The following is a 57,264-nucleotide window of genomic DNA, read 5'->3' on the forward strand; positions in this document are numbered from 1 at the left end:
CCATGGCGGCGGAAACCAGTGGAATATTCAGCTCGATGCCACGGGTAAGGCGGGTCTTGAGACTGACTTCGTTAGGAAGCACCTCGGAATAACCAGGCACTAGGAGAATGTCGTCGAATGTCAGAGCTTCTTGGCTGATACGCAGCATCGCGGGGGCTCCCGAGCGGGAAAATGGAAGCGCGCCATTATAGTCAGACACCCCCTGCTGTTCAACGTAAAACTCTGTCTATTATCGATGTTACTGATGTACGGAAAACCCTGCTTTTTGTAGGAGCTGCCGAAGGCTGCAATCTTTTGGCTTTGATTGACACAAACAAGATCAAAAGATCGCAGCCTTCGGCAGCTCCTACAGGGGTCAGAGTTCGACTTTTACCCAGCTGACAGGTTGATCCAGCCAATCGGCGAATTCGTCGATAAAGCTCTGCTTGAACCCGGCTTCCAGCCAGTTGTTGAAGATAAATCCCAGGTTGGAAAACGCGCATTCCTGCAAGTACAGAAAGCCGTTGATGTCGTCTTCATGCCCGCATTCAGGGCAGGTGAAGTTGTCGGTACGCCCGGGCATCCAGTCTTCCAGGCTTTCGAACAGCGCCTCGCCGACTTCGCGGCGGCACTCGGCGCAACCGGCTTCTTCGAGAAAGCCCTTGGCCGGGGTGTAGATGCAGCGCTTGACGATGATCTCCAGGCCATTGATCGGCTCGCCGAAGGGCAGCGCCTCGGGGTGCAGCACCACCGCACGCGCGCCGTCGGCAATGGCGTGGGCCATGCGGTTGCCGGTGCGACCGCAGGTGGTCAGCTGTTCTTCGATGATGTTCTTGCGCACCAGCCAGCGCACGATCGCCCGCGCCCGGGGTTCGTGGACCGGCAGGGTGGAGATTTTCGGGACGATGATGCTTTGCGAATTCATGGGTGCAAGCCTGCTGCAAATTCCGGGATAGACCCTGTAGGAGCGAGCCTGCTCGCGATAGCGGTGTGTCAGACACATCAATGTTGACTGATCGTCTGCTATCGCGAGCAGGCTCACTCCTACAAGAAATGGCGGCCGGCAGCTTAATCCCTGACAGAATCCGGTCAAGTGCTCACGCCATACTAATAATGTAGCGCCCGATCAACGCAATCCCGCTCGCCAGCACCAGCCAGGTCACCAACCGTACAAACGCCTCGCGCGACAAGCGCATCGTCAACCGCCGCCCAGTCCACAGCCCCAGCGCCATGGCCGGCAACAGACACAGCGCCAGCATCAACAAGGGAAGCTCGGCATACACCCCGGCAAGGGCGAACAGACTCAAACGCACCACCGTGCTGCAACTGATCAGCGCACTTTGCGTGGCCCGGGCCGCGTCTTTGGGCAGACGGCTGTTGAGATAGATCGCATACAAGAAGCCGCCACTGCCGAACAGCGCACCAAACAGCCCGCCCACCGTGCCCATCGGCAACGCCCACCCGGCAGACAACTGCGTCGGCCGGGTTTTCACCCACAGGCTGTAAATCGCATAGGTGCTGATGAACAGCCCCATCAACAACAGAAGCAAATCAGATTTGAGGTTAAGCAGGAAAATCACCCCCAACGTGCACCCCACCGCCATGCACGGCAGCAGCCGCACCAACTCGGGTTTGGCCACGTCCCGGCGCGAAGGCAGCAGATTGCCGAACGCCGCGACGAAATCCAGCAGCACCAGCAACGGCACGATTTTCGACAGCGGCATGAACAGAATCAGAATCGGCCCCGCGACCAGCGCCGTACCGAATCCGGCAATTCCGAAAACGATATAGGCCAGCGTGATCCCCAAGCCGATCACCGCCCAGCCGCCCGCGCCCCACGACCACTCGCTCAACAACCCCAGCACACTCATCGATCCGCTTCCTTAATAAGCCTGAGATGACTTTAGCCAGCGCCAAGCGTTGCGACTAATATGTTCAAAGGCCATTACTCATCTCGAAAAGGCATACCTTGTGCTGTCGATCCGTCAACTGCGTTACTTCGTGGAAATCGCCGAGTGCGGCAGTTTCAGTGCCGCCGCTGAACGCCTGTTCATCGCGCAATCGGCGCTGAGCCGGCAGATCAAGGACATGGAAACCCGCCTGCAAACGCCGCTGTTCGAACGCACCGCGCGCCAGCCCCGGCTCACGGCTGCGGGCGAGGCGTTTTTGCCGCGGGCCAGAAACCTGCTCAATGAACTGAGCAAGGCCAGCGCGATGGCGACCGAAGTCGGTAACGGCCAACGGGGCACGTTGCGCCTGAGTCATTCCAGCACTGTGTCGATCAGCGGACATTTATTACACCGGATCGGCACTTATCTGGAGCAGCAGAGTGGCGTGTCGCTGGACATCGGCAAGCTGTCCTCCGAGGCGCAGCTTGAGGAACTGGCTGAAGGACGCCTCGACATTGGCCTGTTGCGCCTGCCGGTGTTGCGTCAGCGTGAAGGTATTCAGGTTGTGCCTTTGTTCACCGAACGCCTGCTGCTGGCGGTGCCGAACGATCATCGCCTGGCCGATTCATCCTCTGTGGAACTGGCGCAGCTGAGAGACGAACCGTTCATTTCGATCCCGCATCCGCAGCGTGGCGGGCTCAGTTATCTGTGTGCCGACCTGTGCATGCGCCAGGGCTTTTTCCCCAAAGCGGCGCGGGTGATGTCGCGCAAGACCACTCAACTGCAATTGATTCAGGCGGGATTCGGCATCGCCCTGCTGCCCGAATCGATGCAGGACATCAGCCCGAGCGGCGTACGATTTCTGCCGCTGAGCGATCCCGATTGTCAGAGCACGGTCGCCCTCGCCTACCGGCAAAACCCCACGCCGCTGGTTCAACTCTTCATCAATAGCTTCACTCGCCACGATCCCATGTAGGAGCTGCCGAAGGCCGCGATCTTGTGCTCTTGCTTTTGAGAATCCAGATCAAAAGATCGCAGCCTTCGGCAGCTCCTACAGGGACTCGTGTATTGAGTCGGAAATTAGCTTTAAACTGCGCCCCATGATTAAAGATCCCTTTTCAAGGCTCGGCCTTGACCGTGAAGTCCTGACCGTCAGCCAGCTCAACGGCCGTGCGCGGGTGTTGCTCGAAGACGTGTTCAGCAACATCTGGGTCGAAGGCGAAATCTCCAACCTCGCTCGCCCTGCGTCCGGCCACGTGTATTTCACCCTCAAGGACAGCGGTGCGCAGGTACGTTGTGCGCTGTTTCGCAACAATGCGGCGCGGGTGCGTCAGGCGTTGAAGGACGGTCTGGCCGTGAAAGTGCGCGGCAAGGTCTCGCTGTTCGAAGGGCGCGGCGACTATCAGCTGATTCTCGACACCGTGGAGCCGGCCGGCGATGGCGCGCTACGCCTGGCGTTTGATGCACTGAAGGAAAAACTCAGCGCCGAAGGCCTGTTCAGCGCCGAACGCAAAGTGCCGCTGCCGGCGCATCCGCAGCGCATCGGCATCATCAGTTCGCCGACCGGCGCGGTGATTCGCGACATCATCAGCGTGTTCCGCCGCCGGGCGCCGCAAGTGCAACTGACGCTGATCCCGACTGCCGTGCAGGGCCGCGAGGCCACGGCGCAGATCGTCCGCGCGCTGAAACTGGCGGATGCCCGTGGCTTCGACGCGCTGATCCTCGCCCGGGGCGGCGGCTCGCTGGAAGACCTCTGGTGCTTCAACGAAGAAGCCGTGGCCCGCGCGGTGGATGCCTGCGTCACGCCGATCATCAGCGCCGTCGGGCATGAAACCGATGTGTCGATCAGCGACTTTGTCGCCGACGTCCGCGCACCAACGCCCTCCGCTGCCGCCGAATTGCTGGCCCCGGATTCCAGCGACCTGGTGCGCCGCGTCGAAAGCCTGCATCGCCGCCTGGTGATGCGCATGCGTGACCGGCTGATGCGCGATCGTCTGCGCCTGGAAGGCATCTCCCGCCGTTTGCGTCACCCGGGCGAGCGTCTGCGTCAGCAGGCTCAGCGTCTGGATGACCTGGACATGCGCATGCGCCGCGCCTTCGAGCGTCAGCTCACTACCCGCCGTGAACGTCTGATCCGCCTGGAAACCCGCCTTGCCGGACAACACCCGGGACGCCAACTGGCGATGTTGCGCCAGCGCCTCGACAGCCTCGCCGAACGCCTGCCCCGGGCCATGCGCGAAGGCCTGAAGAGCCGTCGCCTGCAACTGCACAGCCAGATGCAGACGCTGCATGTGGTCAGCCCGCTGGCGACCCTCGGCCGTGGCTACAGCATTCTGCTGGATGAGCGCGGCCATGCGATCCGTAACGCCGCGCAGACCCACACCGGCCAGCGCCTGAAAGCCAGACTCGGCGAAGGCGAACTGCAAGTGCGCGTCGAGGACAATCACCTGACGCCCGTCACCCTTTCTTTACTGGACTGATCCATGCCGCGTTTTTTTGCTCCGTTATTGTTGCTGTGCCTGACCACCTTCAACGCCCACGCCGACAGCTACATCACCCGCCTGTTGAACAAACCGGTGCCGGGCGGCGTGGCGGTGGTTGATCTGGGCAGCGCCGCACAGGCGCCGAAAGCCACTTATCAGGGCAAACCGGTGCTGGTGGTCAAGGAACAGAACAACTGGCTGGCGATTGTCGGCGTGCCGCTGACGGTCAAACCCGGCAGCCAGCAGATCAGCAGTGGCGGACGTAATCTGCCATTCACTGTCGGTAACAAGAAATACCCGGAACAGCACATCACCCTGAAGAACACCCAGCAGGTCAACCCGAACCCGGCCAACCTCAAGCGCATCGAGGGTGAACTGGCCGAACAGATCAAGGCCTACCGCAGCTTCAGCCCAAACACCCCGAGCAACCTGCTGCTGGACAAACCGGTCAACGGCCCTCTGTCGAGCAAGTTCGGTGTACGCCGCTTCTTCAACGGTGAGGAGCGCAATCCTCACGCCGGCCTCGACTTTGCAGTACCGGCCGGCACGCCGATCAAGACCCCGGCGGCGGGTAAAGTGATTCTGACCGGCAACTATTTCTTCAATGGCAACACGGTGTTTGTCGATCACGGGCAGGGCTTTATCAGCATGTTCTGCCACATGTCGAAAATCGATGTGAAGGTTGGCGATCAACTGGCCCGTGGGGCGGTGGTCGGCAAGGTCGGTTCGACCGGCCGGGCGACCGGGCCGCACATGCACTGGAATATCAGCCTGAATGATGCGCGGGTGGATCCGGCGATTTTCATTGGTGCGTTCCAGCCCTGATTTATCCAGTGAGGCTTCTGGCCTAATCGCGAGCAGGCTCACTCCTACATTGGATTTGTGTTGTGAACACGGTCCACTGTGGGAGCCAGCCTGCTGGCGATGACTGACTCACTGCCACCGCAATCCCCCTGAAACCCCATCAACCCCGATTGCGCCCCAATCAAACCTCGCGCAAGCATCCAGAAGATTACCGGTATATCCCACAATAAAATCGCGCAAAATCCGGCTTTTCGAGTATTCCTCTCAATTTTTTTCGACTGCTTGCCATCCTCTCCCCTCGCGGTTAGGGTTGAAGACATGAAAACCTCTCACACCCTTATTCAGCTTCGCCAGCACCGCAGTCTGTGCCTCGTCAGCGCACGACTGCCGGGCTGAATCGCTGCGCCTCGTCCCACGCGTTTCCCCGAACATTCGTTCCACCGGCAGGCCGCCTCTTTTCGGCCCAGACAATAAGGAATTTCCCGATGAGCATGCTCAAAGACCCGTCTTCGAAATACCGTGCGTTTCCCGTCATCAACTTGCCGGATCGCACCTGGCCGTCGAAAACCATCGACGCCGCGCCGATCTGGTGCAGCTCCGACCTGCGTGACGGCAACCAGTCGCTGATCGAGCCGATGGACGCGGTGAAGAAGCTGCGCTTCTGGAAAACCCTCGTTCAGGTGGGCGTGAAGGAAATCGAAGCCTCGTTCCCGGCCGCGTCGCAAACCGACTTCGACTTCGTGCGTACCCTCATCGAAGAAGGCCACATCCCGGACGACACCACCATTCAGGTGCTGACCCAGGGCCGTGAAGACTTGATCGAGCGCACCTTCGAATCCCTGCGCGGGGCGAAGAAAGCCATCGTTCACCTGTACAACGCCACCTCGCCGTCTTTCCGTCGCATCGTCTTCAACCAGGACAAGGACGGCATCAAGGCCATCGCGGTCAACGCCGCCAAGCTGTTCGTCAAATACGCGGCGATGCAGCCGGACACCGAGTGGACCTTCGAATACTCGCCGGAAACCTTCAGCGCCACCGAGCTGGAGTTCGCCAAGGAAGTCTGTGACGCGGTGATCGAGGTCTGGAACCCGACGCCTGAGCACAAGATGATCCTCAACCTGCCGGCCACCGTCGAATGCGCGACCCCGAACATCTACGCCGACCAGATCGAATGGTTCGGTCGCAACATCAACCGTCGTGACAGCGTGATCATCAGCCTGCACACCCACAACGACCGTGGCACCGGCGTCGCCGCCACTGAGCTGGGCCTGATGGCCGGCGCGGATCGCGTCGAAGGCTGCCTGTTCGGCAACGGCGAGCGGACCGGTAACGTCGACCTGGTCACCGTGGCGTTGAACATGTACACCCAGGGCGTCGACCCTGAGCTGGATTTCTCCGACATCGACGGCGTGCGCAAAGTCGTCGAAGAGTGCAACCAGATCCAGGTACACCCGCGTCACCCGTACGTCGGCGACCTGGTCCACACCGCATTCTCCGGCTCGCACCAGGACGCGATCCGCAAGGGCTTCGCCCAGCAGAAACCGGACACCCTGTGGGAAGTGCCGTACCTGCCGATCGACCCGGCCGACATCGGCCGCAGCTACGAGGCGGTGATCCGCGTCAACAGCCAGTCGGGCAAGGGCGGTATCGCTTACTTGCTGGAACAGGAATACGGCATCAGCCTGCCACGTCGCATGCAGATCGAGTTCAGCCAGGTCGTGCAGCGTGAAACCGATCGTCTCGGCCTGGAAATGACTGCCAAGCAGATCCATTCGCTGTTGATCAGCGAATACCTGCAAGCCAACACTCCTTACGCGCTGGTCAGCCATCGCCTGCAGGAAGAAAACGGCAACAGCGCCGTCGAAGTGGAAGTGGCGAGCAAGGGTCAGGGCGAAACCAACCTGCACTGGCGTGGCAAGGGCAACGGTGCGCTGGAAGCCCTGGTGGCCGGCCTGCCGATCCCGGTGGAAATCATGGACTACAACGAACACGCCATCGGCGCGGGCACCAACGCCAAGGCCGCCGCGTACATTGAGCTGCGAGTAAACGGTGAGCGTGCAGTGCACGGCGTGGGCATCGATGAAAACATCACCACCGCCAGCTTCAAGGCACTGTTCAGTGCACTGAACCGTTCGTTGAGCCAGCCGGAAGCGAAAGCCGCTTAAGCCTTCGCTGACATGCAAAAGGCCCCGGGGTGTGAACGCCGGGGCCTTTTTGTTGAAGATCAAAAGATCGCAGCCTTCGGCAGCGCCTACAGGATGTACGCCGTCCCGTTGTAGGAGCTGCCGAAGGCTGCGATCTTTTACTTTTCAGGTGAACTCGAAGGTGTCGGCATCCAGATTCGCCGGAAAGCGCTCGCGATAAGCCGCCAGTGGCGCCGCTTCCAGTACCGCTTTGAACACCCCGTCCGCCTCCCCCGCCGCCAGCAACGTTTCGCCCTGGAAATCCAGCACCTGACTGTCACCGGTATAGGCAAACCCCTTGCCGTCAGTGCCGACGCGATTCACTGCCGCCACATAGCACAGGTTTTCAATAGCCCGCGCCGGCAACAAACGGTTCCAGTGCAGACGCCGTGCGCCCGGCCAGTTGGCGGTGTACAGCAGCAGATCGGTGTCCTGAGCGTCGCGACTCCACACCGGGAAGCGCAGGTCGTAACAAATCAACGGGCGAATACGCCAGCCCTTGAGTTCGAACTGCACCTGACGCTCGCCGGGAGTGTAGTGGTTGTGCTCGCCGGCCATGCGGAACAGGTGGCGCTTGTCGTAATGCCAGACCTCACCGTCCGGGCGCGCCCACAGCAGGCGGTTGCGATGGCTGCCGTCGGCGGCCTGAATGATCACGCTGCCAGTGATCACCGCGTTGAGCTTCGCCGCTTGCGCCTTCATCCACTTGCGGGTCGGGCCGTTCTCGGCTTCAGCGAGGGTCTCGGACTCCATGGAGAAACCGGTGGTGAACATCTCCGGCAGAATAATCAGATCAGCCCCTCGGGCCTGCTCCAGCAGCGCGTCGAAGTGTTCAAGGTTGGCCTGACGGTCGTGCCAAACCAGGCTGGTCTGGATCAGCGCCAGATTGAGGTCGGGCAACGCACTCAGATCACGCATAGTTTTGCCGCTGCCTCGCGCAGCGTCTCCTCGCGTTTGGCAAAGCACAGGCGCACCAGGCGCTGGCCTTCGGGTGGATTCTGGTAGAACACCGACACCGGGATGCTCGCCACGCCGTGCTCACGGGTCATCCACATCGCCATGTCGACGTCGTTCAAGTCAGGACGAATCTGCGAGTAATCGACCAACTGGAAGTAGGTGCCGGTCACGCGGGTGAAGGTGAATCGCGACGGTGCCAGCAGATCGCAGAACAGGTCGCGCTTGGCCTGATAGAAACCCGGCAGCTGTTCAACGTGCTCCGGATGCTCGGCCATGTAATCGGCCAAGGCGTATTGCAGCGGCGTGACACCGCAGAAACTGACGTACTGGTGCACCTTGCGCAGCTCGGCGGTCAGCGCTGGCGGAGCGACCACATAGCCAGTCTTCCAGCCTGTGACGTGGTAGGTCTTGCCGAACGAGCTGACCACGAAGGCGCGCTGATACAGCTCTTCATGGGCCAGCACGCTGACATGCGGCACGCCGTCGAATACCAGGTGTTCATACACCTCATCGCTGATCAGGTAGATGTCGCGACCACGAATCAACTGCGCCAGTTGATCCAGCTCCGCGCGACTGATCAGTGCGCCGCTCGGGTTGTGCGGGCTGTTGATGACGATCATTTTCGTGCGCGGACTCAGGGCCGCGGAGAGTTTGTCGAAGTCGATGGAGAAATCGTCCGGGCTCAGTTGCACATGCACGCAACGACCGCCCGCCAACTCCGTCGCCGGTTCGTAGCTGTCATAGCACGGGTCGAACACGATCACTTCGTCGCCGCTGTGGATAACCGCCTGAATCGCACAGAAGATCGCCTGGGTCGCGCCCGGCGTCACCGTCACTTCGCTGTCGGCATCAACCTTCACCCCATAACTGCGCGCGATTTTCGCCGCGATCTGCTCGCGCAGGGCCGGCAGGCCCGTCATCGGCGAATACTGGTTATGGCCGCTGGCGATATGCCGACCGACCGCATCACGCAGGGACTGCGGGCCGTCGAAATCAGGAAAACCCTGAGACAGGTTGATGGCTCCGGTCTGCGCCGCGAGCTGAGACATCTGCGTGAAAATAGTGATGCCGACATTCGGCAGCTTACTGGTGATCATCGGGGGTTCCCTGCTCTACACCCGGCTCTGACGGCGGCGCGGGAGAGCCCGAGGATAGCCCATCCGGCGCCCATAAAAAAAGGGCGCTCAACTGAGCACCCTTCTTGTCGCCGAACCTTGTAGGAGCCGCCGCAGGCTGCGATCTTTTGATCTTGTTTTCAACGCAAAGTCAAAAGATCGCAGGCTTCGCCAGCTCCTACAGAAGTGTTGAGTATTCCCACGCCATTGTGGGAACAACCCACTTGATCACTTCTTGTCGCGGCGCTTCTTGCTGGCTTTCTTGTTGTGCGACATCAAGCGACGCTTCTTGTTGACCTGGCGGTCGGTCAGCGTGTTCTTGTTGCCTTCGTACGGGTTCTCGCCACCCTTGAATTCGATGCGGATCGGCGTACCGACCAGCTTCAGAACGCGGCGATAGGTGTTTTCCAGATAGCGCACATACGACTTCGGCACTTTCTCGATCTGGTTACCGTGGATCACGATGATCGGCGGGTTCGCACCACCCAGGTGAGCGTAACGCAGCTTGATCCGGCGGCTGTTGACCATCGGCGGCTGGTGTTCGCTGACCGCGTCTTCGAGAATCTGGGTCAGACGGCTGGTCGGCCAGCGGGTGACCGCAGACTTGAACGAGTTCTGCACCGACGCGTAGAGGTTGCCCACGCCAGTACCGTGCAGCGCCGAGATGAAGTGGATGTCGGCGTAATCAACGAAGAACAGACGACGCTGCAGCTCGACTTTCACGAAGTCGCGCTCGCTTGGCGTCATGCCGTCCCATTTGTTGATCGCGATGACCAGCGCACGACCGGATTCGATCGCGAAGCCCAGCAGGTTGAGGTCGTGATCGACCACGCCTTCGCGGGCGTCCATCACGAAGATCACCACGTTGGCGTCTTTGATCGCCTGCAGGGTTTTGACCACGGAGAACTTTTCGACTTCTTCGTGGATCTTGCCGCGCTTGCGCACACCGGCGGTGTCGATCAGCGTGTACTTCTCGTCGTTACGCTCGAACGGGATGTAAATACTGTCGCGGGTGGTGCCTGGCTGATCGTAGACGATTACCCGGTCTTCACCGAGCATGCGGTTGACCAGGGTCGACTTGCCGACGTTCGGACGGCCGATGATGGCGATCTTGATCCCGTCTTTTTCGCTCGGGCCAGGAATGCGCTTGGCTTCCTCGCCTTCGGCGACGATCTCTTCCTCTTCGCCTTCCTGCGGCTCGTCTTCGTCACGCGGGAAATCGCTCAGTGCCGCTTCCAGCAGTTGAGTGATACCACGGCCGTGAGCACCGGCGATCGGGATCGCGTGGCCCATGCCCAGCGGGGCGAATTCGGCGCGGGCCATTTCCGGGTCGATGTTGTCGACCTTGTTGGCGACCACGTGGGAACGCTTGTTACGCTTGCGCAGGTGTTCGGCGATCATCTGGTCGGCGGCGGTGAAACCGGCCTTGGCATCTACCAGGAACAACACAACATCCGCTTCTTCAATGGCCAGCAGCGACTGCTCGGCCATTTTTTCGTCCATACCGTGTTCGTCACCGGAGATACCGCCGGTGTCGATCAGAATGTAGGAACGCCCTTGCCACTTGGCCTCACCGTACTGGCGATCACGGGTCAGACCGGACAAGTCGCCGACGATGGCGTCACGTGTCCTGGTCAGGCGGTTGAACAAGGTGGATTTGCCGACGTTCGGTCGGCCCACCAGGGCGATTACGGGAACCATGCGGCTCTCCACTTCGTTATTTCAGAAAATACAAAAGCCGCTGCGAGGCAGCGGCTGGTGCTCGGGGCAACGCCTGTAAGCGCTGCAAGCCCCATGAATCCGGGGCCGCTTGGGGGTTAAACCCCAAGCATAGTTGTTACTTGATGGTCAGGGCTTCCAGTTTGCCGCTGTTGCCATACACATAGATCGTGTTGCCCACCACCAGCGGACGGGCACGCAGGCCGTCACTGTCGATACGCTCACGACCCACGAAACGACCGTCCACCTGGCTCAACAGGTGCAGGTAACCTTCCATGTCACCAACGGCTACATAGCTGGAGAACACTTCCGGCGCCGACAGTTGACGGCGGGCCAACGAATCGTTGCTCCACAGCGCGGTGGTGGAACGCTCGTCGACGCCTTCAACGGTGCCCGAGGACAGGCTCACATAGACGCTGCCAAAACCTTGGGCGACACCGGCATAGCTCGACGCATCGCGCTGCCAGAGTTGACGACCGCTTTGCAGATCGAGTGCCGCGACGCGGCCCTGATAGCTGGCGACGTACAGGGTTTCGCCGGACAACAGCAGGCCGCCGTCGATGTCGACCACGCGCTCCAGTTCCGAACGACCCTGTGGGATCGCGACCCGTTGTTCCCAGACCGGCACGCCGTTGGAAATGTCCAGGGCAACCACTTTACCGGTCGACAGGCCTGCCACCGCGAGGCGGTTGGTCACGACTGGCGCGCTGGTGCCGCGCAGGGTCAGTACCGCAGGGGTGCTGTCGTAGGTCCAGCGACGGTTGCCGGTGGCCGCGTCCAGGCCGATCAGGCGATCGTCCTGAGTCTGTACCACCACCACGTCGCCGTTGTTGGCCGGCGGCGCGAGGACTTCGCTGGATACCCGGGCGCGCCACTTCTCTTCACCGTTGATGGCGTCGAGGGCAACGATTTCACCCTTGAGGGTACCGATCGTGACCAGACCATAACCCACGCCAACGGCGCCGGAGACAGGCAGTTCAAGATCCTTTTTCCACTTCACGTCGCCATTGCTGCGATCCATGGCCATCAGCACGCCGGTCACATCGGCCGCGTAGATGGTGTCACCATCGATCGCCGGCACCAGCATGTTGTAGGTTTCGCCCTGACCGTCACCGATCGAACGGCTCCACTGCTTTTGCAGAACCACTTCTTCTTTGAAGTCGGTCAACTCGGCCGGTGGCAGTTCTTTTTTGCTGTTGCTGCTGCAACCCGCGGCCAGAATGGCCAGAGCCAGCAATGCTGCATGCTTCCAACGGATCACGTCACGCATCCCCTTTGGCCAGGTCGTCGAGCTTGATTTGAAGGCCACCGACTGCCGCTTCATCCGACAGTGCCGCCTTGGCTTTTTGATACGCCGCGTTCGCTTCGTCAGTACGACCCAGCTGTACCAGCAGGTCGCCCTTGAGTTCTTCACGAGTGGCCAGGAACGCCTTGTCGGCATCGCCGTCGAGCAGCTTCAGGGCGTCATCGGCCTTGTTCTGCGCACCCAGCACCTGAGCCAGACGCTGACGGGCGATCTCGCCCAACGCCGGGTTCGCCGGTTTGGCAACGATGGCTTTGAGTTCGGTCGCCGCGTCATCCAGCTTTCCGCTGTCGACCGCAACTTTCGCCACGAACAGGCTGCCGTACTGTGCGTACGCCGTGCCGCCGAATTCGCTGTTGAGCTTGCCGGCCAGATCCGCAACACGTGCAGCGGCAGGCTTGCCGTCCGGGGTCAGCGTGGTTTCCAGCAGTTGCTGATAGAGCACCGAGGCGCCTTGCGACTGGTTGCTCTGATACTTGTGAAAAGCCTGCCAGCCGAACACGATGACCAGCGCCAACAGGCCGCCGGTGACCAGAGGTTTGCCGTTGCGTGTCCACCAGTCCTTCAAATCCGCCAACTGTTCGTCTTCGGTACTCGACACCCCAATACTCCTTAATCGCTAAATCGGCTGTTTAGACAGCTTCAACCCTGCACGACGCAGGTGGCCAGGTGAGCGGCAAGCGCATCCCAGGCAATGCTTTGTTGTTCGCCCTGGCCACGCAGGGGTTTGAAACCTACCACTTGCTGGGCCATTTCGTCGTCACCCAGGATCAGTGCGTACAACGCACCGCTCTTGTCGGCTTTCTTGAACTGGCTTTTGAAGCTGCCGGCGCCGGCATTGACTTGCAGACGCAGGTTTGGAAGCTGGTCACGCACCCGCTCGGCCAGTGCCAGACCGGCCAGTTCGGCCTGCTCGCCAAAGGCGCAGAGGTAGACGTCGACCTGACGGGAGATTTCTTCCGGGATCTGCTCCAGGGTTTCGAGCATCAATACCAGACGCTCGATGCCCATGGCGAAACCAACGCCGGTGGTCGGCTTGCCGCCCATCTGCTCGACCAGACCGTCGTAACGACCGCCCGCGCAGACAGTGCCCTGGGCGCCGAGCTTGTCGGTGACCCATTCGAATACGGTTTTGCTGTAGTAATCGAGGCCGCGCACCAGTTTCGGGTTGAGCACGTAGGGAATGCCGACGGCATCCAGACGGGCCTTCAGGCCTTCGAAGTGGGCACGGGACTCGTCGTCCAGGTAGTCAGCCATTTTCGGCGCATCGACCAGCACCGCCTGAGTGTCGGCATTTTTGGTGTCGAGCACGCGCAACGGGTTGGTTTTCAGACGACGCTGACTGTCTTCGTCGAGCTTGTCGTGGTGCGCCGAGAGGTACTCGACCAGCGCTTCACGATAGCGACCACGGGACTCGCTGGTGCCCAGGCTGTTGAGTTCGAGCTTGACCGCATCACGAATGCCCAGCTCGCCCCACAGGCGCCAGGTCATGATGATCAGCTCGGCGTCGATGTCCGGACCGTCGAGGTTGAACACCTCCAGACCGATCTGGTGGAACTGGCGATAACGGCCTTTCTGCGGACGCTCGTGACGGAACATCGGACCGATGTACCAGAGCTTCTGCACCTGACCACCACCGGTGATGCCGTGCTCGAGCACCGCACGCACGCACGCCGCGGTGCCTTCCGGACGCAGGGTCAGGGAGTCGCCGTTGCGGTCTTCGAAGGTGTACATCTCTTTTTCGACGATGTCGGTCACTTCACCGATCGAGCGCTTGAACAGCTCGGTGAATTCGACGATCGGCATGCGGATCTGCTTGTAACCGTAGTTATCCAGCAGACGCGCGACAGTGCCCTCGAAATAACGCCACAGCGGGGTCTGTTCGGGCAGGATGTCGTTCATGCCACGAATGGCTTGCAGAGACTTGCTCACTTTAAATCCTTAAATTCGTTCGGCGCTTCAGTCAGGTCAGCCGCGTGCGATAACCGCTGCGTCAGCTTCGACCTTCTCGGCCGCTTTCTCGCGGATCAGCTTTTCCAGCTCGTCCACCAGATTGTCATTCGTCAGTTTCTGCGACGGCTTGCCGTCGATGTAAATCAGGTTTGGCGTGCCGCCGGTCAAGCCGATATGGGCTTCCTTGGCTTCGCCGGGGCCGTTGACCACACAACCGATCACCGCGACATCCAGCGGCACCAGCAGGTCTTCAAGGCGCCCTTCCAGCTCGTTCATGGTCTTGACCACATCGAAGTTCTGCCGCGAGCAGCTCGGGCAGGCGATGAAGTTGATGCCACGGGAACGCAGATGCAAAGACTTGAGAATGTCGTAACCGACCTTCACTTCCTCGACCGGGTCGGCCGCCAGCGAGATGCGGATAGTATCGCCAATCCCCTCGGCGAGCAGCATACCTAGGCCCACGGCGGATTTCACTGTGCCCGAACGCAATCCACCGGCTTCGGTGATGCCCAGGTGCAGCGGCTGGACGATTTCCTTGGCCAGCAAACGGTAGGCTTCTACGGCCATGAACACGTCGGAAGCTTTCACGCTGACCTTGAAGTCCTGGAAATTCAGGCGTTCGAGGTGCTCGACATGACGCAGCGCGGACTCGACCAGCGCGGCCGGGGTCGGCTCGCCGTACTTCTTCTGCAGGTCTTTTTCCAGGGAACCGGCGTTGACGCCGATACGGATCGGGATCCCACGGTCACGGGCAGCATCGACCACGGCGCGCACACGGTCTTCACGACCGATGTTGCCCGGGTTGATGCGCAAGCAGTCCACACCCAGTTCGGCGACGCGCAAGGCGATCTTGTAGTCGAAGTGGATGTCGGCAACCAGCGGCACCTTGACCAGTTGCTTGATCTTGCCGAACGCCTCGGCGGCGTCCATGTCCGGTACCGAAACGCGGACGATGTCGACGCCGGCAGCTTCCAGACGATTGATCTGGGCGACGGTGGCAGCGACATCATTGGTGTCGCTGTTGGTCATGCTCTGCACAGCGATAGGCGCATCGCCGCCAACAGGCACGTTACCGACCCAGATCTTGCGCGAAACGCGACGTTTGATTGGAGATTCGCCGTGCATGACTTATTGACCCAACTTCAGGCGAGCAGTCTCGCCACTGGTGAACGGAGCGATATCGACCGGTTGGCCGTTGTAGCTGACCTGTGCGGCGCGAGCCACACCCAGGCGTACCGCCAGTGGCGGCTTGCCGGAAACCGAGACGATGTCGCCTTTGTGTTTCAGACCACTGAACAGCACCTTGCCGCGACCATCGGTGACCTGCGCCCAGCAATCGGCGATGAACTGCAGTTGCACCTGACCGTCACCGGCAGCTGGAGCCGCCGCTTCTGCGGTTGGCGCAGGCGTCGCCGGGACGACTGGCGCGGTAACGGTCGGCGCCGGGGTGGCCGGAACGTTCGGTGCCGGTGCAGCCGGAGTGGCGACAACCGGGGCCGGAGTGTGAGCCGGTGCGGCTGGCGCTACGACCGGTGCTGCTGGAGCTGCGGCCGGAGCGGCTGGCTCGGCACCGGTCGATTCAGCGGTGGTTTCCGACTGTGGCAGGGCCAGAGCGGTTGCACCCTCCGCCTGACCTTCGGCAACGGCCTGGTCTTCCGGCTCGTCGATCGGGTGAATCTGCGTGGTGCCGTCGGCGCCTTCGACTTCAACGTGCTCCGGGGCCAGGCTGGTCAAATCCTTGGTGCGCAGCGAGGTCTGATCCTGCCACCAGACGAAACCGCCGCCGATGACTGCGATCAGCAACAGCAGGCTGACGATTCGCAAAATGGTGTGGGAAACCCGCACAGGCTCTTCGATACGACCCAGCGCATGCACATTGCTGCCCTGGGAGTCGGTGCCGGTGGACTGGTCGAATTGCTGGACCAGAACGGTCTGGTCCATGCCGAGCAATTTGGCATAGGCGCGAATGTAACCGCGAGCGAAGGTATGCCCCGGCAGCTTGTCGAAAGCGCCAGCCTCAAGATTGCTCAGGGAAGTCACAGTGAGGTTGAGCTTGAGGGCCACTTCGGCCAGCGACCAGCCATTGCTTTCGCGGGCCTGGCGCAAAGTCTCACCGGGATTAACGCGAGTCGCTGCTACAACTTCGGGATGCGCCGCTTTCATCATTGCTCCGACAGGTATTGCTGATATTCCGGCGTACCGGGATAGAGTCGTTTTAATTGCAGGCCGTAACTGGCGGCCTTGTCGCGATCTTCAAACACTTTTGCCAGCCGAACGCCGAGCAATAGACTACGTGCATTTTGCTCGGTTAGCAGGCTGAAACGGTCGTAATAGTCACGCGCGGGCACATAATGCCTGTCTTCGAAGGACAACTCAGCCATTTCCAGCAAGGCTCGCGGTTGTTGACGGTTCAGCCGCAGGGCTTTTTCCAGTTGCTGCTGCGCCAGTTCCCGCTGCCCGAGCTTTGCCGCCGTCATGCCGAGGTTCTCAAACACCCGCGAACGCTCAGGATACAGGGTATCGGCGGCTGCCTGTTCAAAACGCTCGTAGGCTTCCTTGTAACGCTGTTCTTCGTAGAGAAAACTGCCGTAATTGTTGAGGATACGGGCATCGGCGGGGCGGGAGGACAAGGCTTTGCGAAAGTGTTCGTCGGCCAGCTTCGGTTCCATTTCGGCCTGGAACACCAGCCCGAGGGCGGCGTTGGCATCAGGATCGGAACCGTCCAGTTCCAGAGCCTTTTTCAGCGGCACCTTGGCCCGCTCGGTCATCCCTTGCTGCAGGTATCCTAGTCCCAACTGCACGTAGGCAGCCCGCGCTTCATCGCGGCCCTTGCTGGTCTTCATCGGGTTGTAGTCACCCGACAGGACACAACCAGCACACAGGCTGGCCATCAGCAACAGCAGCGCAAAGCGCAGGGACATAGAGATCCTCTCTTAGTTAGTGTTCGCGGCGTTCTGTGCCAGATCGCTGTCGGCGCTCAACTCGCGCACGGCGATGTAACGTTCGCTGCGACGGGTGCGATCCAGCACCTGCCCTACCAATTGACCACACGCGGCGTCGATGTCTTCACCACGGGTGGTGCGAACAGTGACGTTGAAACCGGCTTGATGCAACTGATCCTGGAACCGACGAATGGCGTTGTTGCTCGGCCGCTCGTACCCGGAGTGCGGGAACGGGTTGAACGGAATCAGGTTGATCTTGCACGGAATGTCTTTCAGCAGTTCGATCATTTCCACCGCGTGCTCAAGCTTGTCGTTGACGTCCTTGAGCAAGGTGTACTCGATGGTCAGCACACGTTTCTCGCCAAGGGCGGACATGTAGCGCTGGCACGACTCGAGCAGCATCTTAAGCGGATATTTCTTGTTGATCGGCACCAATTGGTTACGCAATGCGTCATTCGGTGCGTGCAGGGACAACGCCAGGGAGACATCAATGTGCTTGGCCAGCTCATCGATCATCGGCACCACACCCGACGTGGACAGGGTCACGCGGCGCTTGGAGATCCCGTAGCCCAGGTCATCCATCATCAGATGCATGGCGGCCACGACGTTGTCGAAGTTCAGCAACGGCTCGCCCATGCCCATCATCACCACGTTGGTGATGGCGCGGTCGATAGTGGCCGGGACGCTGCCGAAAGATTTGTTGGCAATCCACACCTGCCCGATGACTTCGGCGGCGGTGAGGTTGCTGTTGAAACCTTGCTTGCCGGTGGAGCAGAAACTGCAGTCCAGGGCACAGCCTGCCTGGGACGAAACGCACAGCGTGCCGCGTTTGCCCTGGGGAATGTACACGGTCTCGACACAGCTGCCGGACGCCACGCGCACCACCCACTTACGGGTGCCGTCGCTGGAAATGTCCTCGCTGACCACTTCGGGACCACGAACCTCGGCAATAGCCTTGAGCTTGTCGCGCAAGGCCTTGCTGACGTTCGTCATGGCGTCGAAATCATCGACGCCAAAGTGGTGAATCCATTTCATTACCTGACCGGCACGGAAACGCTTCTCCCCGATTGAGTCGAAGAATTTTTCCATTTCCGGCTGGGTCAGCCCCAGCAGGTTGGTTTTAACAGTCGATGTAGTCATGGATTCACCTTCACTCTTAAGCCAATGCTTAGCGAGTGGTTACTTCAGTAGCTGCGAAGAAGTACGAGATTTCGCGAGCAGCAGCGGCTTCGGAGTCCGAACCGTGAACGGCGTTGGCGTCGATCGACTCAGCGAAGTCAGCACGGATGGTGCCGGCAGCAGCTTCTTTAGGGTTGGTAGCGCCCATCAGCTCACGGTTGCGAGCGATAGCGTTTTCGCCTTCCAGAACCTGAACAACCACTGGACCGGAGATCATGAAAGCAACCAGGTCACCGAAGAAACCACGCTCTTTGTGCTCAGCGTAGAAGCCTTCAGCTTCGGCTTTGGACAGCTGCTTCATTTTCGAAGCAACAACTTTCAGACCAGCCTTTTCGAAACGAGTAACGATTTCGCCGGCAGCGCCTTTAGCAACGGCGTCAGGCTTGATGATGGAGAAAGTACGTTGAACAGCCATGGTGTAACTCCAGAAACAGTAATTTGCGAAAAATTAAACCCGCGAATTATACGCGGGTTCTTGGGTATTGCCTAACCTGCGAGGACGATCAGTCGACTTCTTCGATCCAGAGCGCCTGAACCGCTTCCAACACCTTCTCGCCGACACGGCCGGAGGTGTTGTCGAAGTCAGGCAGTTCCATGATCCATCGCTGCAGGTCGACGAAATTGACAGAAAGCGGATCTACATCCGGCTTGGCTTCGGCCAATTCTTCTGCAATGCGTTGAACATCATTCCAACCGTAGCTCATGACAGTCTTACCAGTCAGTGCGGCGCTTCGGCCGCATGGTTAAGCGAATATTTCGGAATCTCGACGGTGATGTCTTCCTCACCGACGATAGCCTGACAGGCCAGGCGCGATTGCGCTTCCAGGCCCCAGGCACGATCGAGGAAGTCTTCTTCCAGCTCGTCAGCCTCTTCCAGCGAGTCGAAACCCTCGCGGATGATGCAGTGGCACGTGGTGCAGGCGCAAACGCCGCCACAGGCACTTTCCATCTCGATATGGTGCTCATGAGCCAGTTCGAGAATCGAAATGCCCGGCTCAGCCTCTACAACCATGCCTTCAGGGCAGAACTTCTCGTGGGGCAGAAAAATGACCTGCGGCATCAGATATCCTCGATTTCATTCAGGTTGCGCCCCGACAGAGCGGCTTTCACCGTCAGGTCCATGCGGCGGGCAGCAAAAGCATCGGTCACTTGCGACAGACGCTTGGTCTGCTGCTCGATGGCGTAACCATCGGTGCCTTTCATCAGTTCGGTGAGTTCCTGCACTTGCAGGTCGATGACCATGCGCTCTTCGGCATCGAGCAAGCGCTCGCCATCGGCCTCCAGAGCGCCCTGCACCGCCTCGATCAGGCGCTGGGCATCGACTTGCTGTTCACGCAGAACACGAGCGACCTTGTCGTCGTTGGCGTGCTGGAACGAATCTTTCAGCATCTTGGCGATTTCGCCGTCGGTCAGGCCGTAGGACGGCTTGACCTGAATGCTCGCTTCAACGCCCGACCCCAGTTCACGGGCAGACACGCTGAGCAGACCGTCGGCATCGACCTGGAAGGTCACGCGAATTTTCGCCGCGCCAGCCACCATTGCCGGGATGCCGCGCAGTTCGAAGCGCGCCAGAGAGCGGCAGTCGCTGATCAGCTCGCGCTCGCCCTGCAACACGTGGATCGCCATGGCCGACTGGCCGTCTTTATACGTGGTGAAGTCCTGAGCGCGGGCAACCGGGATGGTGGTGTTGCGCGGAATCACCTTTTCCATCAGCCCGCCCATGGTTTCCAGCCCCAGGGACAGCGGAATCACGTCGAGCAGCAGCAGTTCGCCGCCATCGCGCTTGTTGCCAGCCAGCGTATCCGCCTGGATCGCGGCCCCGATGGCCACCACTTGATCCGGGTCGATTTCAGTCAAAGGCTGACGACCGAAGGCTTCGGCAACGGCTTCGCGAACACGCGGCACACGGGTCGAACCACCGACCATGACCACGGCGTGCACGTCTTCCAACTCGATACCGGAATCACGCACGGCACGGCGGCAGGCTTTCAGGCTGCGCGCAACCATAGGCTCGATCAGCGCATCGAAGGCTTCGCGGGTCAGTTGCGCTTTCCAGTCACCGTAGGCGACTTCAACGCTGGCCGCATCGGTCAGGGCTTCTTTGGCCGCGCACGCGGTTTGCAGCAAATTGCGTTGTGCGCCCGGATCGAGGTCGGCGGACAGACCGGCGCTCTCGATGATCCAGCCGGCAATCGCGTGATCGAAGTCGTCGCCACCCAGTGCGCTGTCGCCACCAGTGGCCAGCACCTCGAAAACACCGCCAGTCAGACGCAGAATCGAAATATCGAAGGTACCGCCACCCAGGTCATAAATGGCCACCAGGCCTTCGGCATGCTGATCCAGACCATAAGCCACGGCGGCGGCGGTCGGCTCGTTGAGCAGACGCAGCACGTTCAGACCGGCGAGTTTTGCCGCGTCTTTGGTGGCCTGGCGCTGAGCATCGTCGAAATACGCCGGCACGGTGATCACCGCGCCAACCAATTCACCGCCCAAGGTGGCTTCAGCACGCTGACGCAGCACCTTGAGGATATCGGCGGAGACTTCGACCGGGCTTTTCGGCCCTTGCACGGTGTCGATGAACGGCATGTGCGATTCGCCGCCGACAAAGCGGTACGGCAGTTGATCGCCCAATTGCTTGACGTCGGACAGACCACGCCCCATCAGGCGCTTGACCGACAGCACAGTGTTCAAGGGATCGGAAGACGCGGCCAGCTTGGCCGACTCGCCAACCTCGACGCGATCGGCGTGATAACGCACGGCGGACGGCAGGATGACCTGCCCGTCAGCGTCGGCCAGTGGCTCGGAAAGACCACTGCGCAACGCAGCGACCAGCGAATTGGTAGTGCCCAAGTCGATCCCCACAGCCAGACGACGCTGGTGCGGTTGAGGACTTTGGCCGGGTTCGGCGATCTGCAGTAGGGCCATCGTGATCAGGACTTATCTGTATATCAGGCGTGCGACCGGAGCGGCACTGGGTTAATCGTCGAGGCGCTCTTCTAACTGGCGCACTTCGTAGGTGAGCTTGTCGAGGAACTGCATGCGCCGCATCAGGCGTTCGGCCTGTTCGCGTTGCGCCGCATCATCCCAACAGGCTGCGAAGCTTTCGTTCAATTGTTCCTGAGCGACTTTCAAGCGACGCTTGAACACCGCGACACCGTCGAGATCGGCGCTGTCCTGGAGGTCTTCGAGCTCTTCGCGCCATTGCATCTGCTGCAGAAGAAACTCGGGGTCATGGACCGTGACTTCCATCGGCACTTCATGCCCGCTGATGGTCAGCAGGTAGCGCGCACGCTGGGCCGGGCTCTTGAGCGTCTGGTAGGCATCATTGAGCCGTGCAGACTGCTCGAGTGCCGCCCGCTGCTCACGCTCGGAAGCGTCGGCAAAGCGGTCAGGATGAACACCGCGCGCCAACTCACGGTAGCGCGTGGCCAACTGCTCGAGATCCAGACGGAAGCTCGGTTGCAGCTCGAATAAAGCGAAATGACAAGGAATACCCACGACAAGCCTCAGATGTTGAAGCTTTCGCCGCAGCCACATTCACCGCGTACGTTGGGATTGTTGAACTTGAAGCCTTCGTTCAACCCTTCCTTGACGAAATCGAGTTCGGTGCCGTCCAGGTAGGCCAGGCTTTTCGGGTCGATGATCACTTTCTCGCCGTGACTTTCGAACACCTGATCCTCTGCAACCACCTCGTCGACAAACTCCAGCACGTAGGCAAGGCCGGAACAGCCTGTGGTGCGAACACCCAGACGAATCCCTTCACCTTTGCCGCGCCCGTCGAGGGAGCGTCGCACGTGTCGAGCAGCCGCTTCTGTCATGCTGATAGCCATCGTTGACTCCTTACTCGTCGCCCAGTGCTTAGATCAAGCCTTTCTTCTGCTTGTAGTCGCGAACGGCCGCCTTGATGGCGTCTTCAGCGAGTACCGAGCAGTGGATTTTCACTGGCGGCAGGGCCAGTTCTTCGGCCAGCTGAGTGTTCTTGATGGTCTCGGCCTCGTCCAGGGTCTTGCCCTTCATCCACTCGGTGGCGAGGGAGCTGGAAGCGATTGCCGAACCGCAGCCATAGGTCTTGAACTTGGCGTCTTCGATAACGCCCTGGTCGTTGACCTTGATCTGCAGACGCATCACGTCGCCGCACGCCGGAGCGCCGACCATGCCGGTGCCGACATCCGGGTCTTCCGCGTTCATCTTGCCGACGTTGCGCGGGTTTTCGTAGTGGTCGATGACCTTTTCGCTGTAAGCCATGGTGCTTAATCCTCACTCATCAGAGAGTCGCTCTTTAAGCCCCGGAACCGGAGGTTCGCAGGGCCGGTTCGCGGCGACTTGAAATCAGTGTGCCGCCCACTCGATTTTCGAAATGTCGACACCGTCTTTGTACATGTCCCACAGCGGCGACAGAGCGCGCAGCTTGGTAACGGCCTCGCAGACTTTCTGCGCGGCATAGTCGATTTCTTCTTCGGTGGTGAAACGGCCGAAGGTGAAACGGATCGAGCTGTGTGCCAGTTCGTCGTTGCGGCCCAGGGCGCGCAGCACGTACGAAGGCTCAAGGGATGCCGAGGTGCAGGCCGAACCGGACGATACCGCCAGATCCTTGAGCGCCATGATCAGCGACTCGCCTTCAACGTAGTTGAAGCTCAGGTTCAGGTTGTGCGGAACGCGGGCAGTCAGGCTGCCGTTGACGTACAGCTCTTCCAGGTGCTCGACCTGCTTGAAGAAACGGTCGCTCAGGGCTTTGATGCGCAGGTTTTCGGCAGCCATGTCTTCCTTGGCTACACGGAACGCTTCGCCCATGCCGACGATCTGGTGAGTCGCCAGGGTGCCGGAACGCATGCCACGCTCGTGACCGCCACCGTGCATGGTCGCTTCGATACGCACACGCGGCTTGCGGCTGACGTACAGCGCGCCAATGCCTTTAGGGCCGTAGGTTTTGTGGGCAGAGAACGACATCATGTCGACTTTCAGCTTCTGCAGGTCGATCTCGACCTTGCCGGTGGACTGAGCCGCGTCAACATGCAGCAGGACGCCCTTGGAGCGGGTCAGTTCGCCGATGGCAGCGATGTCGTTGATGGTGCCGATTTCGTTGTTCACGTGCATGACCGACACCAGGATGGTGTCTTCACGCAGCGCCGCTTCGATCATCGCCGGGGTGATCAGACCGTCTTCAGTCGGCTCAAGGTAGGTCACTTCGAAACCTTCACGCTCCAGTTGGCGCATGGTGTCGAGGACGGCCTTGTGTTCGATCTTGCTGGTGATCAGGTGCTTGCCCTTGGAGCCGTAGAAATGTGCCGCACCCTTGATAGCCAGGTTGTCGGATTCGGTGGCGCCGGACGTCCAGACGATTTCACGCGGGTCGGCGTTGACCAGATCGGCCACCTGACGACGGGCGTTTTCGACGGACTCTTCAGCTTTCCAGCCGAACACGTGGGAACGGGACGCCGGGTTACCGAAGTTTCCGTCGACCAGCAGGCATTCACTCATTTTTTGCGCAACGCGCGGATCGACCGGGGTGGTCGCAGAGTAATCAAGGTAAATCGGCAATTTCATGGACTATCTCCTAAATCAGGCTGGCTGGCGTGCCGCTAGCTCTTTGGCTGTCATTCGACGGCGGACGCTTCAATCTTGTCCAGGCGCGGCGCCTTGCCATTGCAACGACGCTGATCCTGACGCTGGGCCACTTCCTGCACCTCACGGCGAGTTACGAGGTCGGCCAAGCTGATACCGCTGAGAAATTCGTGAATCTGCAGGCTCAGGTCGCACCACAGGTGATGGGTCAGGCAGGTGTCGCCGGAATGGCAATCGCCCTGGCCCTGGCACTTGGTGGCATCGACCGATTCGTTGACCGCATCGATCACCTGAGCCACCTGGATGCCCTGCATGTCGCGCGACAGCTGGTAACCACCACCTGGACCGCGAACACTGGAAACCAGGTTACTGCGGCGCAGCTTGGCGAAAAGCTGTTCGAGATAGGACAGGGAGATGCCTTGGCGCTCGGAGATATCGGCCAGGGACACCGGCCCGTGCTGCGCGTGCAACGCCAGATCAAGCATGGCGGTCACGGCGTATCGGCCTTTTGTAGTCAGTCGCATGGACAATTACCACGGAGTTCGGAATGGGCGAAGTATGCAATTCCCGAGCATTTAAGTCAACTATAAGACCTAGTGCTTTAGTCGGGTTTACCCGCAAAAGAGCGCGCGAATGATAGCAGGGTCTGCGACCTAATGGCACGCCGGTTGCCGCCTGCCTGTGCAGGCGCTGCCGCAGGCTGCGATCTTTTGATCTTATAGAAGAGCAAAATCAAAAGATCGCAGCCTGCGGCAGCGCCTACAGAGACGCATCAGCCAGCTTTGGATTCGTCTTTGCCTTTGACGCAGGCGAAGTCTTCTTCGCGCAGCTCAGGCAGATCTTTCGCACAGTAATTACTGCCCAGATCCTTCAGGGCGCCGCACATCCCCTCCAGCCGCCCGTCCACCGCTTGCAGGTGATCGAGCAACTGACCAATGGCGCGCGCCACCGGGTCCGGCATGTCTTCGCTGACACCATAGGCATCGAAACCGATCTTCTCGGCCATCGCCTTGCGCTTGGCGTCCTGCTCTTCGTCGGATTTGACGATGATCCGCCCGGGAATACCGACAACAGTGGCGCCCGGCGGTACTTCTTTGGTCACCACGGCATTGGAACCGACCTTGGCACCGGCGCCCACCGTGAACGGGCCAAGCACCTTGGCGCCCGCCCCCACGACCACACCGTCACCCAGCGTCGGATGACGTTTGCCTTTATTCCAACTGGTGCCACCGAGGGTCACGCCCTGATAAATGGTCACGTCATCGCCAATCTCGGCAGTTTCACCGATGACGATGCCCATGCCGTGATCGATGAAGAAGCGCCGACCGACCTTGGCGCCCGGATGAATCTCGATGCCGGTCAACCAGCGACCGAAGTTCGACACCAGCCGCGCCAACCATTTCAGCTCGTTGCGCCACAGCATACCGGCCAATCGATGAATCCAGATTGCATGCATGCCGGGGTAGCAGGTCAGGACTTCAAAAGCGTTACGCGCCGCCGGGTCTCGATGGAATACGCTCTGGATATCTTCACGCAAACGCTCAAACATCATTTAGTCCTTCCGCTTAAGAAGCTCACCACGGGCCGCTTTTTGGGTTTCCGTGAGGATGCCACGCAAAATATTCATTTCCGCCCGGCTGACCGAGCTGCGTCCGTACAACCGGCGCAGGCGCGCCATCAAGTGTCGTGGTTTTTCCGGATCGAGAAACTCGATGGCCACCAGCGTCTGCTCCAGATGCTCATAAAAGCGCTCCAGCTCATCCATGGTCGCGAGCTCGGCGCTTTTCACCGAAGCCACTTCTTCTTTCTCGATCTTGGTCGGCTGCCCCTGAGCGGCCAGCCAGGCCATACGCACTTCATAGCTCAACACCTGCACCGCCGCCCCGAGGTTCAGCGAGCTGAACTCAGGATCGGAGGGGATGTGCACGTGAAAGTGACATCGCTGCAGCTCTTCATTGGTCAGGCCGGAGTCTTCACGACCGAACACCAAAGCGATTTCCGCGCCCTGCCCGGCTTCCTCGACCACCTTGCTCCCGCATTCACGGGGATCGAGCAGCGGCCAGGGAATGCGGCGGTCACGGGCGCTGGTGCCCAGCACCAGATTGCAGCCCACCAGCGCGTCTTCCAAGGTGGCGACGACTTGAGCGCTTTCAAGGATATCCCCGGCACCGGAAGCACGCGCATCGGCTTCGTGATGCGGAAACAACCGCGGTTCGACCAGCACCAGCCGCGACAGACCCATGTTTTTCATGGCGCGCGCGGCCCCGCCGATGTTGCCGGGGTGGCTGGTATTGACCAGGACGACACGAATGTTCTGCAGCAAGGGAGGCGCTCTCGGACACAGGAAAGGGGTGCAAATCTTACAGAACAGCCTACCGTTAAGCTATGAATGCGAACAGCGACCTTCACCTGAAGAAAAGTTCTGATAGAATGCGCGGCTTTCTTTAACAACCTTAGGTGACACATCCATGCAGCCCATGCTGAATATCGCGCTGCGCGCCGCCCGCAGCGCCAGTGAACTGATCTTCCGCTCCATCGAGCGCCTGGATACCATCAAGGTCGACGAAAAAGACGCCAAGGATTATGTATCCGAGGTGGATCGCGCCGCCGAACAGAAAATCATCGATGCCCTGCGCAAGGCTTACCCGAATCACTCGATCCAGGGTGAAGAGACCGGCATGCACGTCGGTAACGGCATCGAAGGCGAAGAGTACCTGTGGATCATCGATCCACTGGACGGCACCACCAACTTCCTGCGCGGCATCCCTCACTTTGCTGTCAGCATTGCCTGCAAATACCGTGGTCGCCTGGAACACGCTGTGGTTCTGGATCCGGTTCGCCAGGAAGAATTCACCGCCAGCCGTGGTCGCGGTGCTCAACTGAACGGTCGTCGTCTGCGCGTCAGCGGTCGCACCAGCCTCGACGGCGCTCTGCTGGGTACTGGCTTCCCGTTCCGTGACGACCAGATGGACAACCTCGACAACTACCTGGGCATGTTCCGCGCCCTGGTTGGCCAGACTGCCGGCATCCGCCGCGCCGGTTCCGCCAGCCTGGACCTGGCCTACGTGGCTGCCGGTCGTTTCGACGCGTTCTGGGAATCGGGCCTGTCCGAGTGGGACATGGCTGCCGGCGCCCTGCTGATCCAGGAAGCTGGTGGTCTGGTGAGCGACTTCACCGGCGGTCACGACTTCCTTGAAAAAGGCCACATCGTTGCCGGCAACACCAAATGCTTCAAGGCAGTACTGACGGCCATCCAGCCGCACCTGCCGGCTTCGCTCAAGCGCTAAGCTTTTCGCGAAACGCAAAAAGCACCCTTCGGGGTGCTTTTTTTATACCTGGAATTCGTCACCCGGCACACCTCCGGCCCTCTGTAGGAGTGAGCCTGCTCGCGATAGCCGCGCACCCGTCGGCATCAATGCTGACTGATATACCGCTATCGCGAGCAGGCTCACTCCTACAAGGGGATTTGTGGCAGGACTTGAATCGGGGGCACAAAAAAAGCACCCCGCAGGGTGCTTCTTTTTGAGTCCACTTAGCCGATCACTGACCCGGCTCGTTCTGCGACAGAATCAACTTGCCTTCCTTGTCGACCGGAATCTGGTTGCCCGGATCGCGATCCATCCGCACTTTTCCTTCCTTGCCATCCAGCGAATAACGCACGTCGTAACCTACGACCTTGTCACTGATGTCATTGACCGTGTTGCAGCGGGTTTGCGTGGTGGTGTAAGTGTCACGCTCTTGCATGCCCTCCTGCACCTTGTTACCGGCATAACCGCCACCGACTGCACCGGCTACCGTGGCAATTTTCTTGCCGGTGCCGCCGCCAATCTGATTACCCAACAAACCGCCTGCCAGCGCACCCACAACGGTACCGGCAATCTGATGTTGATCTTTTACCGGTGCCTGACGAGTCACTGTCACGTCCTTGCACACTTCACGTGGAGTCTTGATCTGTGTTTTGACCGGTTCAACGGCCAGTACTTGCGCATACTCAGGGCCGCTTTTAACCAGGCTGTAGGTGGCAACAGCGCCCCCGGCAGTCACACCGACAGCACCCAATACCGCACCAACCAGCAACGACTTGTTCACATGAACCTCCTGACCATCACATACGGGACGCGCCCGCGCTTCTCCCAGCCTTGGAGCATAAAAAAAGGCGCGAGTTCAACTCGCGCCTTTTTCGGGCTGACAGCCGGAGAAGCGATGGCCGTTATGGACGGTCGTCGACTTCCTTCTCGGTGTTAGCCGGAGGAATCAGATCCTCAGTGCTCAGGTTCAGCCAGATCAGCACCACGTTCGCGATGTAGATCGACGAGTAGGTACCCGCCAGAACACCGATGAACAGGGCGATCGAGAAGCCGAACAGGTTGTCGCCACCGAAGAACAGCAGCGCCGCGATCGCCAGCAAGGTAGAGATCGACGTCGCCATGGTCCGCAGCAGGGTCTGAGTGGTCGAGATGTTGATGTTCTCGATCAGCGAAGCCTTGCGCAGCACACGGAAGTTCTCACGAACCCGGTCGAATACCACAATGGTGTCGTTCAGCGAGTAACCGATGATCGCCAGCACTGCCGCCAGTACCGTCAGGTCGAAGGTGATCTGGAAGAACGACAGGATACCGACGGTCACGATCACGTCGTGAATCAGCGAAACGATGGCGCCGACTGCGAATTTCCACTGAAAGCGGAAAGCCAGGTAGATCAGGATACCGCCGAGCGCCAGGAGCATGCCGAGGCCGCCCTGGTCGCGCAGCTCTTCACCGACCTGCGGGCCGACGAACTCGACGCGCTTGACCGTCGCCGGGTTGTCGCCGCCGACTTTCTGCAGGGCGTCCGCCACTTGATGGCCCAACTGCGGGTCTTCACCCGGCATGCGCACCAACAGGTCGGTGGTCGCACCGAAGTTCTGCACGATGGCTTCGTGGTAACCGGAAGTCACCAGTTGCTCACGCACCTTGGTGACATCGGCAGGACGCTCGTAGGTCAGCTCGATGAGCGTACCGCCGGTGAAGTCCAGCCCCCAGTTCATGCCCTTATGGACGACGCTGAAAATAGCCAGCAACGTGAGAAACACTGTGACGCCGAACGCGAAGTTGCGAACGCCCATGAAGTTGATTGTACGTAACATGGCAGCCCCTTAAATCCACAACTTCTTGAAGTCACGACCGCCGAAGATCAGGTTGACCATCGCGCGGGTCACCATGATGGCCGTGAACATCGAGGTAAAGATCCCGAGGGACATGGTCACTGCGAAACCCTTCACCGGGCCGGTGCCCATGGCGAAGAGGATGCCGCCGACCAGCAGAGTGGTCAGGTTGGCGTCGAGAATCGCGGTGAATGCCCGGCCGAAGCCTTCGTTGATTGCACGCTGTACGGTCATGCCGGCGGCGATCTCTTCACGAATCCGCGAGAAGATCAGCACGTTGGCGTCGACCGCCATACCCATGGTCAACACGATACCGGCGATACCCGGCAGGGTCAGCGTTGCACCCAGCAGCGACATCAGGGCCAGCAGCAGCACCATGTTCACAGCCAGTGCGACGGTGGCGATCACACCGAAGAAGCGGTAGATGGCGATGATGAACAGCGAGACGAACAGCATGCCCCACAGCGATGCATCGATACCCTTGGTGATGTTGTCAGCACCCAGGCTCGGACCGATTGTGCGCTCTTCAGCGAAGTACATCGGCGCCGCCAGACCACCGGCACGCAACAGCAGCGCCAGCTCGGACGACTCGCCCTGGCCGTTCAGGCCGGTGATACGGAACTGCGCACCCAGCGGCGACTGAATGGTCGCCAGACTGATGATCTTCTTCTCTTCCTTGAAAGTCTGTACCGGTACGTCTTTCTCGACGCCGTCCACAACCTGCTTGGTGTAAGTGGTCACCGGACGCTGTTCGATGAAGATCACGGCCATGCTGCGACCCACGTTCGAACGGGTCGCGCGGCTCATCAGCTCGCCACCGTGGCCATCCAGACGGATGTTCACTTCCGGGGTGCCGTGCTCGCCGAAACCGGCCTTGGCGTCAGTCACCTGGTCACCGGTGATGATCAGGCCACGCTCGATCTGTGCAGGAGGACGCTTGCCTTCACGGAACTCGAAGGTTTCGGAAGTGGCTTTCGAAGCACCCGGCTCTGCAGCCAGACGGAACTCAAGGTTGGCCGTCTTGCCGAGGATACGCTTGGCTTCGGCAGTGTCTTGCACGCCCGGCAGCTCAACCACGATGCGGTTGGCGCCCTGACGCTGAACGATCGGTTCGGCAACACCCAGCTCGTTGACGCGGTTACGTACCGTGGTCAAGTTCTGCTTGATGGAGTATTCACGGATTTCCGCCAGCTTGGCCGGGGTCATCGCCAGACGCAGCACCGGTTGACCGTTGAGGTCGGCCGGAACAATGTCGAAATCGTTGAAGTTCTTGCGGATCAGCGCACGGGCCTGCTCACGGGAGTCTGCATCAGCAAAGCCCAGTTGAATGGCACCATTGAGCTGCGGCAGGCTGCGATAGCGCAGCTTCTCTTTGCGCAGCAGGCTCTTGACGTCGCCTTCGTAGACTTTCAGGCGTGCGTCGAGGGCTTTATCCATGTCCACTTCCAGCAGGAAGTGCACACCACCGGACAAGTCCAGACCCAGCTTCATCGGGTGCGCACCCAGGTTGCGCAGCCATTGCGGGGTGGTTTGTGCCAGGTTCAATGCGACGACATAGTCATCACCCAATGCCTTGCGCACAACGTCCTTGGCCGGCAGCTGGTCTTCAGCCTTGGTCAGACGGATCAGGCCGCCCTTGCCGTTGGCCGCCAGGCTCGAAGCCTTGACGTTGATGCCGGACTCACGCAGCGCAGTGCTGACGCGATCCAGATCGGCCTGATTGACCTGCAGAGCCGTGCTGGCGCCGCTGATCTGAATGGCCGGGTCATCGGGGTATAGATTGGGAGCGGAATAAATCAGACCGATCGCCAGCACCGCCAGGATCAGAATGTATTTCCACAGAGGATATTTGTTCAGCATCACGCCGCCCGTTATGAACGCGGGGCGCCTTGCGCGCCCCGTCGATTGAGTAGAAGTTGGAACCTTAGATCGCTTTCAGCGTGCCTTTTGGCAGCGTGGCGGCGATGGCGCCCTTCTGGAACTTCATTTCCACGGTGTCGGAAACTTCCAGAACCACGAAGTCATCGGCCACTTTGGTGATCTTGCCGGCGATGCCGCCGGTGGTGACCACTTCGTCGCCCTTGGCAAGGCTGCTCAGCAGGTTCTTCTGCTCTTTGGCGCGCTTGGCCTGTGGACGCCAGATCATCAGATAGAAGATGACCAGGAAGCCGACCAGGAAAATCCACTCGAAGCCGCCGCCCATTGGGCCAGCAGCAGCCGGTGCAGCTGCGTCAGCCATGGCATTAGAGATAAAAAAGCTCATTTAGCACTCCAGTTGCAAATGTTGAATCTTGGGGTCAGAAAACTCAGTCCAAAGGCGGAACGGGGAGCCCGCGTTTGGCGTAGAAGGCATCGACAAAGGCGGCCAATGTACCCTGTTGAATAGCCTCGCGCAAACCAGCCATCAGCACCTGATAATGGCGCAAGTTATGGATGGTATTGAGCATGCTTCCCAGCATTTCGCCGCACTTGTCCAGGTGATGCAGATAAGCGCGGGAGAAGTTCTGGCAGGTATAGCAATCGCAGGTCGGATCCAGCGGCGAATCATCATGGCGATGGAACGCGTTACGGATCTTCAGCACGCCTGTATCAATGAACAGATGCCCATTGCGGGCATTACGGGTTGGCATCACGCAATCGAACATGTCCACACCGCGGCGCACACCCTCAACCAGATCTTCCGGTTTGCCAACGCCCATAAGGTAACGAGGTTTGTCAGCCGGCATCATGCCCGGCAGATAATCCAGCACCTTGATCATCTCGTGCTTGGGCTCGCCCACCGACAGACCGCCGATGGCCAGGCCGTCGAAGCCGATCTTGTCCAGACCTTCCAGCGAGCGCATGCGCAGATCCTGGTGCATGCCGCCCTGAACGATGCCGAACAGCGCCGCGGTGTTGTCACCGTGGGCATTTTTCGAACGCTGGGCCCAGCGCAGCGACAGCTCCATCGACACCCGCGCGACGTCTTCGTCAGCCGGGTACGGCGTGCATTCGTCGAAGATCATCACGATGTCGGAGCCGAGATCGCGCTGCACCTGCATCGATTCTTCCGGGCCCATGAACACTTTCGAGCCGTCGACCGGAGAGGCGAAGGTCACGCCTTCCTCCTTGATCTTGCGCATCGCGCCCAGGCTGAACACCTGGAAGCCGCCGGAGTCGGTGAGGATCGGGCCTTTCCACTGCATGAAATCGTGCAGGTCGCCGTGCTCCTTGATCACCTCGGTACCCGGGCGCAGCCACAGGTGGAAGGTGTTGCCCAGAATGATTTCTGCGCCGGTGGCAACGATGTCACGCGGCAACATGCCCTTGACGGTGCCGTAGGTGCCCACCGGCATGAAGGCCGGGGTCTCGACGGTGCCACGCGGGAAGGTCAGGCGACCACGACGGGCCTTGCCATCGGTGGCCAGGAGTTCAAAGGACATGCGACATTCGCGACTCATTCTGTTTCCTCTGGGCCTGTGTGTTCAGGGGCAGTCGGTGCGGGATTACGGGTAATGAACATCGCATCACCGTAGCTGAAAAAGCGGTACCCGTTATCGACGGCGGCTTTATAGGCGGCCATGGTTTCGGGATAACCGGCGAACGCCGAAACCAGCATCAACAGCGTGGATTCGGGCAAATGGAAGTTGGTGACCAGCGCGTCGACCACATGGAACGGCCGGCCCGGGTAGATAAAGATGTCAGTGTCGCCACTGAATGGCTTGAGCACGCCATCGCGCGCGGCACTTTCCAGCGAACGCACGCTGGTGGTGCCCACGGCAATCACTCGCCCGCCACGCTCGCGGCAGGCGGCAACGGCGTCGACCACATCCTGGCCGACTTCCAGCCACTCGCTGTGCATGTGGTGATCTTCGATCTTCTCGACGCGCACCGGCTGGAACGTGCCGGCACCGACGTGCAGGGTGACGAACGCGGTCTCGACGCCCTTGGCGGCAATCGCCTCCATCAGCGACTGATCGAAATGCAGCCCCGCCGTCGGCGCCGCCACCGCACCGAGACGCTGGGCGTACACGGTCTGATAGCGCTCGCGATCCGAACCTTCGTCCGGGCGGTCTATATAAGGAGGCAACGGCATGTGCCCGACGCGATCGAGCAGCGGCAGCACTTCTTCAGCGAAGGCCAGCTCGAACAGCGCATCGTGACGCGCGAGCATCTCGGCTTCGCCACCGCCGTCGATCAGGATCTTCGAACCCGGCTTGGGCGACTTGCTGGAGCGCACATGGGCCAGCACGCGGTGCGTATCGAGCACCCGTTCAATGAGGATTTCCAGCTTGCCGCCCGAGGCTTTCTGCCCGAACAACCGCGCCGGAATCACCCGGGTATTGTTGAACACCATCAAATCGCCCGGGCGCAAATGCTCAAGCAAATCAGTGAATTGACGGTGTGCCAAGGCGCCGCTGACCCCATCCAGGGTCAACAGGCGACTACCGCGACGCTCGGCCAAAGGGTGGCGGGCGATCAGCGAATCAGGAAGCTCGAAGGTAAAGTCAGCAACGCGCATGATGGGGTTCGTCTAGCAGGGCCGGAAAGTCTAGCGGAATTATCAAAAATTGACCATGAAACGTGATTGACCAACGGTAATCACCTCTCTATACTTCGCCGCCATTGAGCCCTGATGGCGGAATTGGTAGACGCGGCGGATTCAAAATCCGTTTTCGAAAGGAGTGGGAGTTCGAGTCTCCCTCGGGGCACCACATAGCAGTATCTGAGAGTCTCTACCAGCCTCTCAGACCCAGAGAAACCGGCCACTTGGCCGGTTTTTTTGTGCCTGTCTGTCTACCCCTGTCTCCCCTTATCCGTTGTATCCCTGTATCCCTGCTTGTATCCTGAGAAAAATACCGAACTTTGGGATACAAGGATGAAGCGCGCAGACATCAAGCGCCGCCCTCTCGCTGACACTACACTTGCGGGACTGGAGCCGGAATCAAAGGAATACAGGGAGCTGGACGGAAACGGCCTCTACTTCAGGGTTAAACCTGATGGTGGTAAATCCTGGCAGCTCCGCTACAAACGTCCGGCGGGCAATTGGGCTTGGATGGGGCTCGGGGGTTACCCGGAAGTTAGTGGCGCGTTGGCAAGGGACAAAGCTGCCGATCTACGCAAAGTAGTGAGTAGCGGTGCCGATCCCCTTGAACAAAAGCGATCCGCGAAAGCTGCAATCGATGCGGCCAAGACCCGAACCTTCCGAGCTGCCGCTGATGCCTGGCTGAAGGCAAAAGAGGAAAAGGGTCTCGCACCCTCCACTCTCAACAAAATCCGCACCTACCTCGACAAAGACATACTCCCGGCACTGGGCGATAAGCCTCTAGACGAAATCACCCGTACCGATTGCGCGGAACTCCAAGCATCCATCGAAGCCCGGGACGCACACAACGTGGCGGAAAAGTGTCGCACTTGGATCAATCAGATATTCGGGCGAGCCATCGGTTTGGGCCTCACGGAAAACGATCCGGGCAGTCGCCTACGAGATATTGCAGCCCAAGCCCCGAAGACTCAGCAGCATCCTCATTTGCTTGAGCCTGAGTTGGCAGAATTCCTTCAAGCACTCAAAAACACTCCCAGCAGGCTGACGGCCCGGACTGCAGCATGGCTCTGTATCTGGACCGCATCTAGACCGGGCATGGTTCGGTTAGCTGAATGGAAAGAGTTCGACCTTGATAAAGCGCTATGGACGACACCTGCCGCCAAGATGAAGATGCGAAGAGACTTTGTGTGTCCACTCCCTAAGCAAGCGCTTTCCGCTCTCAAAGAACTTCATTGCCTCACAGGTCGTAGTCGCTGGCTGTTCCCTGGTGTGGGCGCTAAGAATCCAACGATTAGCGAAAACACCATCAACAAAGTCTTCGCGACGGTTGGTTACAAAGGTCGCTTGGTTGGCCATGGTACTCGTCACACCGCCAGCACTCTGCTCAGGGAACACGGCTGGCCGAAAGAGCATGTCGAAGCGCAGCTTGCTCACAAAGAAGAGGGAATATCCGGGGTATACAACAAGGCTCAATACCTTGAGCACCGGGTGAAGATGATGCAGTGGTATGCAGATCACCTTGATGCGTTGGCAAGCGAAAAGGTGATCAAGGGACAATTTGGAAGAGCGGTATGAATGCACTTATCCATACCACCTTCAAAATCCGTGTAACAAGTGTTACTCGTGTAACGATGCCGGCCAAACACCCGGATTCATTGGCCTTCAATCCCGTTACACTCCAGCACGCCATTCCGTACACTCGATGTAACGCACGCCGATTGTGTAACGCTACATCAGGCCCCTTGCCTGCTGCGGGCAGACACTCCCTCACACTTGCCCATGGCGCAAAGCTCGCTGGCTACGCTTCCAACCCGCAGGGCGCGGGACAGCGCGTTGCACGTCGAGAGCCAATCGCATGATTGATACCCACCCGATCTTGCACTCGGCGCTAACCGCTGGCCTGATCCAATATCTCTCAGAGCAGCCACTCTACGAGTTCTGCAATGAACAGATCACTGATGTGTGCGAGCTGATCAATCAGTGCTGCATTCGCATCCAGACCGGCGACATTATCAGCGACATGAGCAGCATGTGCATCCAAACAACGATGCATGAGGAGGCTATTTTTCAGTACGCCTCAACCGACAAAAAAAACCGTCTCGCTCATTGGGTTCGCCAATACAGCAAGTGTCATTCAGCATCGGAACGCGAGGCATATGCAGCCTACGTCATGGCCTGCGCAGTAAAAGCGCTGAGCGCCTTAGCTGATTGGATGCGCTCCACCGAACAAGAGGCCTGGTCGCATGTTGCCGAGCCTCCGACGGATTGGCCGTGGGACCTTTATTGTCAGGTTGTGGAAAGACAGGTCGATCCTAACGAACGTATTGAGGCATTGGACCAGTACGTGCTGTTTTTGGAGCCCATAACATCCCTACCCTGCTTGATCAGTGACGAGCTGGTCCCAATTGCTTACAGGGCAATCGAGAACGCTATCCGCACTAAGGGGGGCATCATCAGCGGAATGGAGCGTAACGAAGAAATAAGCGCACGGGATACAGCAATCATTAGGCAAGGTCGACACTACGTGTCTAGCGGAATGTCACGGCGAAACGTGACCACGGCGGTTCACGCCTGGCTGGAACGGGAGGTGTCCAAACCACTCAAACAGCGCGCTGAGTGGGTGACAATGGAAACAGAAAAAGCGCTAACCCGCAAAAGCGTGGAGGGAATCCTCAAGCGCAATTTTGTGGTGTGACCGATATTTCAATGTCATTTCAAATGGAAGTGAACTGCTCACCGCCGACCAATTTCTAGACCATTGCTCTCGTTGTCCAAATCAATCGAGAGCAATACCTATGAACACCTCTGTCACCGATTTTCCTGGCAAGACTCCCGCCAACGCCGCCTCACTTTTTGATGCCGCTTCAACTCTAATCCGCATGCGCGAAGTGGAAGGCATCGTGGGGATGAAGCGTTCGACCATCTACAAGCTGATGCAACGCACAGACTGCGGCTTTCCCCAGCCCGTCAAACTGAGCAACAGCAACGCACGCGGCGCCCCTGTCGCCTGGGTCCTTTCCGAAGTTCAAGCGTGGGCGCGCAGCCGCATCGAGGCACGTGATCAGGTGGCTGCATGAGCCATAAGACTGCAAACAACGCTTTGATGCACCCCTTTTCCGTGTTGCGTCGGATCGGTTTCTCGTCTCGCGTCATGCAACGTCTTGAACGCTACCGCAGCCAGCAGGACAGGCAAGGTCGCGTTGTCAGCGTGCTCAGCTGGGCCGACGGCACCTGGTGCGCCCTCTCCCTCCACTGCGAAAAAACCGGGGCCGTGGTCGTCGACGAAGGCCAGCAGGTCGACGCCTACGAAGACGCCCGCTCCATGCTCAGCGGCGGATTTCTGCCCCTTCTCTCCCTGCGCTGGGAAGCCCATGCCTGAAACGAAAACGCCTCCGGGGGCGATCCGGAGGCGTTGAGGTAAATCTACATGCAAGAACAATTTATGCCGCACCTGAAAAAACCGCAAGCCATCAGCGCAGTTGCACTTTGGAAAAACGGACGTTACTCTCTTTGCGTCGCTGCAAATTCAGCGATTGGGCTTGGCGGCCCATACAGTACAAGGCGCAACAGCGCCCCCATTACGATTGCAGGCGCTTTTTTTGTGCCCGCATTCCCGTGTTATGGCGGGTTGCGTAGGAGCACCCTCGGGTGCGCCGGTCTCCTTGTACGCCGGTCCGCCAATCCTGCGCAATCCGTCACCCTAATCTGCTTGGCGGCAGACGGTGGCGGTTCCTCAGTACAAGGAGCCTTCACAAATGCAACACGCCCTCAATCCGTCCAAAATTCGCGCCGCTGCACACCGTGCAATGGCTCTCGCCGCTTTACACGCCAACTCCAGCCTCGCTACACGTCTCTCCCGTTACAACGCTCACATGGCCAAAGCCCGCGCACTCGAAACCGCAGGCGGTGCCCAATGAACAACGCCCTGAGTTTTGCCCTGCCCGAAGACCTGCTCTGTGTGAATCCAACCGCAGAAGCCGGCGTACCTATCGACGCCATCACCTGCGCCATCGACCGCGCTGACTCGGTGCTGACGCTGCTGGAAGATCACTTCGAAAACGAATCCTCACGCCTTGCCAATCACGTCATTGCCGCCGTCCTGTGGGACGTGCGCGGCACCCTCGGCCTGATCAAAACGCTGGCCATGCACGGTGACAACACTTCGGCGCCTGCGGTGCAAAAAGGCGGTGCGCTATGAGCATTTCCACCACGCTGGGTCATGCCACCTTTTCCCGTGTTAACGCCACTGACCTGAAGCTGTTTCGCGTCAACGCCGGTGTGCCGGTCGAAGACGCACTGGAGATGGTGTCGTTGCTGCAGCATCACGCGAACCAGCTCAATTTCGACGCGGCCATGAGTGACAACGGCGAGCGCTTCAGTTGGCCTGCCCTGTACCTGAGTGAGATGGCAAAAGCGTTGATCGACGACATCAACGATGCGTTGTTTTTACCGAGGGCTGACGCATGAGCCAGCGCCCGAACAGCACCTCAAAACGTCCAAGCTTCGCCGACGTGAAAACCGCCGCGTTGAAAGACATTGATCGTGTCTTGTCGCACTGGCTGCCCAACGGCAAGCGCGTGGACGGCGGCAAGGAATACACCGCTCCAAATCCGACCCGCAGCGACAAGCGCGCCGGTTCGCTCAAGGTCAATTTGAACAAGGGCACTTGGGCAGACTTTGCCACCGGCGACAAAGGCGGCGACCTGATCGATCTGGTGCGCTATCTGGACGGCGGCACCGATGTTGAAGCCTGCCATAAACTGGTGGACTGGCTGAACGTTGCGCCCGGCGCTGCCCAGATGAAAGCGGCACCAAGCAAGCCCAAGGCGCCGACATGGAACGCCATTCAGCCGATCCCGGCCGAGGCCATGAAAAAGTGTCCGACCAAGCATCGCGATCACGGCGTACCGTCCAAGGTCTGGATCTACCGTGACGCAAAGGGTCAGCCACTCATGGCGCTGTATCGCTTCGACCTCGGCCTGGATGAAGACGGCAAACCGAAGAAGGTCTTTGCGCCCCTGACGTGGTGTCAGCGCGTCGATAGCCAAACCAAACAGTGGCGCTGGCAGGGTCTGCCGGCCCCGCGTCCGCTGCTACGCCTTGATGAGCTGGCCCAGCGCGCTGACTCACCTGTGGTTTTGTGCGAAGGCGAGAAAGCGGCCGATGCCGCCGCCGAGCTGCTGCCGGACTACGTGGCCACGTGCTGGCCGAACGGCTCCAACTCCTGGCACAAAGCCGACCTGACGTCGCTCAAGGGACGCGACGTGGTGTTGTGGCCGGACAACGACGACAGCGGTAAAGCCTGCATGGCTACCGTCGCCGAAAAGCTGCGCGAAATCGGCGCCGCTTCGGTACGGGTCATCGCACTGGAGGTGTTCAAACGCAAGCCAACGCTGAAGAACGACCACGCCGCGTTCGCCAGAGGTGGTCAATGGGATGACGGCGACGATGCCGCCGATGCACTCGGCAAAGGCTGGACCGCCGGCCACTTCGCCGAACTGGAAAGCAGCGGCGAACTGTTCGGTGTGATCGAAGAAAAACCGGTGATTGCCCAGGTGGAACCCAAGCCGGAACCAGAGTCAGAAGCGAAACCCAAAGCAGCAGCCAAGCGCCCGGCAAAATCGAAAAACGACTTGATGCCCGGTGGCTTTCGCCTGACGCCCGAAGGTGTGTTTTATGCCGGCGACGACGGTGAAGCACGCCCGGTGTGTTCGCCACTGGCAATCCTTGCGCGTACCCGTGACGAAAAGGGTCAAAACTGGGGCTTGCTGGTTGAGTTTGACGACCCCGACGGCACCAAGAAGCGCTGGAACATTCCGGCACGGACCATGACCGGCGACTTCGGCAAGGACGTACTCGGCCCTTTGGTGGACATGGGATTGCGTCTGGCCGGCAGTCGCTCGGGGCGCAACGCTCGCAACGATTTGCAAAGTTACCTGGGCGGTTTCGATAGTGCTCAACGTGCGCGACTGGTCACCCGTTTGGGTTGGCATGACAACGCCTTTCTGTTGCCCGAGCAGCAGGTTGGCATGCACGCGGAACACCTGCACTTCTACGAGGCCGGCGCGCAACTTCCGCCGATCAGCGAAGCGGGCACGTTGGAACAGTGGCAACAGCAGATCGGAGCGCTCTGCATCGGTAACCATCGCTTGGCGTTTGTCGTCGGAGTGGCCTTCGCCGGTCCCCTGCTGCACATGCTCGGCCACGAATCGGGCGGCTTTCACCTGTACGGCGACAGCTCCGGCGGCAAGACCACGCATCTGCAAGTTGCCGCCTCGATCTACGGCGGGCCCCGTCTGGTGCGCTCGTGGCGCTCGACCGACAACGCTCTGGAGTCGATCGCTGCCGCTCACTCCGACGGGCTTCTGGTGCTCGATGAAATCGGTATGTGTGATGCCCGCATCATCGGCGAGACCGTGTACATGCTCGGCAACGGCACCGGCAAGGCCCGCGCCAATGATCGAGGCCAAGCAGGCCGGCAGGTACAGGAATGGCGCCTGCTGTTTCTCTCCACCGGCGAGAAGACCTTGGCCCAGCACATGGCCGAAGCCAACAAGGAACTGAAAGCCGGCATGGAGGTGCGGATGCTCGCCGTCCCGGCCGATGCCAGCAAAGGCCTTGGCATGTTCGACACACTCAACGGTTTTGAGGATGCCGCCGCCCTGTCCGACGCGCTCAAGGCGCGGGTGGCGAACTACTACGGCACACCGCTCACCGCCTTTTTGACCGCTCTGTGCGAATCCGGCAAGCGCCACGGCTGGGCGGCAATCCTGCGCCGCACGCTGGAAGGCTTTATTGCCCAAGCGCTCCCCGCCTCTGCCAGTGGACAGGCACACCGTGCCGCCGCTCGCTTTGGTCTAGCGGCTGCTGCGGGCGAGCTAGCCACCGCGATGGGCATCACTGGATGGCCAGACGGCACGGCCACCACCGCCGCTCGGGTTTGTTTGAATGCGTGGCTACACGAGCGCGGTGGCGCCGGTAACTTCGAGGGCGATGCGATCTTGGCGCGGCTGCGCCAGATCATCGAGCGTTTTGGTGAAAGCCGTTTCACCCGCTGGGAATCAGCGGCGGCCAAGATCGACGAGCACGGCCCGCGCACCATCGACCGTCTCGGCTTTCGCAAGACGCTGGAGCACGGCATGGGCGACACCATGCACACAACCAACACCTACTACGTGCTGCCCGAGGCGTGGCGCTCCGAGATTTTCCGGGGCATGAACATCAACGCCGTGAACAAGGAGCTGTTGCAGCGCGGAGTGCTGGAGCCGGCCAGCGATGGGAAGGCATCGAGTCTGGTCCGGTTACCCGGGCTTGGGCCCCAGCGCTGCTACATCGTGAAGAGGATTCCGGGAACGGACGAGAGCGAGGCTCGGGCTGCCTGAAGGCACATCCGCTGATCGAGGTAGCGCCGGCTTATTCCCGGCCTCGCCAGCCGCTCATTCAACCCAAACCCATTTTTTGAAGGAACAAGACAGATGAACGAATTCCAAGCTTCTACTGAACAACATGAACTGCCGGCCGGCCGCGAGACCACCGGGCTAGCGCAGCCGGTTTCGGACCGCACTGCCGCGACCGACAATTGCGGCAAGAAGCAACGGCTGATCGACGAGATCAACCAGCTGACAGCCCAACGCGATAAACATCTAAACGACGCTGAACAGCACCACGCGAAGATGGTGCCGCTGGAGGCGCTATTGGAAGGCGACGAAGTCATCGAGGAGAAACGGCTGACCGAAATCCGCAATGAGCACAGCAGCCTGAAAGTTCCTTACGACGCCAGTAAGCACCGTGCCTGGCTGCTCGATGCGAAGATCACTCGCCGCGAGAAATTGCTCAATCATGAAACCCTGATGGCGGGTTACACCGAGTCGATGGCGAACTGGAAAGCCGACGAGCAAGAACTCAACGAAAAGCGTGACAGCCTCACCACTCGCTTGGCGCAGATCCAGCAGCAAGCGGAAGAGGACATGGCCAAAGCCCGGCAAGCCGAAACCGATGCCGCCACCGCCTACGCGCAAGCCGTGGCTTGGGGTGATATCGAGGGCGAGAAGAACGCCAACACCGACGCACAAAAGGCCGCGAAAAACCTCACGACGGCGACCGAACACAATCGTCGTCAACACCTGATCATCACTGCGCTGGAACAGGAGCTGGCCATCGTCGATCAGCACATTGCCGAGGCGCAAAGGGAATATGATTCGATACAAAAAACAGCGAGGTTCCTGGCCCGCACAGTGCTGGAGGAACAATGGAACGAACAAGCGCAAGTGCTGATGGAGTTGGGCGGCAAGCTGTGGAATGTACAAGGCATGCTGGGAGGGGAACACCTCAACCTGATGAAGCTGGTACTTCCACAAGAAGGCGAAGACTTCCACAGCTGGACCTGGCGCGAGCTGTTGGATCGATCCGGCAAGTACAGCGTGCAAGACATCCTTTCGCTGTAGGACATTGAGCCACCGAAACAGCCTGCGCAGGTAGGCTGTTTAACCTCAACAGGCTAAAAAATGATCATTCAATTTGACCTTAGAAACACCCCCAACTGGAAAGACCTACTGAAAGCACGAATAATCTCCTTAAAGGAAATGCTGGAATTCGTGGACAAACCTCGCATAAAAACGAAAGTCGAGATTCTCACCGTAAAATTGATCAAGGCCGAGATCATAAGCATTCAAGAATATCTGAAACTGCCAGAATAGCGCTGAACTTGTGAGCTGCTCGCACATTCAAACTGTCATCAAACAAACATAGGAAATAAGCATGTCCAAACTCGCAGAGTACCGCCAGCTTGAAAAACACCTCGCTGAGCAGCTCCAAGCACTAGAAGCATTGAAAGGTGATGAAAGACTGAAGAAGGAAATCGAGTTCGAGACGAAGCTGCGCAAACTTATCGACCACTATGGGTTCAGCCTGAAGCACATCGTCAACATTCTAGAGCCGCAAAGCCCGGCGCGGCGCCCAGCCCTAGCTCCAACCCTCAGCGCACGCAAAACCCGACAACTTAAGGTCTACAAAAACCCGAATACAGGGGAGGTCATTGAAACCAAGGGGGGCAACCATAAAGTTTTGAAAGAGTGGAAGACGACACACGGTGCGGGCGAAGTTGAGGCATGGCTCAAAAAGTAGTCGGCACGACCTGAAAAAGGGTCCTGGCGGCCCCTTTTTCGATGACGACAATCATCTCGCTTAATCGTATGATATAGCTGATGCAGCATCTGTACCTAATCCACAGTAGCAGTCACCACAACAAATCCATAAAGAAGCATTCTAAATGCTCGGCTCCAATTATCCTCTACGCTAGGACTTCCAAATTATTTTTTATATATTCCCTAACCGAGAAGCCGAGAGCCAAAACTAAATGTACCCGGAATATTAAAGGCTTTTTTTAGCTCCACATGTGCAAACTCCTGACATGAAAGCAATTGAGTTATCTTTGCCTCGTCTTCTCTCGAAATTTTCGCCCCAAGAATGACCTCCACAAGTGCAGAGCTTTCAAACTTTCGATTACCTGGGGACGACGTCATTCTAAACTCTTGCTCATACTTCCAATCCTCAGATTTTGTAAAAAACCCAATTTCCAACATCGCATCCACTTGCTTATTATAAAAATTTTTTCCTTGTTCTCGAGTGAAATGCAATCCGTCCCAAGGCCGACAAAACTCACTAAACTCATCGGTGAGTTCCAAGAACTTCTCCATGTACGGCGGGTTAGGCAAATACCTAACATCACCCTTAGCACTGACATCTTCGATATTTAATATTTCCGAACTAAATCCAAGACACACACCGCGATGACCATTTGCATAATGCGACCAAAGCAATGCATCATGAGGTGTTTTCGATAGTGACAAAATGCCTCTTGACTGCATGTAGAGATAGAGCGCACGATTCAAATATATGTCTCTTCCATCCTCATCCTCTCCTTTTTTTATACTATTAAGCATAGTAATCAAAAAAGATCGACGGGCTTCTGGATGCTTATCATTTTTGTAAACATATTCTTTTGCCCGTTCATATTCAGACTGAATATCAATAGACACATCCAATGGATCATTAAGATTTTGCGGAGGGGAAAAGTACAACTCTCTATTATTAATAATATCCCAAGTCCTGGCAATACACGACCGATACTTATAGTACATCACCCTTCCCCTCGACCATGCCAACTCCTTTTATAATACTGCTGCCTACCAACAACACCAATTAGGCAACATCCCTAACACCAATGAAAAACAACTCATAAAAATAGAAACTCAAAAATCAAATTCCCCGTCCACACATGATTTATACAATCGCAATTGTCACGTAAAGAAAGGGAACCACTACAGCCTACCTGCTCCGCAGATTGTGAAGCAGTTGTTTAAGACCGTTGTAAGAAACCAATTCAAGGTGATCCACGGCAGCTGCAACCCTACTATCGACACCTGATGACAATGCTTGACGCGCGCCTGACAGTAGAAGCCTCACAGCATCATCCGCCTCATATTGTTTCGCTCTTCGATTCGCAACTCTTTTTAGAAAAGCACGAACATCTGCGTTAGGCTTCGTCCCGGAAAAAATCACCATAAGCGATAAAACTGCATCGCTCGCATCTTGAAACGTATTATCCACATACGAATTATATAATTTATTAAAATTCTTATATACACCACTAAGGTAGCCTTTAGCATCATCTAATGTGAGTCGTTGAGTTGCACACTCATCACTCAATGCATGAGATGATAGAACGACGCTTTCTGCAGAGTTTCTGCACTCTGCTTCAGAAACAGACCATTCAATAAAATAGGCTCGATGCTCTGGCTTTATTTCGGCCTGACGGAAAAGCTCCACTGCATGCAAAACATCTTTCGACTTTCGATACAGATAAGCTAAATTAGTTATCGCTTGAGGATTCCAAGGTTCGGCTTCGCATACAGCCTTTGCAATTTCAATTGCTAACAAGGGTCTATCAGTAAGAAAAAAGTGTTCTGGCAGATCATATCTCCAACCATGCAAATCCTTAATATACACACCCTCATTATAAGACGTAATCGCCGCAGACACTAACTTCTCAAAGAGACTAGCAATATTTTCAAGATAGTCATCTTCAAGGACATCTAAAATTGCCAAGGCAATATATCTATGACGCGTATATATGCATGTAGATGTACTGGTTGCAGCGGCTTCTTGTCCTAACGGACGAATCACAGTAGCGTGGAACTTCCCTGCATCACAACCAAGAACTTTAGCCAGAACAGGAACTGAAAGATAGTCCTGGCTTTCAGCGTGCATAATTGCGATATAAGCTATTGCATCCTTGAGAGTCCCACCAGAAGGAATCTTAATCGTCTCCAATTTATCAAGCATTGATTTTGCGTGCGCAATTAAATCTGTGCCATGTCGCACAGTAAGCAATGCACCGTAGAATGCACCAGCGCTAACCTTAGCTTCTTCTTTAGCACATTTCCTAAAACGCTCAACCCTTAGGCTTTCCTCGATTTCAGCCAAATCACCGAGTCCTACGTCACCATAAGCCTCCCATGCTGCCACTATCTTATCAGCATCGCTTAATGATAAACCGAAAAGCCTCTCATGCTTAAAATTTGAGACATCTTTCCATGATAGTTTGTCCGCTTCAGATGCTAACCAATCGGAGTCCCTGCATGCTAGTAGAAAACTGACCTTACCATTCGCAATCTCAGCCTTGCTTTCCGCTAATCTCTGAACTGCTTTAGCCGCTTGATCTGCGCCGTCCAGAACCACTAGCCATTTCCCTGGCCGACTAAGAATAGGGAGTAACTCATCGATGTCAAAAGGGCGACTGTCTGTAAGGCGCCTCAATATCGACCAATCAGAATCGTCCTTAATAATTTCAAAAGCTGCTTGAAGTAACGCGGTTGTCTTTCCTTCACAACCTGCAGCAGTAAGCAGAGCCACAGTAGGAATATTAAACTCTTCAGAGCCGCGAAAGGCGCCAACTAACTTTGAAACTATATCTCGCCTAGGAATGGAGCTGGACAGCGCAATGGACCAACTTGGCACAGACCCATCAAAAAAGGATAATGCTTCTGGTGTATCTAGAGCTTTTTGGTACTGTTCCAAGTCAGAATACTTTTTTACCTCCCACCCTCCAGGAGGTGGAGAAAAAGACTCAAGCGAAACATTTGACGTATCTTTTTCCATTGCCGAAGGAAGAGAATATTTCCACCAATCACCGTCTCGATGCTTATCATGAAAAGCATCTGAGTTGATGGTCCATCCCTGTTGGTCTACATTCCACTGACGAGCTTGAAGTAGGACCTTTCTTGTACTGAAATCCGCCTCCCCCCAGACTAAGCCATTTCGCCACTTTTCTCCCTCTCTAGCTTGAAACGCCGCTCCAGACTGGATAGCTAGGTAAAAGTCGCCGCCACCATAACTCGGCTCCGTCCATGCGTCATGCAAATGGCCGTGCAAGTAAAGACAGTTATAGCTTCCAAGAAGCGATTTAATCGGACGTTGCTGTTCTCTAACAAACCAGTCAATAGGGTGATGCCCCAACACAATTACCAAATCAGAGGCGACGGTTTCCTCAAGTGCCGCTTCTAGAATTGGTTTCCCTAACGTCAACTCACGTTCATCTTGCGCATCTCTGCTTAACCAAGCTGTATTCACACCTACTACAGAGATTGCATTTCCATTAATTGTAATTTTTTTGACATATGATCCGCGCTCTGATGCAAACTCAGCCGCCAGCGAGGTAATATCATGATCGATATAACCTCGAAAGCGTTCGATAAGCATTTCTCTTGACTCAAGCCCTCCTGCGCTCACATCAAAATAAGGTTGACTTAGTTTCGAAAACTCACGCCGATCAAACTGCTTGAATTTTTCGCGATTCAGATCGTGATTCCCGGGAACGGTAAAAGTTCTTTGGAGTATATCCCCAGGAATAACACAATCAAGAGGAGTCAAAAATTCCTCCCAAAACTTTATGTACTCGGCAGCTGCACCTTTATTTGCAATATCGCCCGTAATAAAAACGAAATCAGGTATAAATCCAGACTCTACTTTTTTCCTCACATGTTCAACAATATATTTGAACATTGCAGACTCTGCATACGCATCTTTTCCAATATGAAAGTCTGAAAGATGTAACCAGCGAATATTGTTTGACATTCAAAATCCTTTATTTATAAGCGCACTCCGTGCCATTACTATGCCTTCACCTGAATCGAACCACAAGTGGTTCTGCTACCAGGATTTCTGTGTAGAGGCCCACCGCAGAAATCTACTTCGGGAACCATTTTTTTGCCGTGGCTGAGCAGGTAAAAACCTAGATGCGAAGGTTCGTAAATTTTTACAGGGCCAATTTCCCTGATTTCGGAAGATCACGACCTTTTTCATATAGCAGCTACGGGGGAAATTTCATGGCTAGCACCCTTCTTAAGAGGCGCCGGAGGAGTCCGTTCCGGGGACACGGTGGAAGCTAGTGAACATACAGGATGCTGTCCGTGCGTCTAACACTCGCGACCCGGCTTAACGCGTTACACGCTTCCTCACAGTTACACCGCACACCCAAATGGTATCAGCCAGGTGTAACAGCCGTTTTTATCAATAAATTCAACAGGTTGAGCAGTCCGTTACATTCGTAACACTGGTTACACGTCATTAAGGAACGGTAGCCCCTTGCCCCCTTAGTTTGAACCCGTCAGCGATAGCGGCGCCACCGTACTGGGCCCCCCGAGAGAATCAGGCAATTACGGGGTCGGAAACCCGCCAGACTTTGTTAGCGGACAGGTGCCCAGCTTAGTGAACTGGTGAACCGGGTGAACACACAGTTCATCAGTGCAATTGCACAAGATGATGGGAGGTCGCCGGGGACCCTGAGCATTTCTTAATGACACGGGGCACAAAACCCGCGTGATCTTGAGACTGGCTGACTTTTTTGCATTGGTTGACAGGTTGACACGGTTGACGATCGAAGACGTGCGGAATCATCAACACGACAGGCCATCATTACCGACGCTGTAAAGATGGCCTTTTTTCAACGAAATCCTTTCGATTTCAATGATTGAAATTCAATAAGCTCGAAGTCGTGCCGCTAACAAGATCCCGCGGGTTTCCGACCCCGTGTTATTAGGAATCTGCCAGGGTCCCCAGCGCCTTTTTCAACAGAACCCGCCTGAACCACTCCTTCGCATGGGCTGTATCGCAGCTACGCTCATTGCTTTACATCCAAGGAGAAAATCATGGAAGACATTTCGTTGCTCGCGTCATTGCTGAGTCGGCTCAATGAGAACCAGATTGCGCTAGGTGCTGCTGTCGAAGAGCTTTCAAAATGGGTTGGCGAGCGCGGGTCAACCGATGTGGCGGAGAATGTATCCAGTGCGCTTGATGCTCTGGATAGAAACGCAGGATTTATAACTATGGCTCTGATTTCAATCTCAGCTGAAGGTAAGCGCTCAAGCTGATCCGACGATGGAAGGGAATTATGGAAGGCCGTCTTTATAAAACGCTTGAGCAGGAATCCCTAGTCATTCGCTCCTGCCTGGCCACAGGACTGACCGAATTGCGTAATGCGAACCTGAATGAAAAAGGCCGCTACTACTCCGCGTTTTTTCAATTGGCAATCGGCATTGAACGTCTTGCAAAGCTTGCTTTGATTCTCGACCACATGGCCCGAAACAGTCTTCAGGCCCCAGGCCAATCAACCGTCAAGGGATACGGTCATGATTTGCGAATACTGGTATCAAAAGCCTCAGCAGTAAGCTCATTCCGGATTCTGCTAACCCCCCTCTGCACGAAGATAGTTTCTTTCTTATCTGACTTCGCAATGGGGATGCGGTACGCGAATCTGGATGCATTGGCGACTGGCAGAACTCAAAGAGATCCTTTTAGCGAGTGGAACGAGATACTGCAGGAAGTCATAGCAACAAAAATCAGGAGATCGACACACCGTCGAATTTCCAGAGCGTCCAATTCTCTCGCAGGGCTTCTTGGCAGCAATACAATGGTTTTAGCAAGTGATCTGGCTGGTGAGCCACTCACACTGAGCTCGTTCTACTCAGAACCTTCGGTGCTCGACACAGCATCGAAACACTTGGTGTGGGAGGTAGTAACACTACTCGGCCCGCTTCGAGATGTTGTGGTGCAGTTGGGTGAGACAGTGGATAGCATTGCAGCCTCCAGACAACCACCAAGTGACCGGGTACCTTATCTGAGTGAGTTTTTTGATTTTATCTGGGTGGATCGCCCGTACGTGATGCGCAAGAAGCGCTGGCCATAGCACGACGATGAGCTTCTGATTATGCCCATCGGCCGACACACGATTAGCGTTCACCCGAATGACGAAGTATGGCAAGGTACCGCCTAGCAAACCTTACCGTGTATCCCTGCTTGTATCCCCTGAGCCGAAATCAGGCTGTAGGCCACGGTTTATATAGCGCACTCGAGTCTCCCTCGGCACCAAAATTAAGAAAGGTCTTGCTTAGCAAGGCCTTTTTTTTCGTCTGCCGGAAAGTGCCTCCCGTGTAGGAGCTGCCGAAGGCTGCGATCTTTTGATCTTCCTCCGCTCCACCGACAGGACATCTCAAAGGATTCATTGCATGGAAACGTCACTGGAAACAGTCGCCCTTTTCTCCCTCAAGCTCGCTTACGAGGAAGAAGGCCTGAGCCCGATTTTGCGGGATGACATGGTCATGGGTGACTATCAGAAAGACGTGTTCGAGTTGCTGGTGCGGCGCGGGGATGTCGAGACGATTCAGTTCAAGCTGAATGAGTGCCTTGAATTGGCGATGAGTGCGGTGGGTGGGGTCGAGAAACCCTTGGGCCGCGAGCTGCACAGACTGTCGATGGCGTTCAGTCAGGCTGAATCTGTTGAACAGCTTCAGCAACCCGTGGTTCTGCTCACGAACTACCTGAAGGATATTCAGTAGTTTGATCGGGGAGGAAGTTGATACTCCCTCCCCGATTACTTCCTACACGGGCGCCTGCGACCTCCGGTCAGCAAAAGCTCTCGCCGCGCCTGTGGCAGATCAGGAATAAAAAAACGGATAAAGTCCGACCGCCAGCAGGCCGGCGAAGCCGTGCATGATCATCGGCAACAACAGCCCCCCTGTTGCGAGCCTGGCAATCGCCAACATCAGCGCCAGAACAAACAGAGAAACGAGGGTAGTTTTGAACGAATACTGCCAATGAATGGCTGTAAACAGCAGGGCTGAAAACAGGATTGCGGCGTATCGCCAAAACGTCTTCTTGAAGGCAAACAGATTGATCAGGAAATGACGGAAAGCCAATTCTTCACCCAATGGCGCCAGTACAAGAATAAGAAACAGCAATATCCCACTGTTATAGATCGATCCTGCCTGCAGCGCGCTCATGAACTGCTGCATAAATGGCTCGGGAGGTTGCCCTATCCATTTTGAAAATGCATAGCTGGCCACATACAGCAACGCCACACTTGCAAGCCCCATCCATAAGGCTTTGCTCGAAAAACCCTCTCCTTTGAAACGGTTTCCGATCGGGTGCATTCTTCGAAGCAAGCAAAACAGCAAAACCATCACAATGCAGGCAACCAGATGAGCCCCCACCACGACCAGGAACTCACCGGAACTCTCTCGGAAAACATATCCACCTGCGACTTGCATCAGCCAATACAAGACAAAACCCAGAAACGCTATGGATGCTCTTCCTTTCCAACCCTCACGGAGATACGACGCCCGCCACTCAAACCCGCCAGATACTTGCATAAACAAAACTCACATAATTAATAAAGCCATGGCTCTGTCAGCCATTGATGGTGTTTCTTCTTTTCAGCGCCGAGCCTTCAACACCCGAATATCCGTTGCAAATCCATCCGCACCGACAATTTTCTTCCAGCCCACATACTGAAACTCTCCCCGCTCATCGATGTAATCACCCTTCTCCGCCGACCGACCACCGACGATTGCCACGCGTTTTTCTTCACCACAGCCGCCATCCGACGGGCGAACGGTGTAGATCACATACGGTTTCACATACTGCGTGGCGCGAAAGTATTGGCCGCAGACTTCATCGACGGTGATCAGCATGGTTTTCAGGCGTGCTTCGCCGTCCATGTCTTCGTGCAGTTTGAGGAAGGAGATGTCGCCGACATCGCTGTAGCCGAGTGAACGCGCGCGTTGATAGGCGGGCGAGTTCTGGTGGGCGATGCGGCCTTGTTCGGCGGACTGGTTCATTTTGGCGGCGAAGTCGGCTCTGCCTTGGGCTATCGTCGCTTCCGCCTGGGCGGCGACGTTTTCGCATTGTGCGAACTCTTGCGAGCCCAGGTACTGGGGCGTCAGGTTCGAGCGGCGCTCATTGATAATTCGCAGGCTGTTTTCCAGGTCGCCTATCACCTCAATGGCGCCAGATACGCGACCGCTCTGGACGTCGGCCATTTTTTGCTGCATTCGCTGACAGCTGGCGAGGTAATACTGCCAACTGCTCTCCGGCGGCTCTTTCCAGGCAGCGAGTGCCGGGGTAATGGCGGTGGCGAGCGTGATTGCACAAAGCAGGCGCAGCGCAGAAGCGGCTTTTGACATGAGTAGTCCATTACAGGAATCAAGAAAGTGGCGCGACGCTACTATTTTGTTATCTTGCCGTCCACTGCCAATGAAGAGGTCGCCAGCGCCTCGATGGAGATCAATTTTCAGAGGTAAAAAACACCATGATGGCGTTGTTGTACTTTTTCGTCTGGGCAGCGGTTTGGGCTTGGGTGGTTCAGAGCCGGGGGGCCTGGAACCTGATCCTCGCCAATCTGGCGGGTGCGGCTTGCGGCTTCATCGTAGCCATGACCTTTTCGGTGGTCTGCTCAAGCCTTTTCCCGTCGTTTGTGCCTCCTTCACCAGCAGGTTTGGCCAGTAGCGTGCTGCAAGTGATCACAACGATCGGCGTACTGGCGGGCGTATGGATGTGGCTGGTCAGGCGTCCTGAGCCAGAGAATCCGCTGGCCCGTCAACTTTTCGCCGGCATCTGTGGATTGGCTGCCGGTGTGACGACGTTGATGTTTTTTGCGCTCAACTTTCACTGATCGCCGCTATCGTCACTGGCATTAAACGTCTGTTTTGTTATCTTGCCGCCCATCGTCAGCGTTCACTTCGGGCGTGCGTTGATTTCAGGTTTTGAAGTTAAGGAAAGGATCGAATGGAGTTTCTGCGTTTTCTGGCGTTTGTCGCGGCCTGGGGTTTCATGTGGCGCTGGGTGGTGAAGAACCGCGGTAGCTGGAATATTTTCTACGGCAACCTCGTTGGCGCGGCGGGTGGTTTTATTGTGGCGATGGTGGTGCTGTCAATCACGCTGTCGTTGTTCCCATCGGCGCTGACGCAAACACAAAGCAGCGAGACACAGAGTGCTGCGGCGGCACTCATGCCTGAGTTAGAACGGTCAATGCAGCCTAGACCGGTGATCGCATCCACCCCTGCCGAGTCCGACAACCTTGCGACCTATGTCGCCAGCGAACCACAGAACGAGCCTTCTGCGCCCGAGTCCGCACTTCTGCCGAACTACAGCAAGCGTCTGCCCGCCTCACTGCTGGAGAAGGACTTCAAGGACAACGTGCATAACGACTTTACCGTTTCGCGCCGATTGGCCGGCTCTCATCCGAACGCGGACAAATCCATGATGGCGTTCATGATGTGCGAACCCTTCATCAAGAGTGCCATGCGCTTTTCGGCGTCGACAGCGATCGCCAGTGCCAAGAGCGCGAGCAGCCAACGGTTCAAGGATCAGACCTATACCATCAGCAGCACCGTCAGCGCTCTCAACATGTTGGGCGACAATGTCAGCTACGGTTTCGACTGCTCAGTTCAACAAGTGGACGCAAAAGATGCTGACAAGGCCGCGTGGCGATTGCTCGACCTGAAGCTGAAGAAGATCGACTCTTAAGCCTCGTTTAAGGGTTCAAGGCGCCGGCTGCGCTATCATCGCCGGCCTGTGCGTCTTGAGCTTTGCCCCCGAATGTCCCCGACACCTGCTGACCTGAACCCGCTGCCTCCCGTCCTGGCCGGCCCGCTGCTGCGACGGCTGGAGCCGACGCGGCTGGTGCTGTGGCTGGTCGGTACACGCGAGCTGTCGCTGACCTTGCGCTTGCAGGGCGTAGGAGACATTCCTCTCGATGCCGGGAAATGCACGGTCATTCCTGTAGGCAGCCAAGCGTTCATCCATCTGATCGACGTTGCCCTCGACAGCGCGCTGCCCTGCGATACCGTTGTTGGCTACGACTTGCTGATCGATGGCCAGCAGCGAATCGCTGACTGGGCGCCACATCTGTTGTATGGCGATGCCTCTAGTCCCAACCTGGTGGTGCGCTCGCGAATCGATCAATTGCTCCACGGTTCCTGCCGCAAGCCTCATCACCCGGCAGCGGATGGCTTGCTCTGTGTCGATCAGTTGCTGGCAGCAGAAAGCGATCCGCAACAACGCCCCGCCCTGCTGATGATGAGCGGCGACCAGATCTACGCCGATGACGTCGCCGGCCCGATGCTGCGAGCAATTCATGCCTTGATCGAACGCCTCGGCCTGTTCGACGAACACCTCGAAGGTGCCGTGGTCAGCGACAGCGCCAGGCTCTACGAACACCCGGCCAGCTACTACCACCGCGCGGATTTATTACCGGCGCTGGAGAGCAACGAGACATTGCGCGAACGATTTTTCGGCGGCGCGCGTAAGCCGATTTTCACCAGCAGCAGCGCCGACAATCACCTGGTGACCTTCGCCGAAGTCATGGCGATGTACTTGTTGGTGTGGTCGCCGGTTGCGTGGACGTTGATCCATCCGACTGCGCCATCGCTGACGCCTGAGCGCTTGCAGCGCTACACCCTCGAACAGACCCGCATCGATAGCTTCAAGGCCGGCCTGGGCAAGATCGCCCGGGCGTTGGCGCATCTGCCGAGCCTGATGATTTTCGACGACCACGACATCACCGATGACTGGAATCTTTCCGCGCAGTGGGAGGAAACCGCCTACGGTCATCCGTTCTCCAAACGCATCATCGGCAATGCCTTGATCGCGTACATGCTGTGTCAGGGTTGGGGCAACAATCCGGAGGCGTTCAAGGATGTGCTGGAGAACACTCGACGCCTGAGCGCCAGCGGCGATGATCGTTATCTCGACAGCCCGGTACAGGACGCGCTGATCGATGATTTGTTGCGCTTTCAGCATTGGCATTTCGTATTGCCGAGCAGCCCCGCGCTGGTTGTCCTCGACACCCGCACCCGCCGCTGGCGCAGCGAAATGGCGCTCAAGCAACCTTCCGGCTTGCTCGATTGGGAAGCTTTGAGCGAGCTGCAGCAAGAGTTGCTCGATCATCCGTCGGCGATCATCGTTTCGCCGGCGCCGATCTTCGGCGTGAAGCTGATCGAAACCGTGCAGAAGGTTTTCAGTTGGTGCGGTTATCCCCTGCTTGTCGATGCGGAGAACTGGATGGCCCACCGTGGCGCCGCGCAGGTGATCCTGAACATTTTCCGACACTCACGTACACCCGGAAACTACGTGGTGCTGTCCGGCGACGTGCATTATTCCTTCGTCTACGAAGTGCTGATCCGACACCGCAAGGCCGGACCACGGATCTGGCAGATCACCAGCAGCGGGATCAAGAACGAGTTTCCGAAAACCCTGCTGGAATGGTTCGACCGCCTCAACCGCTGGCTCTACTCGCCGCGCTCACCGCTCAACTGGTTCACCAAACGCCGGCGCATGCGCATCGTGCCGTACACCCCGGAACATGCCGAAGCGGGCGAGCGACTGTGGAATTCGGCGGGGATCGGGCAGGTGTTTTTCAATGAAAACGGACAGCCGAGCGAGATCATTCAGCACAACTCGAACGGGGCGGTGAAGACGCGGATGCTGGCGCCGGAGTTGGGGGATTATCCTGATTAGCGCTACACATTTTCCAATGTGCGAGCCTGCTCGCGAAGGTAATTGATCATCAATATAAATATCGACTGACCCACCGCCATCGCGAGCAGGCTCGCTCCCACAGGGGTTATCGGCTGCCTGTCAGTGCGCGGTTACAGCAAGCCCGACACCTCTGACAATCATCCCCACCTCCCGCTCATCAATCGTCAGCGGCGGCAGCAGCCGTATCGTCTTGCCGCGCGTGACGTTGATCAGCAACCCATGATCCCGCGCCGCAATCAGCGTCAGATCGCGGATCGGCTGCTTCAACTCGATACCGATCATCAAGCCCTGCCCGCGAATCGCCAGCACGTTGGGGTTGTCCGCCAGCTCGGCGCGCAGGCGGCTCAGTAGGCGTTCGCCCTGTAGCCGGACGTTCTCCAGCAACCCCTGTTCTTCGATGATTTCCAGCACCGTGCAGCCGACCCGGCAGGCCAGCGGATTACCGCCAAATGTACTGCCATGACTGCCGGGGGTGAACAGATCCGCCGCCCTGCCCCGCGCCAGACAGGCGCCGATCGGCACGCCGTTGCCAAGGCCTTTGGCCAGGGTCATGACATCCGGAACGATGCCCTCGTGCTGGAACGCAAACCACTGGCCGGTGCGGCCGATGCCGGTCTGGATTTCATCAAGCATCAGCAGCCAGCTGTGACGATTGCACAGTTCGCGCAAGGCCTTCAGGTAACCGGGCGGCGCCAGTTGTACGCCGCTTTCGCCCTGGATCGGCTCGACCAGAATCGCCACGATCCGCTCGCCATGCTTTTGCTGCACCTGCTCCAGCGCCGCCAGATCACCAAACGGCACTTTGACGAAATCCCCCGGTAGATCATTGAAACCCAGGCGCACCGCCGGGCCATCGCTGGCCGACAAGGTGCCCAGCGTGCGGCCATGAAACGCGTTGGCCATGACCACCACCAGCGGCTGTTCAATACCTTTGCGCCAGCCGTACAAACGCGCCAGTTTCAGCGCAGTTTCGTTAGCCTCGGCGCCGGAATTGTTGAAGAACGCCCGGTCCATCCCCGACAGCTGCGTGAGTTTGCGCGCCAGCTGTTGCTGCCAGTCGATGCTGTACAGGTTGGAGGTGTGCAGCAGCATTGCGGCCTGCTCGCTGATGGCAGCGACGATGCGCGGATGCGAATGGCCGACATTGGTCACCGCGACTCCTGCGACGGCATCCAGGTATTCACGACCGGCCTGATCCCACAGGCGAGTGCCCAGGCCTCTGGTGAAACTCAGGGCCAGCGGTTGGTAAGTGTTCATCAGGGCGGCGGTCATGACTTCAAACTCCAGTGAAGGTCGGTGTGTTTGCAGTATGGTTAGCCACCAGAACTGGATAAACTCGGCAAAACTTCAATCATTTAAAAGCAGAGCTTGATAATGGACCTGTTGCAGGCGATGGGCGTGTACGTGAAGGTTGTGGAAACCGGAAGCATGACGGCGGCCGCGCTGCAGTGCGAAATGTCCACGACCATGGTCGGCAATCACCTGCGCGCGCTGGAACAACGACTCGGCGTACAGCTGCTGCAGCGCACCACTCGCCGGCAGCGGCTGACCGAATTCGGTAGCGTTTATTATCAACGCTGTCTGGATGTTTTGGGTTTGGTGGCCGACTCCGAACGCCTGGCCGAACAGGCCCTCGACGAGCCTCGCGGCCTGCTGCGCATCACCGCGCCGCTGACCTTTGGTGTCGAACGCCTGGCACCGGCGCTCAGCGAGTTTTCCCTGCAGTACCCGCTGGTGAAAATGGACGTGGTGCTGACCAACCGTCGCCCGGATCTGCTGGAAAGTGGCCTCGACGTGGCGTTTCGGCTGGGGCATTTCGAGCAGTCGAACCTGATCGCCCGACCGTTGATCGATTACACCCTGACCGTGTGCGCCTCTCCGGCCTACGTCGCCCGGCGCGGCATGCCGATCACCCCGGAGGACCTGCAACAACACGACTGCCTGTCGTTCGCCTACCCCGCCGGCGATGACTGGCAATCGGTGGAAAAACGCTGGCGCCTCAGCGGCCCGGACGGCGAGATTCTGGTCGACGTCAGCGGCCCGATGCTGATGAACACCTCCGCCGGCCTGCATCAGGCAGCACGCACCGGCATGGGCATCGTGATGCTGCCGGATGCGCTGGTGGAACAGGATCTGCGCGACGGCAAACTGGTGACGGTGATCCCCGATTACCAGCCCCCGAGCCGCCCATTGCATCTGCTGTACGCCCCGGATCGTTATCGCTTGCCCAAGCTACGGCGCTTCGTCGAGTTCGCGATGAAAACCTGGGGCAGAACCTGACACCGGTCGCGATCAACTACGCTCGAATAACCGCCGACAAGGACGCCGCCAGCCAATGAACAACCACATCACCGTACGTCATCTGTTGCCCGCTGAAGTGGAGTCGGTGCGGCTGTTTCTCGGGCAACATGACTGGGGGCACCGAACAGGTTCCAGCGACCACTTCGCCCGACTCATCGAAAACTCCCAACGCACTGCCGTCGCGCTGAGCGGCGAGCAGATCATCGGTTTCGCCCGAGGCATCACCGATGGTTTGTCCAACGGCTATCTGTCGATGGTCGTGGTCGATGACCAGCATCGGCGCGCAGGCGTCGGGCGTGCGCTGGTCGAGCATGTCATGGGGAGCAACCCCGACATCACTTGGGTACTGCGCG

At 57.9% G+C, this 57,264-nt stretch carries 57 protein-coding genes and 1 tRNA gene (2 of these 58 running past the window's edge); 23 read left to right on the top strand and 35 right to left on the bottom strand.

Features of this window, described 5'->3' with window-relative positions:
* The 3 genes from guaB to KKQ10_RS22530 form a co-directional block, all read right to left on the bottom strand.
* Positions 1-148: the start of an IMP dehydrogenase gene (gene guaB / locus KKQ10_RS22520; RefSeq protein WP_127648229.1), read on the bottom strand. It extends 1,322 nt beyond the left edge of the window; the window shows 148 of its 1,470 coding nt (coding positions 1-148); it begins with the start codon at positions 146-148; the stop codon falls past the left edge of the window.
* Positions 149-355: 207 nt separating this feature from the next.
* Positions 356-904: a hypothetical protein gene (locus KKQ10_RS22525; protein WP_064589059.1), complete on the bottom strand. Its 549-nt coding sequence runs from the start codon at positions 902-904 to the stop codon at positions 356-358.
* 172 nt (positions 905-1,076) lie between these two features.
* Entirely contained in the window at positions 1,077-1,850 is a 774-nt protein-coding gene (locus KKQ10_RS22530; protein WP_215502313.1) for a sulfite exporter TauE/SafE family protein, read from the bottom strand.
* Positions 1,851-1,950: 100 nt separating this feature from the next.
* Here KKQ10_RS22530 and KKQ10_RS22535 point away from each other — a divergent pair, with 100 nt between their 5' ends.
* The 4 genes from KKQ10_RS22535 (at position 1,951) to leuA (ending at position 7,320) form a co-directional block, all read left to right on the top strand.
* Complete coding sequence (locus KKQ10_RS22535; RefSeq protein ID WP_215502314.1) at positions 1,951-2,844, top strand: LysR family transcriptional regulator; 894 nt, start codon at positions 1,951-1,953, stop codon at positions 2,842-2,844.
* Between the two features lie 124 nt (positions 2,845-2,968).
* On the top strand, positions 2,969-4,348 hold the full coding sequence (xseA, locus tag KKQ10_RS22540; protein ID WP_215502315.1) for an exodeoxyribonuclease VII large subunit: 1,380 nt from the start codon (positions 2,969-2,971) through the stop codon (positions 4,346-4,348).
* Positions 4,349-4,351: 3 nt separating this feature from the next.
* Positions 4,352-5,176, top strand: coding sequence for a peptidoglycan DD-metalloendopeptidase family protein (locus tag KKQ10_RS22545; RefSeq protein ID WP_007964447.1), 825 nt, complete (start codon positions 4,352-4,354; stop codon positions 5,174-5,176).
* Between the two features lie 464 nt (positions 5,177-5,640).
* Positions 5,641-7,320 carry a 2-isopropylmalate synthase gene (leuA, locus tag KKQ10_RS22550; protein WP_025109209.1) on the top strand — a complete coding sequence of 560 codons (1,680 nt, stop codon included), beginning with the start codon at positions 5,641-5,643 and terminating at the stop codon, positions 7,318-7,320.
* A gap of 144 nt (positions 7,321-7,464) precedes the next feature.
* On the opposite strand, the gene KKQ10_RS22555 is transcribed toward leuA, so the two are convergent.
* The 21 genes from KKQ10_RS22555 to trmJ form a co-directional block, all read right to left on the bottom strand.
* Positions 7,465-8,256 carry an amidohydrolase gene (locus KKQ10_RS22555; RefSeq protein WP_215502316.1) on the bottom strand — a complete coding sequence of 264 codons (792 nt, stop codon included), beginning with the start codon at positions 8,254-8,256 and terminating at the stop codon, positions 7,465-7,467.
* On the bottom strand, positions 8,244-9,392 hold the full coding sequence (locus KKQ10_RS22560; protein ID WP_215502317.1) for a pyridoxal phosphate-dependent aminotransferase: 1,149 nt from the start codon (positions 9,390-9,392) through the stop codon (positions 8,244-8,246). The genes KKQ10_RS22555 and KKQ10_RS22560 overlap by 13 nt, the downstream gene beginning before the upstream one ends.
* A 246-nt stretch (positions 9,393-9,638) precedes the next feature.
* Positions 9,639-11,111 carry a ribosome biogenesis GTPase Der gene (gene der, locus KKQ10_RS22565; protein ID WP_025109212.1) on the bottom strand — a complete coding sequence of 491 codons (1,473 nt, stop codon included), beginning with the start codon at positions 11,109-11,111 and terminating at the stop codon, positions 9,639-9,641.
* Between the two features lie 136 nt (positions 11,112-11,247).
* The gene (gene bamB, locus KKQ10_RS22570) at positions 11,248-12,399 is read right to left on the bottom strand and encodes an outer membrane protein assembly factor BamB (RefSeq protein WP_127648222.1); all 1,152 of its coding nucleotides are present in this window, start codon (positions 12,397-12,399) and stop codon (positions 11,248-11,250) included.
* Positions 12,392-13,033: a YfgM family protein gene (locus KKQ10_RS22575; protein ID WP_215502318.1), complete on the bottom strand. Its 642-nt coding sequence runs from the start codon at positions 13,031-13,033 to the stop codon at positions 12,392-12,394. Before KKQ10_RS22575 ends, bamB begins: the two co-directional genes overlap by 8 nt.
* Positions 13,034-13,074: 41 nt before the next feature.
* Positions 13,075-14,364 carry a histidine--tRNA ligase gene (gene hisS / locus KKQ10_RS22580; RefSeq protein ID WP_007964435.1) on the bottom strand — a complete coding sequence of 430 codons (1,290 nt, stop codon included), beginning with the start codon at positions 14,362-14,364 and terminating at the stop codon, positions 13,075-13,077.
* Between the two features lie 36 nt (positions 14,365-14,400).
* Positions 14,401-15,510 (bottom strand): flavodoxin-dependent (E)-4-hydroxy-3-methylbut-2-enyl-diphosphate synthase, encoded by a 1,110-nt coding sequence (gene ispG, locus KKQ10_RS22585; RefSeq protein WP_025109215.1) that lies wholly within the window; start codon positions 15,508-15,510, stop codon positions 14,401-14,403.
* A gap of 3 nt (positions 15,511-15,513) precedes the next feature.
* Positions 15,514-16,548 (bottom strand): RodZ domain-containing protein, encoded by a 1,035-nt coding sequence (locus KKQ10_RS22590; RefSeq protein WP_215502319.1) that lies wholly within the window; start codon positions 16,546-16,548, stop codon positions 15,514-15,516.
* On the bottom strand, positions 16,548-17,306 hold the full coding sequence (gene pilW, locus KKQ10_RS22595; protein ID WP_025109217.1) for a type IV pilus biogenesis/stability protein PilW: 759 nt from the start codon (positions 17,304-17,306) through the stop codon (positions 16,548-16,550). Before pilW ends, KKQ10_RS22590 begins: the two co-directional genes overlap by 1 nt.
* Positions 17,307-17,318: 12 nt before the next feature.
* Positions 17,319-18,467, bottom strand: a complete 1,149-nt coding sequence (gene rlmN, locus KKQ10_RS22600) for a dual-specificity RNA methyltransferase RlmN (protein WP_003227893.1) — start codon at positions 18,465-18,467, stop codon at positions 17,319-17,321.
* Between the two features lie 28 nt (positions 18,468-18,495).
* Complete coding sequence (ndk, locus tag KKQ10_RS22605) at positions 18,496-18,921, bottom strand: nucleoside-diphosphate kinase (RefSeq protein ID WP_003227894.1); 426 nt, start codon at positions 18,919-18,921, stop codon at positions 18,496-18,498.
* Positions 18,922-19,009: 88 nt separating this feature from the next.
* On the bottom strand, positions 19,010-19,210 hold the full coding sequence (gene iscX, locus KKQ10_RS22610; RefSeq protein WP_027619659.1) for a Fe-S cluster assembly protein IscX: 201 nt from the start codon (positions 19,208-19,210) through the stop codon (positions 19,010-19,012).
* Positions 19,211-19,224: 14 nt separating this feature from the next.
* The gene (gene fdx, locus KKQ10_RS22615) at positions 19,225-19,566 is read right to left on the bottom strand and encodes an ISC system 2Fe-2S type ferredoxin (protein ID WP_127648217.1); all 342 of its coding nucleotides are present in this window, start codon (positions 19,564-19,566) and stop codon (positions 19,225-19,227) included.
* Complete coding sequence (gene hscA, locus KKQ10_RS22620; RefSeq protein WP_127648216.1) at positions 19,566-21,431, bottom strand: Fe-S protein assembly chaperone HscA; 1,866 nt, start codon at positions 21,429-21,431, stop codon at positions 19,566-19,568. Before hscA ends, fdx begins: the two co-directional genes overlap by 1 nt.
* Before the next feature lie 51 nt (positions 21,432-21,482).
* Entirely contained in the window at positions 21,483-22,004 is a 522-nt protein-coding gene (gene hscB / locus KKQ10_RS22625; protein WP_102357322.1) for a co-chaperone HscB, read from the bottom strand.
* A gap of 8 nt (positions 22,005-22,012) precedes the next feature.
* The gene (gene iscA, locus KKQ10_RS22630; protein WP_003227904.1) at positions 22,013-22,336 is read right to left on the bottom strand and encodes an iron-sulfur cluster assembly protein IscA; all 324 of its coding nucleotides are present in this window, start codon (positions 22,334-22,336) and stop codon (positions 22,013-22,015) included.
* Positions 22,337-22,364: 28 nt separating this feature from the next.
* Positions 22,365-22,751, bottom strand: coding sequence for a Fe-S cluster assembly scaffold IscU (iscU, locus tag KKQ10_RS22635; protein ID WP_003227907.1), 387 nt, complete (start codon positions 22,749-22,751; stop codon positions 22,365-22,367).
* 84 nt (positions 22,752-22,835) lie between these two features.
* Positions 22,836-24,050: an IscS subfamily cysteine desulfurase gene (locus tag KKQ10_RS22640; protein WP_127648215.1), complete on the bottom strand. Its 1,215-nt coding sequence runs from the start codon at positions 24,048-24,050 to the stop codon at positions 22,836-22,838.
* 50 nt (positions 24,051-24,100) lie between these two features.
* The gene (gene iscR / locus KKQ10_RS22645) at positions 24,101-24,592 is read right to left on the bottom strand and encodes a Fe-S cluster assembly transcriptional regulator IscR (protein WP_007956690.1); all 492 of its coding nucleotides are present in this window, start codon (positions 24,590-24,592) and stop codon (positions 24,101-24,103) included.
* A gap of 248 nt (positions 24,593-24,840) precedes the next feature.
* Positions 24,841-25,617 carry a serine O-acetyltransferase gene (gene cysE / locus KKQ10_RS22650; protein WP_007964422.1) on the bottom strand — a complete coding sequence of 259 codons (777 nt, stop codon included), beginning with the start codon at positions 25,615-25,617 and terminating at the stop codon, positions 24,841-24,843.
* Between the two features lie 3 nt (positions 25,618-25,620).
* Positions 25,621-26,391 (bottom strand): tRNA (cytosine(32)/uridine(32)-2'-O)-methyltransferase TrmJ, encoded by a 771-nt coding sequence (trmJ, locus tag KKQ10_RS22655; protein WP_198759829.1) that lies wholly within the window; start codon positions 26,389-26,391, stop codon positions 25,621-25,623.
* Between the two features lie 145 nt (positions 26,392-26,536).
* On the opposite strand from trmJ, the gene suhB reads away from it, so the two are divergent.
* Entirely contained in the window at positions 26,537-27,355 is an 819-nt protein-coding gene (gene suhB, locus KKQ10_RS22660; protein WP_003227916.1) for a type III secretion system regulator SuhB, read from the top strand.
* Between the two features lie 253 nt (positions 27,356-27,608).
* Here the strand turns inward: suhB and KKQ10_RS22665 are convergent, their stop codons facing one another.
* The 6 genes from KKQ10_RS22665 to queA form a co-directional block, all read right to left on the bottom strand.
* Positions 27,609-28,157, bottom strand: coding sequence for a glycine zipper 2TM domain-containing protein (locus KKQ10_RS22665; protein WP_007956693.1), 549 nt, complete (start codon positions 28,155-28,157; stop codon positions 27,609-27,611).
* A gap of 121 nt (positions 28,158-28,278) precedes the next feature.
* Positions 28,279-29,193: a protein translocase subunit SecF gene (gene secF / locus KKQ10_RS22670; RefSeq protein ID WP_127648213.1), complete on the bottom strand. Its 915-nt coding sequence runs from the start codon at positions 29,191-29,193 to the stop codon at positions 28,279-28,281.
* A gap of 9 nt (positions 29,194-29,202) precedes the next feature.
* Positions 29,203-31,071 carry a protein translocase subunit SecD gene (gene secD, locus KKQ10_RS22675; protein WP_127648212.1) on the bottom strand — a complete coding sequence of 623 codons (1,869 nt, stop codon included), beginning with the start codon at positions 31,069-31,071 and terminating at the stop codon, positions 29,203-29,205.
* 64 nt (positions 31,072-31,135) lie between these two features.
* Positions 31,136-31,474: a preprotein translocase subunit YajC gene (gene yajC, locus KKQ10_RS22680; protein ID WP_003227923.1), complete on the bottom strand. Its 339-nt coding sequence runs from the start codon at positions 31,472-31,474 to the stop codon at positions 31,136-31,138.
* A gap of 43 nt (positions 31,475-31,517) precedes the next feature.
* The gene (gene tgt / locus KKQ10_RS22685) at positions 31,518-32,633 is read right to left on the bottom strand and encodes a tRNA guanosine(34) transglycosylase Tgt (RefSeq protein WP_161794909.1); all 1,116 of its coding nucleotides are present in this window, start codon (positions 32,631-32,633) and stop codon (positions 31,518-31,520) included.
* Between the two features lie 14 nt (positions 32,634-32,647).
* The gene (gene queA, locus KKQ10_RS22690; RefSeq protein ID WP_127648211.1) at positions 32,648-33,712 is read right to left on the bottom strand and encodes a tRNA preQ1(34) S-adenosylmethionine ribosyltransferase-isomerase QueA; all 1,065 of its coding nucleotides are present in this window, start codon (positions 33,710-33,712) and stop codon (positions 32,648-32,650) included.
* A gap of 108 nt (positions 33,713-33,820) precedes the next feature.
* Here queA and KKQ10_RS22695 point away from each other — a divergent pair.
* The 10 genes from KKQ10_RS22695 (at position 33,821) to KKQ10_RS22740 (ending at position 42,859) form a co-directional block, all read left to right on the top strand.
* A tRNA-Leu gene (locus KKQ10_RS22695) sits at positions 33,821-33,905 on the top strand.
* A 164-nt stretch (positions 33,906-34,069) separates the two neighbouring features.
* Positions 34,070-35,311 (top strand): tyrosine-type recombinase/integrase, encoded by a 1,242-nt coding sequence (locus KKQ10_RS22700; protein ID WP_133338419.1) that lies wholly within the window; start codon positions 34,070-34,072, stop codon positions 35,309-35,311.
* A 280-nt stretch (positions 35,312-35,591) separates the two neighbouring features.
* Positions 35,592-36,431: a hypothetical protein gene (locus KKQ10_RS28450; RefSeq protein ID WP_252191714.1), complete on the top strand. Its 840-nt coding sequence runs from the start codon at positions 35,592-35,594 to the stop codon at positions 36,429-36,431.
* Between the two features lie 100 nt (positions 36,432-36,531).
* Positions 36,532-36,813: a helix-turn-helix transcriptional regulator gene (locus KKQ10_RS22710; RefSeq protein WP_122601760.1), complete on the top strand. Its 282-nt coding sequence runs from the start codon at positions 36,532-36,534 to the stop codon at positions 36,811-36,813.
* Complete coding sequence (locus KKQ10_RS22715; RefSeq protein WP_122711310.1) at positions 36,810-37,115, top strand: hypothetical protein; 306 nt, start codon at positions 36,810-36,812, stop codon at positions 37,113-37,115. The genes KKQ10_RS22710 and KKQ10_RS22715 overlap by 4 nt, the downstream gene beginning before the upstream one ends.
* A gap of 534 nt (positions 37,116-37,649) precedes the next feature.
* The gene (locus tag KKQ10_RS22720; RefSeq protein WP_085655303.1) at positions 37,650-37,934 is read left to right on the top strand and encodes a hypothetical protein; all 285 of its coding nucleotides are present in this window, start codon (positions 37,650-37,652) and stop codon (positions 37,932-37,934) included.
* A complete protein-coding gene (locus KKQ10_RS22725) occupies positions 37,931-38,203 on the top strand; it encodes a DUF3077 domain-containing protein (RefSeq protein WP_215502320.1) in 273 nt (90 codons plus the stop codon). Before KKQ10_RS22720 ends, KKQ10_RS22725 begins: the two co-directional genes overlap by 4 nt.
* The gene (locus KKQ10_RS22730) at positions 38,200-41,118 is read left to right on the top strand and encodes a DUF927 domain-containing protein (protein WP_215502321.1); all 2,919 of its coding nucleotides are present in this window, start codon (positions 38,200-38,202) and stop codon (positions 41,116-41,118) included. The genes KKQ10_RS22725 and KKQ10_RS22730 overlap by 4 nt, the downstream gene beginning before the upstream one ends.
* 219 nt (positions 41,119-41,337) lie before the next feature.
* Complete coding sequence (locus KKQ10_RS22735; protein WP_215502409.1) at positions 41,338-42,180, top strand: chromosome segregation protein SMC; 843 nt, start codon at positions 41,338-41,340, stop codon at positions 42,178-42,180.
* A gap of 313 nt (positions 42,181-42,493) precedes the next feature.
* Positions 42,494-42,859 carry a histone-like nucleoid-structuring protein, MvaT/MvaU family gene (locus tag KKQ10_RS22740; protein ID WP_215502322.1) on the top strand — a complete coding sequence of 122 codons (366 nt, stop codon included), beginning with the start codon at positions 42,494-42,496 and terminating at the stop codon, positions 42,857-42,859.
* Between the two features lie 203 nt (positions 42,860-43,062).
* On the opposite strand, the gene KKQ10_RS22745 is transcribed toward KKQ10_RS22740, so the two are convergent.
* Together KKQ10_RS22745 and KKQ10_RS22750 are read right to left on the bottom strand one after the other, a co-directional pair.
* Positions 43,063-43,773, bottom strand: coding sequence for a DUF2971 domain-containing protein (locus tag KKQ10_RS22745; RefSeq protein WP_215502323.1), 711 nt, complete (start codon positions 43,771-43,773; stop codon positions 43,063-43,065).
* 289 nt (positions 43,774-44,062) lie between these two features.
* Positions 44,063-46,870, bottom strand: coding sequence for a metallophosphoesterase family protein (locus KKQ10_RS22750; protein WP_215502324.1), 2,808 nt, complete (start codon positions 46,868-46,870; stop codon positions 44,063-44,065).
* A 1,073-nt stretch (positions 46,871-47,943) separates the two neighbouring features.
* Between KKQ10_RS22750 and KKQ10_RS22755 the strand changes: the two genes are divergently transcribed.
* The 3 genes from KKQ10_RS22755 (at position 47,944) to KKQ10_RS22765 (ending at position 49,629) form a co-directional block, all read left to right on the top strand.
* A complete protein-coding gene (locus tag KKQ10_RS22755; RefSeq protein WP_215502325.1) occupies positions 47,944-48,165 on the top strand; it encodes a hypothetical protein in 222 nt (73 codons plus the stop codon).
* A 20-nt stretch (positions 48,166-48,185) separates the two neighbouring features.
* Entirely contained in the window at positions 48,186-48,980 is a 795-nt protein-coding gene (locus KKQ10_RS22760; RefSeq protein ID WP_215502326.1) for a hypothetical protein, read from the top strand.
* A 319-nt stretch (positions 48,981-49,299) separates the two neighbouring features.
* Complete coding sequence (locus tag KKQ10_RS22765; RefSeq protein WP_215502327.1) at positions 49,300-49,629, top strand: hypothetical protein; 330 nt, start codon at positions 49,300-49,302, stop codon at positions 49,627-49,629.
* Positions 49,630-49,728: 99 nt separating this feature from the next.
* Here KKQ10_RS22765 and KKQ10_RS22770 read toward each other — a convergent pair whose 3' ends face one another.
* Entirely contained in the window at positions 49,729-50,442 is a 714-nt protein-coding gene (locus KKQ10_RS22770; RefSeq protein WP_127648202.1) for a CPBP family intramembrane glutamic endopeptidase, read from the bottom strand.
* A 63-nt stretch (positions 50,443-50,505) separates the two neighbouring features.
* Positions 50,506-51,255, bottom strand: a complete 750-nt coding sequence (locus tag KKQ10_RS22775) for a hypothetical protein (RefSeq protein ID WP_215502328.1) — start codon at positions 51,253-51,255, stop codon at positions 50,506-50,508.
* Between the two features lie 125 nt (positions 51,256-51,380).
* Here KKQ10_RS22775 and KKQ10_RS22780 point away from each other — a divergent pair, with 125 nt between their 5' ends.
* The 3 genes from KKQ10_RS22780 (at position 51,381) to KKQ10_RS22790 (ending at position 54,589) form a co-directional block, all read left to right on the top strand.
* Positions 51,381-51,743 (top strand): hypothetical protein, encoded by a 363-nt coding sequence (locus tag KKQ10_RS22780; RefSeq protein WP_252191716.1) that lies wholly within the window; start codon positions 51,381-51,383, stop codon positions 51,741-51,743.
* Between the two features lie 113 nt (positions 51,744-51,856).
* Positions 51,857-52,597 (top strand): hypothetical protein, encoded by a 741-nt coding sequence (locus KKQ10_RS22785; RefSeq protein ID WP_127648200.1) that lies wholly within the window; start codon positions 51,857-51,859, stop codon positions 52,595-52,597.
* A 72-nt stretch (positions 52,598-52,669) separates the two neighbouring features.
* Complete coding sequence (locus KKQ10_RS22790) at positions 52,670-54,589, top strand: alkaline phosphatase D family protein (protein WP_215502329.1); 1,920 nt, start codon at positions 52,670-52,672, stop codon at positions 54,587-54,589.
* A 120-nt stretch (positions 54,590-54,709) separates the two neighbouring features.
* On the opposite strand, the gene KKQ10_RS22795 is transcribed toward KKQ10_RS22790, so the two are convergent.
* Entirely contained in the window at positions 54,710-55,882 is a 1,173-nt protein-coding gene (locus KKQ10_RS22795) for an aspartate aminotransferase family protein (protein WP_215502330.1), read from the bottom strand.
* A 102-nt stretch (positions 55,883-55,984) separates the two neighbouring features.
* On the opposite strand from KKQ10_RS22795, the gene KKQ10_RS22800 reads away from it, so the two are divergent.
* Positions 55,985-56,890, top strand: coding sequence for a LysR family transcriptional regulator (locus tag KKQ10_RS22800; protein ID WP_215502331.1), 906 nt, complete (start codon positions 55,985-55,987; stop codon positions 56,888-56,890).
* 55 nt (positions 56,891-56,945) lie between these two features.
* A protein-coding gene (locus tag KKQ10_RS22805; protein ID WP_215502332.1) for a GNAT family N-acetyltransferase crosses the window boundary here: on the top strand, positions 56,946-57,264 show its 5' portion. The gene runs 86 nt beyond the window's last position; the window shows 319 of its 405 coding nt (coding positions 1-319); its start codon is at positions 56,946-56,948; its stop codon lies off the right edge, out of view.

Source organism: Pseudomonas sp. MG-9 (genome assembly GCF_018729515.1).
Lineage (GTDB): Bacteria > Pseudomonadota > Gammaproteobacteria > Pseudomonadales > Pseudomonadaceae > Aquipseudomonas > Aquipseudomonas serboccidentalis.

Coding starts and splice junctions, on each gene's coding strand:
- KKQ10_RS22545 (WP_007964447.1), top strand. CDS start 4,352: ATGCCGCGTTTTTTTGCTCCGTTATTGTTGCTGTGCCTGACCACCTTC.
- KKQ10_RS22530 (WP_215502313.1), bottom strand. CDS start 1,850: ATGAGTGTGCTGGGGTTGTTGAGCGAGTGGTCGTGGGGCGCGGGCGGC.
- iscA (WP_003227904.1), bottom strand. CDS start 22,336: ATGGCTATCAGCATGACAGAAGCGGCTGCTCGACACGTGCGACGCTCC.
- KKQ10_RS22790 (WP_215502329.1), top strand. CDS start 52,670: ATGTCCCCGACACCTGCTGACCTGAACCCGCTGCCTCCCGTCCTGGCC.
- secF (WP_127648213.1), bottom strand. CDS start 29,193: ATGTTACGTACAATCAACTTCATGGGCGTTCGCAACTTCGCGTTCGGC.
- cysE (WP_007964422.1), bottom strand. CDS start 25,617: ATGTTTGAGCGTTTGCGTGAAGATATCCAGAGCGTATTCCATCGAGAC.
- KKQ10_RS22760 (WP_215502326.1), top strand. CDS start 48,186: ATGGAAGGCCGTCTTTATAAAACGCTTGAGCAGGAATCCCTAGTCATT.
- KKQ10_RS22640 (WP_127648215.1), bottom strand. CDS start 24,050: ATGAAATTGCCGATTTACCTTGATTACTCTGCGACCACCCCGGTCGAT.
- KKQ10_RS22795 (WP_215502330.1), bottom strand. CDS start 55,882: ATGACCGCCGCCCTGATGAACACTTACCAACCGCTGGCCCTGAGTTTC.
- iscR (WP_007956690.1), bottom strand. CDS start 24,592: ATGCGACTGACTACAAAAGGCCGATACGCCGTGACCGCCATGCTTGAT.
- der (WP_025109212.1), bottom strand. CDS start 11,111: ATGGTTCCCGTAATCGCCCTGGTGGGCCGACCGAACGTCGGCAAATCC.
- suhB (WP_003227916.1), top strand. CDS start 26,537: ATGCAGCCCATGCTGAATATCGCGCTGCGCGCCGCCCGCAGCGCCAGT.
- bamB (WP_127648222.1), bottom strand. CDS start 12,399: ATGCGTGACGTGATCCGTTGGAAGCATGCAGCATTGCTGGCTCTGGCC.
- KKQ10_RS22730 (WP_215502321.1), top strand. CDS start 38,200: ATGAGCCAGCGCCCGAACAGCACCTCAAAACGTCCAAGCTTCGCCGAC.
- KKQ10_RS22750 (WP_215502324.1), bottom strand. CDS start 46,870: ATGTCAAACAATATTCGCTGGTTACATCTTTCAGACTTTCATATTGGA.
- KKQ10_RS22720 (WP_085655303.1), top strand. CDS start 37,650: ATGAACAACGCCCTGAGTTTTGCCCTGCCCGAAGACCTGCTCTGTGTG.
- KKQ10_RS22525 (WP_064589059.1), bottom strand. CDS start 904: ATGAATTCGCAAAGCATCATCGTCCCGAAAATCTCCACCCTGCCGGTC.
- ispG (WP_025109215.1), bottom strand. CDS start 15,510: ATGCACGGCGAATCTCCAATCAAACGTCGCGTTTCGCGCAAGATCTGG.
- KKQ10_RS22725 (WP_215502320.1), top strand. CDS start 37,931: ATGAGCATTTCCACCACGCTGGGTCATGCCACCTTTTCCCGTGTTAAC.
- hscA (WP_127648216.1), bottom strand. CDS start 21,431: ATGGCCCTACTGCAGATCGCCGAACCCGGCCAAAGTCCTCAACCGCAC.
- KKQ10_RS22710 (WP_122601760.1), top strand. CDS start 36,532: ATGAACACCTCTGTCACCGATTTTCCTGGCAAGACTCCCGCCAACGCC.
- KKQ10_RS22785 (WP_127648200.1), top strand. CDS start 51,857: ATGGAGTTTCTGCGTTTTCTGGCGTTTGTCGCGGCCTGGGGTTTCATG.
- KKQ10_RS22800 (WP_215502331.1), top strand. CDS start 55,985: ATGGACCTGTTGCAGGCGATGGGCGTGTACGTGAAGGTTGTGGAAACC.
- KKQ10_RS22700 (WP_133338419.1), top strand. CDS start 34,070: ATGAAGCGCGCAGACATCAAGCGCCGCCCTCTCGCTGACACTACACTT.
- leuA (WP_025109209.1), top strand. CDS start 5,641: ATGAGCATGCTCAAAGACCCGTCTTCGAAATACCGTGCGTTTCCCGTC.
- secD (WP_127648212.1), bottom strand. CDS start 31,071: ATGCTGAACAAATATCCTCTGTGGAAATACATTCTGATCCTGGCGGTG.
- KKQ10_RS22590 (WP_215502319.1), bottom strand. CDS start 16,548: ATGAAAGCGGCGCATCCCGAAGTTGTAGCAGCGACTCGCGTTAATCCC.
- yajC (WP_003227923.1), bottom strand. CDS start 31,474: ATGAGCTTTTTTATCTCTAATGCCATGGCTGACGCAGCTGCACCGGCT.
- KKQ10_RS22555 (WP_215502316.1), bottom strand. CDS start 8,256: ATGCGTGATCTGAGTGCGTTGCCCGACCTCAATCTGGCGCTGATCCAG.
- queA (WP_127648211.1), bottom strand. CDS start 33,712: ATGCGCGTTGCTGACTTTACCTTCGAGCTTCCTGATTCGCTGATCGCC.
- KKQ10_RS22770 (WP_127648202.1), bottom strand. CDS start 50,442: ATGCAAGTATCTGGCGGGTTTGAGTGGCGGGCGTCGTATCTCCGTGAG.
- iscU (WP_003227907.1), bottom strand. CDS start 22,751: ATGGCTTACAGCGAAAAGGTCATCGACCACTACGAAAACCCGCGCAAC.
- xseA (WP_215502315.1), top strand. CDS start 2,969: ATGATTAAAGATCCCTTTTCAAGGCTCGGCCTTGACCGTGAAGTCCTG.
- KKQ10_RS22780 (WP_252191716.1), top strand. CDS start 51,381: ATGATGGCGTTGTTGTACTTTTTCGTCTGGGCAGCGGTTTGGGCTTGG.
- KKQ10_RS22755 (WP_215502325.1), top strand. CDS start 47,944: ATGGAAGACATTTCGTTGCTCGCGTCATTGCTGAGTCGGCTCAATGAG.
- rlmN (WP_003227893.1), bottom strand. CDS start 18,467: ATGACTACATCGACTGTTAAAACCAACCTGCTGGGGCTGACCCAGCCG.
- fdx (WP_127648217.1), bottom strand. CDS start 19,566: ATGCCGCAGGTCATTTTTCTGCCCCACGAGAAGTTCTGCCCTGAAGGC.
- KKQ10_RS22715 (WP_122711310.1), top strand. CDS start 36,810: ATGAGCCATAAGACTGCAAACAACGCTTTGATGCACCCCTTTTCCGTG.
- KKQ10_RS22765 (WP_215502327.1), top strand. CDS start 49,300: ATGGAAACGTCACTGGAAACAGTCGCCCTTTTCTCCCTCAAGCTCGCT.
- KKQ10_RS22775 (WP_215502328.1), bottom strand. CDS start 51,255: ATGTCAAAAGCCGCTTCTGCGCTGCGCCTGCTTTGTGCAATCACGCTC.
- KKQ10_RS22740 (WP_215502322.1), top strand. CDS start 42,494: ATGTCCAAACTCGCAGAGTACCGCCAGCTTGAAAAACACCTCGCTGAG.
- KKQ10_RS22560 (WP_215502317.1), bottom strand. CDS start 9,392: ATGATCACCAGTAAGCTGCCGAATGTCGGCATCACTATTTTCACGCAG.
- iscX (WP_027619659.1), bottom strand. CDS start 19,210: ATGAGCTACGGTTGGAATGATGTTCAACGCATTGCAGAAGAATTGGCC.
- pilW (WP_025109217.1), bottom strand. CDS start 17,306: ATGTCCCTGCGCTTTGCGCTGCTGTTGCTGATGGCCAGCCTGTGTGCT.
- ndk (WP_003227894.1), bottom strand. CDS start 18,921: ATGGCTGTTCAACGTACTTTCTCCATCATCAAGCCTGACGCCGTTGCT.
- tgt (WP_161794909.1), bottom strand. CDS start 32,633: ATGTCCTTTGAACTCCTGGCCACCGATGGCAAGGCCCGTCGTGGTCGC.
- KKQ10_RS28450 (WP_252191714.1), top strand. CDS start 35,592: ATGATTGATACCCACCCGATCTTGCACTCGGCGCTAACCGCTGGCCTG.